General features: G+C 37.1%; 41 protein-coding genes (1 of these 41 cut by a window edge). 14 read left to right on the top strand and 27 right to left on the bottom strand.

What is annotated here, in order from left to right; translation table 11 throughout:
* From bglX to MM236_RS08830, 9 genes are all read right to left on the bottom strand, one after another.
* Positions 1–972, bottom strand: the start of a protein-coding gene (gene bglX / locus MM236_RS08790; protein WP_241274594.1) for a beta-glucosidase BglX. The gene continues 1320 nt to the left of window position 1, outside the view; 972 of the gene's 2292 nt are visible here — the first part of the coding sequence; its start codon is at positions 970–972; its stop codon lies beyond the left edge, outside the window.
* A 37-nt stretch (positions 973–1009) separates the two neighbouring features.
* The gene (locus MM236_RS08795; RefSeq protein WP_241274595.1) at positions 1010–2755 is read right to left on the bottom strand and encodes a family 43 glycosylhydrolase; all 1746 of its coding nucleotides are present in this window, start codon (positions 2753–2755) and stop codon (positions 1010–1012) included.
* Positions 2756–2780: 25 nt separating this feature from the next.
* A complete protein-coding gene (locus MM236_RS08800; RefSeq protein WP_241274596.1) occupies positions 2781–4142 on the bottom strand; it encodes a glucoamylase family protein in 1362 nt (453 codons plus the stop codon).
* Between the two features lie 14 nt (positions 4143–4156).
* A complete protein-coding gene (locus tag MM236_RS08805; protein WP_241274597.1) occupies positions 4157–6133 on the bottom strand; it encodes a glucoamylase family protein in 1977 nt (658 codons plus the stop codon).
* A gap of 82 nt (positions 6134–6215) precedes the next feature.
* On the bottom strand, positions 6216–7298 hold the full coding sequence (locus MM236_RS08810; protein ID WP_241274598.1) for a LamG domain-containing protein: 1083 nt from the start codon (positions 7296–7298) through the stop codon (positions 6216–6218).
* A gap of 29 nt (positions 7299–7327) precedes the next feature.
* Positions 7328–8872: a RagB/SusD family nutrient uptake outer membrane protein gene (locus tag MM236_RS08815; RefSeq protein ID WP_241274599.1), complete on the bottom strand. Its 1545-nt coding sequence runs from the start codon at positions 8870–8872 to the stop codon at positions 7328–7330.
* Positions 8873–8887: 15 nt separating this feature from the next.
* A complete protein-coding gene (locus MM236_RS08820) occupies positions 8888–12247 on the bottom strand; it encodes a SusC/RagA family TonB-linked outer membrane protein (protein ID WP_241274600.1) in 3360 nt (1119 codons plus the stop codon).
* A 153-nt stretch (positions 12248–12400) separates the two neighbouring features.
* Positions 12401–13423 carry a FecR family protein gene (locus MM236_RS08825; protein ID WP_241274601.1) on the bottom strand — a complete coding sequence of 341 codons (1023 nt, stop codon included), beginning with the start codon at positions 13421–13423 and terminating at the stop codon, positions 12401–12403.
* Positions 13424–14044: 621 nt separating this feature from the next.
* Positions 14045–14647 (bottom strand): RNA polymerase sigma factor, encoded by a 603-nt coding sequence (locus MM236_RS08830; protein WP_241274602.1) that lies wholly within the window; start codon positions 14645–14647, stop codon positions 14045–14047.
* Between the two features lie 186 nt (positions 14648–14833).
* Between MM236_RS08830 and MM236_RS08835 the strand changes: the two genes are divergently transcribed.
* The 3 genes from MM236_RS08835 to mgrA all read left to right on the top strand — a co-directional run bounded on the left by MM236_RS08835 (position 14834) and on the right by mgrA (position 18335).
* Positions 14834–16165 (top strand): YfcC family protein, encoded by a 1332-nt coding sequence (locus MM236_RS08835; protein ID WP_241274603.1) that lies wholly within the window; start codon positions 14834–14836, stop codon positions 16163–16165.
* 120 nt (positions 16166–16285) lie between these two features.
* Entirely contained in the window at positions 16286–17317 is a 1032-nt protein-coding gene (locus MM236_RS08840) for a patatin-like phospholipase family protein (RefSeq protein WP_241274604.1), read from the top strand.
* The gene (gene mgrA / locus MM236_RS08845) at positions 17307–18335 is read left to right on the top strand and encodes an L-glyceraldehyde 3-phosphate reductase (protein WP_241274605.1); all 1029 of its coding nucleotides are present in this window, start codon (positions 17307–17309) and stop codon (positions 18333–18335) included. The genes MM236_RS08840 and mgrA overlap by 11 nt, the downstream gene beginning before the upstream one ends.
* Before the next feature lie 161 nt (positions 18336–18496).
* Here mgrA and MM236_RS08850 read toward each other — a convergent pair whose 3' ends face one another.
* Positions 18497–19288, bottom strand: coding sequence for a hypothetical protein (locus MM236_RS08850; RefSeq protein ID WP_241274606.1), 792 nt, complete (start codon positions 19286–19288; stop codon positions 18497–18499).
* A 321-nt stretch (positions 19289–19609) separates the two neighbouring features.
* On the opposite strand from MM236_RS08850, the gene MM236_RS08855 reads away from it, so the two are divergent.
* Both MM236_RS08855 and MM236_RS08860 read left to right on the top strand, forming a co-directional pair.
* Positions 19610–20173, top strand: a complete 564-nt coding sequence (locus tag MM236_RS08855; protein ID WP_241274607.1) for a GNAT family N-acetyltransferase — start codon at positions 19610–19612, stop codon at positions 20171–20173.
* Between the two features lie 10 nt (positions 20174–20183).
* The gene (locus tag MM236_RS08860) at positions 20184–20600 is read left to right on the top strand and encodes a hypothetical protein (RefSeq protein ID WP_241274608.1); all 417 of its coding nucleotides are present in this window, start codon (positions 20184–20186) and stop codon (positions 20598–20600) included.
* Between the two features lie 34 nt (positions 20601–20634).
* On the opposite strand, the gene MM236_RS08865 is transcribed toward MM236_RS08860, so the two are convergent.
* Positions 20635–23412, bottom strand: coding sequence for an outer membrane beta-barrel protein (locus MM236_RS08865; protein WP_241274609.1), 2778 nt, complete (start codon positions 23410–23412; stop codon positions 20635–20637).
* A gap of 291 nt (positions 23413–23703) precedes the next feature.
* On the opposite strand from MM236_RS08865, the gene MM236_RS08870 reads away from it, so the two are divergent.
* On the top strand, positions 23704–24162 hold the full coding sequence (locus MM236_RS08870; RefSeq protein WP_241274610.1) for a copper resistance protein NlpE: 459 nt from the start codon (positions 23704–23706) through the stop codon (positions 24160–24162).
* Positions 24163–24552: 390 nt separating this feature from the next.
* On the opposite strand, the gene MM236_RS08875 is transcribed toward MM236_RS08870, so the two are convergent.
* The 3 genes from MM236_RS08875 to MM236_RS08885 form a co-directional block, all read right to left on the bottom strand.
* Entirely contained in the window at positions 24553–27789 is a 3237-nt protein-coding gene (locus tag MM236_RS08875) for a S41 family peptidase (RefSeq protein WP_241274611.1), read from the bottom strand.
* Positions 27790–28056: 267 nt separating this feature from the next.
* Positions 28057–29724 carry an RluA family pseudouridine synthase gene (locus MM236_RS08880; RefSeq protein WP_241274612.1) on the bottom strand — a complete coding sequence of 556 codons (1668 nt, stop codon included), beginning with the start codon at positions 29722–29724 and terminating at the stop codon, positions 28057–28059.
* 39 nt (positions 29725–29763) lie between these two features.
* Positions 29764–30756, bottom strand: coding sequence for a Gfo/Idh/MocA family protein (locus MM236_RS08885; protein WP_241274613.1), 993 nt, complete (start codon positions 30754–30756; stop codon positions 29764–29766).
* Between the two features lie 114 nt (positions 30757–30870).
* On the opposite strand from MM236_RS08885, the gene MM236_RS08890 reads away from it, so the two are divergent.
* The 3 genes from MM236_RS08890 to MM236_RS08900 all read left to right on the top strand — a co-directional run bounded on the left by MM236_RS08890 (position 30871) and on the right by MM236_RS08900 (position 35649).
* Positions 30871–33165, top strand: coding sequence for an acyl-CoA dehydrogenase family protein (locus MM236_RS08890; protein ID WP_241274614.1), 2295 nt, complete (start codon positions 30871–30873; stop codon positions 33163–33165).
* Between the two features lie 191 nt (positions 33166–33356).
* Positions 33357–34763: a hypothetical protein gene (locus tag MM236_RS08895; protein WP_241274615.1), complete on the top strand. Its 1407-nt coding sequence runs from the start codon at positions 33357–33359 to the stop codon at positions 34761–34763.
* A 13-nt stretch (positions 34764–34776) separates the two neighbouring features.
* Positions 34777–35649, top strand: a complete 873-nt coding sequence (locus MM236_RS08900; RefSeq protein ID WP_241274616.1) for a TraB/GumN family protein — start codon at positions 34777–34779, stop codon at positions 35647–35649.
* A 95-nt stretch (positions 35650–35744) separates the two neighbouring features.
* Here MM236_RS08900 and MM236_RS08905 read toward each other — a convergent pair whose 3' ends face one another.
* The 13 genes from MM236_RS08905 to MM236_RS08960 form a co-directional block, all read right to left on the bottom strand.
* Positions 35745–37523: a RagB/SusD family nutrient uptake outer membrane protein gene (locus MM236_RS08905; RefSeq protein WP_241274617.1), complete on the bottom strand. Its 1779-nt coding sequence runs from the start codon at positions 37521–37523 to the stop codon at positions 35745–35747.
* Between the two features lie 17 nt (positions 37524–37540).
* On the bottom strand, positions 37541–40732 hold the full coding sequence (locus MM236_RS08910) for a SusC/RagA family TonB-linked outer membrane protein (protein ID WP_241274618.1): 3192 nt from the start codon (positions 40730–40732) through the stop codon (positions 37541–37543).
* A 698-nt stretch (positions 40733–41430) separates the two neighbouring features.
* Positions 41431–41985, bottom strand: a complete 555-nt coding sequence (locus MM236_RS08915) for an SAM-dependent methyltransferase (protein WP_241274619.1) — start codon at positions 41983–41985, stop codon at positions 41431–41433.
* A gap of 79 nt (positions 41986–42064) precedes the next feature.
* On the bottom strand, positions 42065–42292 hold the full coding sequence (locus MM236_RS08920) for a hypothetical protein (RefSeq protein ID WP_241274620.1): 228 nt from the start codon (positions 42290–42292) through the stop codon (positions 42065–42067).
* 135 nt (positions 42293–42427) lie between these two features.
* Complete coding sequence (locus tag MM236_RS08925; protein WP_241274621.1) at positions 42428–42838, bottom strand: DUF4174 domain-containing protein; 411 nt, start codon at positions 42836–42838, stop codon at positions 42428–42430.
* Between the two features lie 22 nt (positions 42839–42860).
* A complete protein-coding gene (locus tag MM236_RS19780) occupies positions 42861–43511 on the bottom strand; it encodes a metallophosphoesterase (RefSeq protein WP_369415201.1) in 651 nt (216 codons plus the stop codon).
* Between the two features lie 18 nt (positions 43512–43529).
* Positions 43530–44111, bottom strand: a complete 582-nt coding sequence (locus MM236_RS19785) for a hypothetical protein (RefSeq protein WP_369415198.1) — start codon at positions 44109–44111, stop codon at positions 43530–43532.
* Between the two features lie 447 nt (positions 44112–44558).
* The gene (locus MM236_RS08935) at positions 44559–45404 is read right to left on the bottom strand and encodes a transglutaminase family protein (RefSeq protein ID WP_241274622.1); all 846 of its coding nucleotides are present in this window, start codon (positions 45402–45404) and stop codon (positions 44559–44561) included.
* Positions 45401–46147: a proteasome-type protease gene (locus MM236_RS08940; protein WP_241274623.1), complete on the bottom strand. Its 747-nt coding sequence runs from the start codon at positions 46145–46147 to the stop codon at positions 45401–45403. The genes MM236_RS08935 and MM236_RS08940 overlap by 4 nt, the downstream gene beginning before the upstream one ends.
* The gene (locus tag MM236_RS08945) at positions 46147–47124 is read right to left on the bottom strand and encodes an alpha-E domain-containing protein (RefSeq protein ID WP_241274624.1); all 978 of its coding nucleotides are present in this window, start codon (positions 47122–47124) and stop codon (positions 46147–46149) included. The genes MM236_RS08940 and MM236_RS08945 overlap by 1 nt, the downstream gene beginning before the upstream one ends.
* Before the next feature lie 9 nt (positions 47125–47133).
* On the bottom strand, positions 47134–48561 hold the full coding sequence (locus MM236_RS08950) for a circularly permuted type 2 ATP-grasp protein (RefSeq protein ID WP_241274625.1): 1428 nt from the start codon (positions 48559–48561) through the stop codon (positions 47134–47136).
* Between the two features lie 539 nt (positions 48562–49100).
* The gene (metG, locus tag MM236_RS08955; RefSeq protein WP_241274626.1) at positions 49101–51161 is read right to left on the bottom strand and encodes a methionine--tRNA ligase; all 2061 of its coding nucleotides are present in this window, start codon (positions 51159–51161) and stop codon (positions 49101–49103) included.
* A 54-nt stretch (positions 51162–51215) separates the two neighbouring features.
* Entirely contained in the window at positions 51216–51848 is a 633-nt protein-coding gene (locus MM236_RS08960) for a TetR/AcrR family transcriptional regulator (protein WP_241274627.1), read from the bottom strand.
* 148 nt (positions 51849–51996) lie between these two features.
* On the opposite strand from MM236_RS08960, the gene ligA reads away from it, so the two are divergent.
* The 5 genes from ligA to xseB all read left to right on the top strand — a co-directional run bounded on the left by ligA (position 51997) and on the right by xseB (position 57633).
* On the top strand, positions 51997–54453 hold the full coding sequence (ligA, locus tag MM236_RS08965) for an NAD-dependent DNA ligase LigA (RefSeq protein WP_241274628.1): 2457 nt from the start codon (positions 51997–51999) through the stop codon (positions 54451–54453).
* A 2-nt stretch (positions 54454–54455) separates the two neighbouring features.
* On the top strand, positions 54456–54950 hold the full coding sequence (locus MM236_RS08970; RefSeq protein WP_241274629.1) for a DUF6913 domain-containing protein: 495 nt from the start codon (positions 54456–54458) through the stop codon (positions 54948–54950).
* The gene (gene dapA, locus MM236_RS08975) at positions 54944–55801 is read left to right on the top strand and encodes a 4-hydroxy-tetrahydrodipicolinate synthase (RefSeq protein WP_241274630.1); all 858 of its coding nucleotides are present in this window, start codon (positions 54944–54946) and stop codon (positions 55799–55801) included. The genes MM236_RS08970 and dapA overlap by 7 nt, the downstream gene beginning before the upstream one ends.
* Positions 55802–56135: 334 nt before the next feature.
* Complete coding sequence (gene xseA, locus MM236_RS08980) at positions 56136–57455, top strand: exodeoxyribonuclease VII large subunit (RefSeq protein ID WP_241274631.1); 1320 nt, start codon at positions 56136–56138, stop codon at positions 57453–57455.
* Complete coding sequence (xseB, locus tag MM236_RS08985; RefSeq protein WP_241274632.1) at positions 57442–57633, top strand: exodeoxyribonuclease VII small subunit; 192 nt, start codon at positions 57442–57444, stop codon at positions 57631–57633. Before xseA ends, xseB begins: the two co-directional genes overlap by 14 nt.
* Positions 57634–57671 lie beyond the last annotated feature (38 nt).

The raw sequence follows: 57671 nt of genomic DNA on the forward strand, positions 1-57671 counted from the left end.
AAAACCTTCCCCTACCATGTCCATTTCAACCCCGGCTTTTAGAGCCATAGCTGATACTTCCTGCAGATTTCCCATTCCATGATCTATCATTTCATTGATTGCAGTGTAGTCTGTGACTACAAATCCATTGAAGCCCCACTGATCTCTTAACAAGTCTGTCATCAACCATTTGTTACCACTGGCAGGAATTCCATCTATGTCATTGAATGAAGTCATCACAGTACCAACACCAGCTTCTACAGCTGCTTTGTATGGTAAAAAATATTCATTGAACATTCGCTGCCTGCTCATGTCTACGGAGTTATAATCTCTACCAGCTTCTGGAGCTCCATACAAAGCGAAATGCTTCACACATGCCATGATGGTGTTCTCCAAAGTCAAGTCATCACCTTGATAGCCTTTAACCATTGCTTTGGCTATTTGAGCACCAAGAAATGGATCTTCTCCATTTCCTTCCGATACTCTCCCCCATCTTGGATCTCTGGATACATCTACCATAGGCGAAAATGTCCAATTGATCCCATCTGCACTTGCTTCTATAGCAGCTATTCTAGCACTTTTCTCTACCAATTCCATATCCCATGAACTTGATAAACCCAAAGGGATTGGAAATAGCGTTTCATAACCATGGATCACATCCATCCCAAATAGCAATGGAATCTTCAACCTACTTTCCTCAACAGCAATTCTTTGGACTTCCCTGATTTTAGTTGCTGATTTCAAATTAAACAGGCCACCTACTTTTCCCTGTTTGATCTTTTCGGCTATGTTGGAGCTTTCTGCCTGTCCTGTGGTAATATCTCCAGCTGCAGGCAAATTCAATTGACCCAACTTTTCTTCCAAGGTCATCAGAGATAGAACGGAATCTGCTCTGTAAGTAAAATCCTGCCCTGACTCATCTTTGGTAGAAGGACTACATGATCCTAATAGGCATACCAATATTAGAAATGAAAATAAATATTTATAAATCATATTAAACTGTTTATCAATAAATAAAATAGGTAAAACTCTAATTAACTTTAATAATATCACTTCTTTCTGAAACTCCATTCTCATTAAATGCTTCAATTGTAAAGTAGTAGATTTGATCTTTAGTAAGACTTTTCAGATCAAGTTCATTATCTCCATACACCATCCAAGAATTATATAACTTGTCTGGTGCAATACCCCACAAGATATTATATCCTTGGGCTGTAGAATCTCTTTTCCATGAAATAAATGCATCCCTATCATCCAATTCCCTCTCAATCTGAAAATCTTTAACGGAAGAAGGCAATTTCCCTGATCCAATTCCAAAAATCCTCAGACCAGAAATTGCCAAATTAGGGGTAGGTACATGGATATTCTCATACTTCACATATCTGTATTTCTTTTCTTCGGAAAGCACCACATAATCATTAGGTGTGTCTTTGAAACTCTTTTCTTTATTTACAATAACCTCCCAATTTTTTCTATCATTAGACCCATACAATTTATATCTATGGAATAATCCGGGAAGTCTGCCATACATATTTGATTCATGGTCATGGTAATTTATCTGAATAGCTTTGATGGTACTTGGAGCCATAAGGTCTATTTCTAACCATTGTCCCTTATTTTCATTTTCGGCTAGCCAAAAAGATTTGACATTTTCATCAGTTACTTGCTCTGGTTTGTGATCTCCAACAAAGGAAGAAGCAATGACAGGCTTATTCAAAGACAATAACATCCACCCCGTAAACTCTCCATTCTTGGATGTTTCTGAAGGTGAAAAATGAGGATAATCACCAAAGTAAGTATCCACATACATCAAATCATCTTTATCAAAAAATGTGGGAAACATCGCTATTCTCCTTTCCCAATTGACATTGACTGAGACCGCATTACTTCCAAAGTGCCAATATGAATTCCCTGGACCAATTACTGTACTTCCATGGCCTGCTCCATTCATAAATCCTCCTGGCTTGTAGGAAACTGGATTGTTTGGAGCATATTCATATGGCCCCAATGGATCATCACTCATATAAACACCATCTGCATACACATTGAATTCTGTCCCAGGAGCAGCATATTGCATGTAGTATTTACCCTTATGCTTTGTCAGCCATGGACCTTCCATATAACCTCCCAATACAGTATCAGCATGATTTTCTCCAAACCTTTCCCAACCATGCTTTTCCATATCCAAATTAAAGAGTTCGTAAGTCTCTTCGGAAGGTCTGAATCTTTTCTTCATATCCAATTTCTTAGCCCTGATCGGGTACTTATTTGAAGAACCCCAAAACACATATGCTTGATCATCATCATCTATGAAAATATGAGGATCTTGAAGATTGTTGATGATTCCAGGCACCGCTTTCCAATCCCCTTTCTTAGGATTGTCTGTATATAATACACTCATACTTCCTGAAGGATTACCTGATACATACAACACTGAATCTTTGTAATTGTGTGCAGTAGGGGCATTTGACCCTTCAAAGTACCATTTTTCAGGTTCAATAAATGTCCAATTGGTCAAATCGGTAGAATGCCAATACCCCATAGATCTAGTGACAAACATGTAATATTCTCCCCTAAATTCTACCACAGCAGGATCAGCGCCAGATCGGTAGGATTTGTCTTGATGTGAATTATAAATCATGTAGGTGTAGTCCAAATTGATTGGATTACAATAGGTAGATTGAGCTAGGGTTTGGGCATAGGATGTATTTAAAAAGAGCAGTTTGGGAATTAAACAACAAAACACCCAAAGAAATCTATTCTTTACAATATTCATATGTACCTTATTTAATTATTTTTTTTCATTTCAATTGTGGACTTTCAAATCCCAATCTTTCCAACCCAACTTTGATCTCAGGAGATGACATAAACAGATCCCAAAGCAAGCCAGTACGGTGATTCTCTATCATTACCACTATTGGTCCTTGGTCAATAGCTAGATATCTTTGAGGAAACCAATCTTCTGTTTCGCTAAATGCATCATAAAAACCATATTTGCCAAACAACTTTTCTCCATATTCTTCATACCAAAATCGCATCGCTTCCATACTGTGCTCAGGTGTATATGGAAATGAAGAAAGTGCAGCTGTAGGAGAAATAACCCCTTTGTCCTTATTTTCTCCGGGTGCATGTGCAGCATATCCATTGACAGAATAGCTTGCTGTCAATCCCCAAGAATTTTGACCATAGCCTTTGTAACCCTTGGGATTTTCGATGCACCAAGCACGATTTGCCAAAGTGTGGTTTACATTATGCCTCCAATAGTCTGCATACTGATCTTTCAGATCACGTGGATCCAGCCCTACAAATGAATAATGTGCCCAAAAAAGTGGGCCTCCTAATTCTTCCGCTCCATTATGTTTCAATTCCAAAAGATGTCCATAGGGTTCTGTTTCATTTTTTATAGCTCCTTTTCTCGCCCATCCTTCATGGTACAATACAGGGTCGATGGTGTATGTAGGTGAAGAAGCTGCAAGAATATAGGCTATCAGCGTTTCATCATATCCTCGCAATCCATGGTTTCTTTTAAAATCATATTGAGGTGACCAATGCCATAGTAGTACATTTTCATCTTTCTTTTTATGCCAAGTCCACTCCATTTCCTCGTATAGTTGGGTTATTTTCAATGCCATCGCTTTTTCTTCTTCATTTCCATCATGGAAATATTGACGAACTGTCAATAATCCCTGTATCAAAAAAGCTGACTCCACGATATCGCCACCATCATCATCAAAGCCAAACGGTTTGACTTTTCCAGTTTCTCCATGAATCCAATGGGACCAAATTCCATGAAACCTTTCTGCTTTCCCTAAATAATCCACGATATGATTTAATCTATCAAATCCTTCTTTTCGAGTAATAAAACCTCTCTCAATACCAACCAAAATTGCCATTACTCCAAAACCAGAACCTCCTGTGGTAACTACATTTTCGTCATTTTCAGGATAGTCTCCGTCCAGATGAACCCTCTCTCTTGCCAAACCAGATGTCGGCTCTGCTCCTTCCCAGAAATATTGGAAAGTACGGTATTGAACCAATGTCATTAATGAATCATCGGAAATCTTAGTCGTTTCAAGTTCAATTACTTCTTGCTCTTTATTCTTCTGATTGCAAGAAGCAGCAAAAAATAGAATTGATAGTATTGCTAAACTTAATTTCTTCATTTTATATGGGTGTTTTAATAATTAAAATTTAATTTATCTAAACCGACTTTGACTTCTTCATCTTTCATGAATAAGTCCCAAAGCAGAGCTGTTCTGTGATTCTCAATCATCAATATAATTGGACCTTGGTCAATCGCCAGGTAAGAGTTTGCAAACCAATTTTCTGTCAGGTTAAAGGCATCATAAAATCCATAGTCTCCCCATAATCTGTCACCTAATTGATAATAAAAAAACTCAAGCGCTTCTATAGACTCTTCAGGTGTATAAGGCATGGAAGAAAGTGCAGCTGTCGGAGTGATCACACCTTTGTCATTTGTTGGAGAATGTGCAGAATATCCTTCATGATTATCACTTGCTGTAAGCCCCCAAGAGTATCTTTCGTATCCAGCATATCCCAATGGGTTTGTAATGGCATGCATTCTATTGATTAAAGTGTGATTTACTCCTTGTGTCCAATAATTGGCATATTGATCCACCATATTTCTTGGATCTAGACCCAAAAATGAATAATGAGAAAAGAATAGTGATCCACCATAGTTTACACCTAAGGGCAGTGGAATATTGTAAAAGGAGTTTCCATTTCTCATCCCTCCATTTCTAGCCCATCCATTGTCATAGACAATTTTATCAATCGGATAAGTTGGTGAAGCTGCTGCCAAAACATAAACAATCAAAGATTCATTATAGCCACTTATTTGAAGATTGATGGCCCATTCATGCTCTGGTGACCAATGCCAATACAATACATTTTGATTGCCACGAGTGTACCAAGACCATTCTACTTCCTCCCATAGTTTGGTTATTTTATCTATGATTATTTTTTCTTCTGGTGACTGTTCATTTAGGTACTGCCTTACGGTCAAAAGTCCTTGTACCATCAAGGCTGTCTCTACTAAATCGCCACCATTGTCAAACTGTGAAAAAGGCAACATTTTTCCGGTATTGCCATCAATCCAATGAGACCATGCTCCATGAAACCTATCAGCTGTTTCCAAAAAATCAACTATTTTTCTCCACCTTTCTACACCTTGCTCTCTGCTGATGAATCCCCGCTCTATCCCAACTATTATTGTCATCACACCAAATCCTGAACCACCTACTGTTACCAAATTTCCAGAGGTATTTCTTTCTCTTGTCATACCACTTGCAGGATGTGCAAAATCCCAAAAATATCTAAATGTCTGTTGCTGAACTTTGGTTAAAAGTTCTTCTGTAGGAATTCTTGGAAATTTATCTTGCTCAGAAGGCATTGTAAATAAATCTCTGGTCTGCTTCTCTTTTGTTTCTCCGTCAGGCCCTAATATGCCTGTCTCTATGGTCAATATATATTTTGAAAAATCTCTTAATGGAGAATTGCTCCTAAACTCCAACTTGCCATCTTCCAAAATGGAGAAAGTCAAGCTAACATTCGTAGGTCCAGTGACCCCAATTTTACTCGCAAAGTTTTGATTCTGATCAATAGAGCTTGTAAATGTTATTCTTCCGACTAGATTCAAAGGTGTGTTTAAGATCCTGTTGGAGTGTACAGGATTCCCTTCAACCACTTCTACAGAAACGACTTCTAAACCTGCCCCTGCCGTAGAAAAGTTAAGCTCGTAAGACGTGACTTGCTCTCCTTCAGCTCCTCTAAATGAATTAAAGGTGATCTGATACCTTGAATTTGACTCAAGAAGTCCTTGAGAAAAAATTACCAATTCTCTATTCTGGGCAATAAGGCTTTGTGAAAAATCAACATCTTCATTCCCCCCGTCATTTATTTTTCTAAATACAATCCCACCTTGAATACTCGCCTGATCTAAGGCTCCAGAAAATCTGAATGTCAAAGGCTGGTCCAAGGGTACATCTTGGTAAATATCATTGACTAACTCAGGTGAACTACCCCCTACTAAAAAAGAAGTGACATTGATAGCAGGCATTTCCCTTTCTTCGCTACAACTCGAGAGGATTAGCATTATAAATAATACCAGCCATGTAAGTTTATTGATTTTCATATTCAAGTTATGTAAATGATTAATAAAAATGGGAGGGTCAGCTATACCTTTCCCTCCCATTCATTCAAATCAAGAATTTTGATTAGGGACGTTCTGCATCTATGATCGCCTGAATCTCAGTTTGCGTCAATGCCTTATTGAATATTCTCAATTCATCTATCAAGCTTTGGGTAGATAGGTGTCCCCATCCAGCAAATCTCGGTGCTCCAGAACCTATGGAAAGAATATCACATCCAGTCCAATCAATTCCTGCGAAAGAACCTTGGCTCACTACTTCTCCGTCCAAATATACCGCAGCATTAGATCCTGAAATGGAAATTGCTATATGCACCCATTCATTCAAACTTGGATTGATATCGGCAGCGGCTCCACCGTCAAACCAATTCTCTCCAGTACCATTTCCTACGTTCAATTTGATTCGCTGATTAGCTCCTGCCGCTTCTCTGAACAATCTGAATCCATTGTTTCTAAAGTTCTGATTGGTTGGATTTGCAGTGTCAGGTGGTCCCATCACCAAGATACCCGCTCTATCAGGACTAGGATTAACTTTGTACCAGAATGCAGCTGAAAATTGTCCATTTCTAAGATTGTCAGTAGGAAGTGTCAAGTAACCGCTGCTACTTCCTCTGTAAGCCCTGCCTTTGACACCATCAGCAAATCCCGGAGAGCCGTTGATTGTTGCGTTTCTTACTCTAACCAACTCTAAATATTCGCCATCAAATGGCAAATAAAATATCTCCCCATCATACACAGGTACATATGGCTCTACTTTTTCAAAGTTGACAGTTTCTGTGGTAGATTTTCCTGAAAGATCCTTAGCCTCAATTGTCAAGACATGCTCACCATTACCTAATTGCTCGTGGGAGTAAGTCTTTACCAATCTTCGGTAATCCAAGAATTCGCTAGCTTGGAATATCTCAGTTCCATTCAACCTTACTACTATTGACTCTAATTCGATGTCATCAGAGACTTCAAAATTGATATTCAAGGTAGTCGTCTCTTCAGGTACTCTGATCAAAGTACCTTCAAGAGGAAAGTTTATCACTACTGAAGGTGCTACCTCATCAGGCCCTGGAGCTACTGCTACGATATCATCAGTGTATGTTCCATCACATCCAAAGGCTACTAGCCCAAGTGCAATGATTGTATATTTAAAATTTTTCATAATGATTTCAATTTAAAGATTGTAAATAATCAACCTTGAGGTGTTTCATTAGATAACTGAGGCAAGATATCGATCTGCTCCAATGGATAAGGCAAGAACCTATGAATAGCTGGCTGGAAGTTTCTTCCTCCAAAGTTCAGCTCATTAGTCTTGTTATGTCTGATCAAATCATAAAATCTAATCCCCCATTCCATTCCAAACTCCGCAAATTTCTCGTCCAATACCGTATCTATATTCACTGTAGATACTGTATTCAATCCTGCTCGACTTCTTACAAGATTTACGGCTTCAAGTGCCGAGAGTCCAGATGAATTTGCTCCACTTACCAAAGCCTCAGCATGCATCAAAAGAATCTCTGAATATCTGATCACTGTCATATTCTTATTAGTCCCATAAGTAAATCTTCCTGGTGTCAGCTGATTGCTTGGCAAGTAATGTTTGCCACTCATAAATTTGTATCTAGGATGGTTATTGAACCTGTCTCCATCAGGTGTCACATTGGAAATCCAAGAAGGTAAATTTGCATAGTTTGGATCCGATTCGATTTCAGCAATTCCATCTGGCGTAAAGATCACTGTCGTCTCCAATCGAGTTCTTTCATTTCTATCAAGCATAAACTTGATATATTTGGATGTTGGTGACCAAAACCCCCATCCTTGAGAAGCACCCGCAACTGCTGGAGTCCAACTGGAGGGTCCAAAGAAGGCGAAATTGTAGTCTTTCACTGTACCGGTGGCAGTACCAAAGTCTGAATACTGGAATTCGAAAACATTCTCTCTGTTCAGCTTACCTGGAATCTTGAACAATTCATAATAGTCAGCTTCCAAGGCAAACTGGTTTGAACTGATAATCTGACTGGTAGCATCTGCTACTCCCTGCCAATTTTTCATTTCCAAGTTTGCCTGTGCCTTGATCGCCAATGCAGTTGACCTTGTCATTCCTCCTCTGATATCAGATCTTTGGTTTGGGTGTACATTCGGCAACAAAGGAATTGCTTGATCCATTTGTGTAGAGATATAAGTCATTACCTCATCAAAACTCGATAAGTCAACATTGAACAATGCACTTGGCTGTGAACTTTCTGGAATCAGGATCGTTCCCCAAAGTTTGGCCAATTGGAGCAACTCAAAAGATTTCATCACCTTGATCTCGGCAATATACTGCTCAGCAGTAGCGGAACTTGCACCTGCTTCTTGGTACTTTCTGATTTCTTCCATTGCACCATTCCAATAAAGAATATCTGTGTAAAGGTTCAACCAAGAAGAATTGTACATCCAGAAATTCCTGTCATATCTAAACAAATCTGTTTCGGTAAGAGGAAACTGATCTCCCGCAGGTGTTACATCATCCCCTCTTACACTTATTGTTGGAAATGTTTCCCATTGTAAGTCGTACAATTCGGCATAAGCTCCATACATTAATAAAATCATATTTTCAGTCTGGGAGTAATCGGTCTCCTCTGCTATGATTTCATTCTCTAATGGTCGGTTCAAGAGATCTGAGCAAGAGGTAATACTGAATAGGCCAGCTATGATCATTACCAATCCACTTTTTATATATTTAATATTTTTCATGATATGTCTCCCTTCTTAAAATTTAACATTTAATCCTACTGTATAAACTGCAGGGATTGGATAAACTTCTCTATCTAAACCATTTGCAACTTCTGGATTGAAACCATTATAATTGAATAATGTCAATGGTCTTTCTGCTGTAAAGGATATTCTTGTTTCAGGCATCTGCAACCCGAAAAGAGGTTTATCAATTATTGAATATGAAACTCGGACATTTTGGATTCTAAAATATGATCCATCCTCCACGAAGTAAGTACTCATATTTTGGTTCCATCCCCTTCTCAGTCCTGCTGCAGAAGGATAAATGTTTGAAGTCCCTTCACCTCTCCAAAGATTGTCTGCTAAATTCGCATCGATATTGGTATCATTGGTAAAGATCATTTCCCCTCTTTTTCTGTTTAGAATACTAAACCCTGACTGACCCTGAAACAATGCCGAGAAGTCCCAATTCTTATATCTAAAGCCCGCATTAAAGCCATAAGTCAATTCTGGAAGAAAAGAGCCCAACACTTTTCTGTCTTGATCATCTATTATTCCATCACCATTCAAATCCCTAAACCTAAAATCACCTGGTTGAATGCCATTTTCTGCAATAAATTCCTGGGTGTACCCACTGTTGTTTATTTCATCTTGATTTTGGAATACGCCTTCTACTTCATATCCGAAAAATGATTCAAATGGCTGACCAATAATCGATCTTTGACGGAACTCAGCAGATCCACCATCCAAATATTGAGGTCCGCCAAGGCTTAAAACTGAGTTTTTCAAAGTAGCCAAGTTACCTGAGACATAATAGGAGAAGTCTTCTGTCACTTGGTCATTCCATCCTAAAGTAACTTCAAGACCTTTGTTTCGAATTTCTCCAACACTTCTTCTTTCCGTTGCTCTAAATACCGGAGGAATAATATTCACTGCAAGATTTCTAGTATCTCTAATAAAGTAATCTGCATCCAAGGTTAATCTGTCATTTAAGAATCTTGCATTGATCCCGATATTGGTTTCAACTGTGGTCTCCCACCTGTCTATCAAATCAAAAGTAGGGTTGAGCCTTCTTCCAAAAATAAGAGCATTGTTGATTGCTACATTATTTACCTCTAAAGTAGGTCTTCCTACAGCTGGGTCAATTGCATCATTCCCCAATTGCCCCCATGAACCTCTAAGCTTCAAGAAATCAATACCTCTGACATTGAAAAAACTCTCTGAGGTCAAAACCCATCCTGCACCAAAAGTTGCGAAATTACCCCATTTTTCTTGGAACTTGTTGTTCCCATCTCTTCTTAATGTTGCATAGAGCAAATATCTATCGTCATAGTTGTATGCAACTCTTCCAAAAAAGGATAGGAAATTATATCTTTCACCTTTATCACCAATCCGGTTTAAGTCAAAGTTTGTCGAGTTTGACAAATACCAAAACTCTTCTTGGTCTCTTGATGGGTCAGGATTTAAAGCAAGACCACGTGCAAAAATTTCTTCTTGATATTCTGATCTAAAGGACTGACCTAGAACAACTGTGAAATCATGCTTCCCAAAACCATCTGTATAGGTAAAGAAATTATCCACAATCTGGTTGTATGCCGCAATATTTTCCCTTTCCATACTGGATGGATTTTGAGTCACTCCATCGTTGTAAGAAAACCTCATCTTCCTTGCATTTACAATGTCAATATTGTAATTGTAGGCCGTCCTGAATTTAAATTTGTTTGGAATAATTTCAAAATCTGCGAAGAAATTACCCATTACTTTAGCAACATGATTTCTATCATCAGAATACAGTAAGCTATAGTATGGATTTTGGTTATTTCTGTAGGCTAAATTCTGGGCATTGGAAAGGCCAAAAGGTTCTGCGGCAGTGTTCAATTGATCAAATACAGGAAGGATTGGTACAGCAAAATATGATCTAAACCAAGCACTGTTGTCTCCATTGAATTGTCTGGCTGTGCTAAGGTTTATATTCCCTCCCACCGACAACCAATCTCTTAAATCAGAATCTAATTTAACCCTGAAATTCAACCTTTTATATTCATTTCTTGTTTCATTCAACAATCCCTGCTGTTCGAAATAACTACCTCCAATCGAGTATCTGGTTTTTTCACCACCTCCATTAAAAGTCAATGAATGATTTTGAATAGATGCCGGACTCATGACTTCAGAATACCAATCAGTATTTACATTTGGAAGACTTGGGTCAATCCTACTTCTTCCATATCGTTGGATTGCATTGTTTACAAAAGCAATATCTGCTGCACTGCCAGTCTCATTAACATACCCAACATATTGTTGTGCATTAGCCATTTTCAATACATTCTGAGGATTCTGAATCCCAACATAGCCATCATAAATAATTTCGGCTTTTTGATTGTATTTTCCAGACTTGGTTTCGATCAAAACTACACCATTGGCTGCTCTCACACCATAAATCGCAGCAGCAGAAGCATCTTTTAAAATATTGATAGTCTCAATATCTCCAGGGTTAAGGAAATCAATATTGTCAAAAAACATCCCATCTACCACATAAAGCGGTGCTCCACCTCCTTCGAATGAACCTACACCTCTGACCCGTACTGTTGGTGAAGCACCAGGTGCGCCATTGGAAACGATCTGTACACCCGCTACCCTACCTTGCAAAGATTGCATAGCTTGAGCGTTTGGAGTTTTTACAATATCATCTGTCTTTACAGTAGATATGGAAGACGTCAAATCCCTTTCTTTGATAGTACCGTAACCGATCACGACCACTTCATCCAAAGATTTTTGATCTTCATTCATTTCAACATTGATGACATTCGAATTTCCAACAACAAAACGTTGCTTTTCGAAACCTACAAATGAAAACACTAAAGCTTGGCCTACTTCTACTTCAATGGAATAATTTCCATCTATATCTGTAACCGTTCCTTTAGATGTACCTTCGATGACTACTGTCACTCCCGGCAATGGTTCACCTGTGGCATCAACAACATTTCCTGTCACTGAAATCAACTCTTGGATAGGAATTACAGAACTTGAATTTTTTCTGTCCTTTCTGACATCAATACTGTTGTTGACCTGTCTGAAGGAAAGTGAAGTTTGCTTAGCTACTTCTACAAGAAAAGATTCTACTGTTCCTGTTCTTTTGGATATTGTGATTTCTGTTTCAAGCCGTATATCTTTCTTATCAAAAGAAAAATTATATGGCGTGAGACTTTCCACTTGGTCGAAAAATTGACCAAGACTTTGACCTCCATTTTTGAGTTCGATACTCACTTTGTCTATGGATTTATATTGTCCATTGGCTGCTGTGGCAAGAACAAAATTGAGCGTCAACAATTGAAATGCAAATCCATATATAAAATATTTGGAAAACATATAAATGACATTTGTTAAATTTATTTTCATATTTTTCAAGGTTTATTGAATTGAATGATTCGATAACTCGGTTTGCTGATAATTCCATTCCCCAATGTTGCTTATCAGCTAAACCTAATCTTGGTCAGTAGATACCTGTATCTACTGGCCTCCTTTTTAGTAAAATATTAATTTTTCATAGTCTTAAAATTTTATTTCCACTTGTTTATCCTTTATTTTAAAATCAAAATGCTCCACATAGGACATGCTTTTGAGTACTACTTCTAAGGATTGATTCTGGTATTCTCCAGAAAATTTCCATACTACACCTCTAGAATTGATCAATTTGATATTTACTCCATACCATTCTTCCAATTTTCCTTTTATTTCCTCTAATGAATTATTGTCAAATACTAACCTTCCTTCTTTCCAAGACAATACTGCCGAAGACTCAAAACTTTTCACCTCATAGATGTTCTCAAACCAATTGATGATGATTTCTTCACTTGGGTATAAAATCATTTTTTCAATCTCTGTTTTCAGGTCATCCACTTCTACTTTTCCAGTTATGAGCGATATTTTCACATATCCATCCTCTTTGGTGTTGATATTAAAGGAAGTTCCAAGGGCAGTTGTAATGCTACTCTTAGAAATTACTTTGAAAGGTTTCTCTTCATCTTTGGCCACATCAAAAAATCCCTCTCCAATGAGTTCTACCACCCTAGTAGAATCGGAAAAATTCTCAGGAAAAATCAATTTACTGTTTGTATTCAACCAAACTCTTGTGCCATCTTGTAACGAAAAACTTAATTTCTCTCCGATACCTGCTTTCTTTTCTATGTATGTGATTTGTTCAGGTTCTGGAGCAGAAAAGGTCAATAGATATAAAGCCCATGAAACTAATGTGGCTAGTATAAAAATCGAAGCGACTTTAAAAAACTGGTTAAAGTCAATCCATTTTTGGAAACCACTTTTCTCATTTAACTCAAAGTCATCATTTGTATTCTCTTTTAATATTTGTGCTAGAATTTCTTTTTTAAGCGCTTCACTTGGTATCTTGTTTGCAAAACTCAACCCTCCTATCAACTCCCTTGCTTGTTTGAAAGCAGGTAATGCTTCTGGATTCGATTCCAACCAATTTTTCCAATAAATCTCCAGCTCTTCATTAGGTGATCTGACCCACTTAACAAATTCGGGATTCATCAAAAAACTTTCTTTAGTATACATTTATAAATAGGCTTTGAGTTATCTTATAAATAGTAAAGACAAAAAAGCCAGAAATGACACCTCTATTTTTTAAGAAATTTTAAGATTTTTTTCAAAACTTTAATAAAAGGCAAGATTTCAGGGCTAAGGCCCCTCTTGGTGTACGGGAATCTCATTTTGCTACGAAGATTGCAGGGCTACGCCTCTTAATTTGGAAGCTTAAGTTATTGATTTTAAAAATTCTTTGGACTGGCTTAAACTGAATTAAATATAAAACTTGATCAACATCTTAGAATTAACTTTGAGGTTGAAGCCATAATTTCTTTGTAGGAAAATTAATGTTTTATGATAGCATCGGGGGCATAGCCCACTTTTCTTCTTAGAAAAATTCGAACCGATTGAAATCCTGAGAGGCATAGCCCTGATTTCTTAAAAAACCACGATCTGGATTGAGAATTCAGGGCTAAAGCCCCTCGTGGATGAGGATGGCTCCATTTTGCTACGAAGATTGAAGGGCTACGCCCCTATTTGGATGGAAAGAATTTTTGACGAAATGAGAAAGGTAGTCCTGCCCATTCTTGTTTTGTTCCTTTCTTTTTGATTTTATTGTGTGATTCTTTAAAAAAACAATGACCAAAAACCTCAAAAAGTTTCCCTCAAAAATGATATAGATTTATAAATCAAATTCCTTACAGACTTGATGTTATCCAAATTCATGATTTCTTGAATTTCTTTGTAACTCAACTCTTCATAAAAATAATAATATATCACTTCTTTTTTTCTTGGACTTAGATGCCGGATTGCATGATTCAATTTCTTTGTTCTTTCCTCATCCATTTGTCTATCAATCAACAATTGTTCGGGAGAGAAGTTGAAATCAAAAAAATAATTGGCATCAATTGACTCCAAGTTTGAATACCATTTACCTTCTTCTTTGATCAGTTTCCTTTTTAAACTTTTGAATAGGTAAAATTTAATTGAATTTGTCTGGCCTAATTTGGCTCTATTTTTTCTCAGTTCAATAAAAAGATCTTGGATGGCATCTTTAACTAAGTCTTCCGAATTTGAGATTTTCCAGCCATAAGCATAGAGCTTATCAAAAAAGTTTTGATAAATCGTAATAAAAGCTGATTCACTCCCCGATCTAAAGGAATCCCAAATTTCAGTATCTGAAGTGTTATTTTTGGGTTTTGAATCTAAATTACTTTTAAAATGATCAATATAGGGTTTATTGGTATTTACCATAATCTTTAAGATTATAACAAATTTAAATTATCACGAAATCTAGTAATTTAAATTCGAAAAAAAAGATGCATGTTCATTAAATATAAATTATCATTATTTTATCCTTCTTAAATTTATAAACAATAGGATCAATTATAGAACATTTGAAATGTGCATATTAACTTTGACTATATCCAAACAAAACTTATGAAATTCTCTTTTCCACATCCCATGATTATCATGCTTTCCTTTGTGCTTTTGGCGACAGTATGCACTTACATGATTCCTTCTGGAGAATATGATCGGGTCATGGATGAGGATACTGGCCGAGAAGTAGTTGTTCAGGGAAGTTATAAAACTATAGAAAACAGTCCTGTCAGTATTGGAAAAATGTTTTTGAGCGTACCCGAAGGGATTATTGAAGGTGCAGAGATAGTGGTTTTGATTATCATTGTTGGTGGTGCTTTTTATGTAGTTGATAAGACAGGAGCTTTTCAAACTGGACTTGAGTCTTTGATTTACAAGTTCAAAAACGCCAAATCATACCTCTTAACCATTATAGCAGTTCTCTTTGCTACAGCTGGAGCGCTGAATGGGTTACAAGAGGAGATTATTGCCATGGTTCCAATTCTAATGATCCTTTCCCAAAGAATTGGCTATAAGAAAGTTGCTGGAATAGCGATCAGTTTGGGATCAGCATTGATCGGTGGTGCATTTGGACCGACGAACCCATTCTCAGTGCTTATTGCTCAAAAAATTGCCGAAGTCCCATTATTCTCGGCAGGAATATACCGAATGATCTTTTTGACAATCGCTTTGGTGTTTTGGGTAGTCTACGTGATCAAAACGGGAAAAGACTCTACGCTTGAAGCTGGTTCAAATGCTGAGAAACCAGCCAACATTTCTTCATCCCATAGCTTTATATTGATTTTGGTAGCAATCACATTTATTGTAATGATTTATGGATTGACCAATTGGGGATGGGATTATAACGAAATGTCAGCCATTTTCTTTGCCATGGGATTATTAGCTGGATTTATTGGAAAGCTTGGAATCAATGGAACTGCAAAAGCATATTCAGAAGGATTTGCTGAGCTTATCTTTGCTGGGATCATCGTAGGATTGGCAAGAAGTATCTACCTACTTCTTCAAGAGGGTCAGATTATTGACACCATAATTTACGCACTTTTCACTCCGATAGAAACTTTGCCACTTGGACTATCTGCATTTGGGATGATGTTGGCACAAGCGATTTTACATATCCCTGTACCGAGTACTTCAGGACAGGCTGTTTTGACTATGCCACTGCTCACACCAATCGCTGACTTGATTGGAATGTCACGACAAGTGGTTGTGTTAGCTTATCAGTATGGAGCTGGGATCATGGATCTAGTGACGCCAAGTAATGGGGGACTCATGGCTATCCTAGCTGCAGCAGGGGTTTCCTACAAAGAATGGATTCAATATGCATGGAAACCTATTTTAATAATTTTTGCCATAGCATCCATTTCAGTGGTTTTGGGAATTTATGTGTTTTAAAAACCCAACTAATAGCGTCGTAACTACTTAATAATTAGCATTTAATACCAATATTATTCTGTATTTCATTAACTTTAAGCTATTGAAATTATATTTTCTACAACCAATCGCTTAATACCCATGAAACAAGTTACAATTCTCTCCATAGATGGTGGTGGAATAAGAGGGATTATTCCTGGTACCATCTTACAATTGATCGAAGAAAAAATTCAAGAAAAAACACAAAACCCTCAGACAAGGCTTGTAGATTTTATTGATTTTGTGGCTGGCACCAGTACTGGAGGTATCTTAGGATGTGCCATGCTTGTGCCTGATCCAATAGATCCAACACGCCCAAGGTACAAAATGGAGGAAGTGGTAAATCTATACCATGAAAATGGTGCTTCAATTTTCAGCAAAAGTCTTGGACACAAATTAAAATCAGTTTTTGGTTTGAGAGATGAAAAGTATCCAAATACAAATTTAAAAAATGCACTTCAAAAATACTTTGGTAGTGTTTATTTAAGTGAATTGCTGAAACCAAGTTTATTTACTGCATACGATATTGAGAGTAGAAAGGCGAAATTTTTTAAACATGGCTACGCTTGCAACGATGAGACATATGATTTTTATGTGAAAGACGTAGCTTTGGCTACTGCCTCTGCTCCGACTTATTTTGAAGTTGCATTGGTACAATCAAGGTTTGGTTCCAAATACCCCTTAATAGATGGTGGAGTATTTGCCAATAACCCTGCTATGTGTGCTTATGCAGAAGCACGAAAATGTACTTTTGGAAACATCTCCAATCCTACTTCCAAAGATATGCTGCTCCTATCTTTGGGTACTGGTAACGTCAAAGAAGAAATTTCTTACAATAAAGCCAAAAATTATGGCCTGGCACAATGGATCAAACCTCTCATAGATATAATGATGTCAGGCAATTCCGAGACAGTTTCCCATCAACTAGAATGGTTGTTTGATGCGGGAAACAATAGAGATGGCTTCATTCGGATAGAGCCAGAATTGCACCAAGCAAAACCTACAATGGATGATGCAAGCAAAAGTAACATGAACGCCTTAAGAGACGCTGCAATAAAATATGTCAAGGATAATCCCGAAAAAATCAATAACCTTGTAGATAAACTAATTGCAAATCAAACCTATGAAGATTAACGATCAAGAACCATTACAAACCTACTTCGCCAATGAATCAAGATATGAGCAGATGCCCTACAGACGTTGTGGAAGAAGTGGATTATTACTTCCTGCAATCTCTCTTGGTCTATGGCATAATTTCGGTCATAATTCAGATTTCAAAAATGCGCGAATTATCCTGAGGGATGCATTTGACTTAGGAATAACGCATTTCGATTTGGCAAATAATTATGGCCCTCCTTATGGTTCTGCAGAAGAGACATTTGGCAGGATAATGAAGAAAGATTTTGAGAATTACAGGGATGAATTGATCATTTCCACCAAAGCTGGATGGGATATGTGGCCAGGTCCTTACGGAAATTTTGGGTCAAAAAAGTATCTAATTGCTTCCCTTGATCAAAGCCTGAAAAGAATGGGACTGGAATATGTCGACATATTTTACCACCACAGACCTGATCCAGATACCCCACTTGAAGAGACAATGGGTGCTCTGGATCAGATTGTAAGACAAGGGAAAGCTTTGTATGTTGGTATTTCACAGTACAGCGCTGAAGATACACTTAAGGCTTCCCAAATTTTGAAAGAAATGGGAACACCTTGCCTTATTCACCAACCTAGGTACAACATGTTGGAAAGATGGGTCGAAAATGGGTTGTTGGATACAATAGAAAATCAAGGTATTGGCGCTATCGCATTTTCTCCACTTGGACAGGGAATTTTGACAGATAAATATTTGAATGGAATCCCTGAGGACAGCAGAATAGCTAAAGACGGAAGATATCTCAAGAAAGAAACTATTTCAGATGAGCTAATCTTTAAAGTCAAAGCTCTGAACAAAATTGCTAAAGGTAGAAATCAAAGCTTAGCTCAAATGGCAATCGCCTGGTTACTAAAAGACCCAAGAGTAACTTCAGTTCTAATAGGCGTTAGCAAGGCTTCACAATTGAAAGAAAATGTGAGTGCAATAAATAACATCAAATTTAACGAGGAAGAAATCAAGGCAATTGAAGAGATCCTTCTTTACAGCGCTTCATAATTACGGATCACGAGGCGAGCAAATAGGTAAATAAAAATTCACCTTTTTGTTCGCCTATTTTTGTTTACCAGGGTGACTAAAGTGCAGTTAAAGTTGGATATTCAAAAAGCCATTTTTTTTCCTCAGCAGAAGTTATGTTTTTTTGAACTGTTGGCTAAACCCTACCTAACAGCACTTTCCAAAGTTGCAAGATATACCCATTTTTGATCTCTCGATTTAAGTCCTTTTTCTACTGCAACTCTTTGCTCAGCAGTAGATTCCATATCTTCATATTCCATTGCATTAAAAAACTGCACGTAATCCTTATACATGTTCATAGTAAGATGAGTTGATTTGGCTTCACTACCAAAAGGCAAAGCTGTTCGCAACAAAGTCCAGCTTCCCATCAACCCTTTTTCGATCCTACTTTGATGAATTGGCATAAACACTTCCTTCTCAGCTTTTTCATAATCTTGGAACTTACCTTCCACTGCTTTCATCAAATCAAAAGAAGCCAAGACACCTTTTTTCATATTGAAATTATCATTTGTATTTGAAATCTGCTGCATATATGCACGCTGAGCCAAATCATGGGTCCCTAAAGCTAGTTCAAATTTTTCTTTTACTTGATCCTCTTTCATATCAGGATTGACTAGCATGGCATACTTTACCAAATCTTCTTCCGTCAAGCTATTCATCATTGATACAGGATCATTAAAGTAGGTAATCGCTATATATTGGAATTCTCCTGAATCATTTCCTGAATGCAAAGACCAAAAATCCCAACCTGCAATCTTATTATCATTAACTGCGGATTGATATACCTTTTCCATAAAATCCTTATACTCAATGAAATCATACATTTGAGTAGATTCTACTTTGATAAACTCAAAAACTAGGTATCTGGAATCTTGTGCTATTGATAAACTAGATAAGAATATTCCGAGGATCAGTAATAAAATTGATTTTTTCATGGCTATTTATCTTTTGGGTTATGTCATTTGATATGGTTTTGTTAAAATTTAAGAATATTATTTTTATTTTAATAATTTTTAACCGTATTTTTTCTAACTAAATATGAAAATGGCAAAGCAAAACTGTGATAACCTTTATTCCAAGGTTATCACAGCTTTAATTATTTAATTAGGAATAAAATATTGATATTATTAACTTTTAGAAAACATACTACGATCAAGATGAAAGTAACCCGAAGACAATGGTTTAAAAAATCAAGTTTGACTAATGAAGTTAATTACTTCAACCAAGCATTAACAGAACTCTACTCTTAAATAACCATGGATGTAAATTTTGATCTAATTCTAGAAAATGAAAATTTAATACTCAGACCAATTCAGTTAGGTGACGTAGGAAAATTAAGCTTGATGACTGAAAGCTCTGCTATGTGGAGATTTTTTACCCATGACCTATCAGATCACGAAGAGCTTTTAGCATGGTTTGCTCCTGCTTTCAATCGTGAAAGGTTACAATTTGTCATCATTGATAAAAAAACAAATGAAATCATTGGCACGACTGCTTTTGGAAATTTTTCATTTGTAGATCAAAGGCTTGAAATCGGATGGACTTGGTTAGGAAAAGATTTTCAAGGTACAGGAATCAATAGCCAAGTAAAAGGGTTGATGGTCTGTTATGCTTTTGAGGTCATGGGGATAGAAAGGGTAGAATTCAAAACTGACGTCTTGAACATTCAAGCTAGATCAGCACTGAAAAATATCTCTGCAATCGAAGAAGGTGTATTGAGAAGCCACACTTTGATGACAAGGGGAAGACGAAGGGATACCATTTTTTTTAGTATATTGAAATCAGAATGGAATCATGTCAAGAGAGAAAACGATTGGTAAAACAAAAAAAATGATAAATAACATCCTTAAAATCGAAAAAATAGGGAAAATCTTACTCCGATTTGGAATGATTGCTTACTTCCTTTTCATAGGTACACTTAACTTCAATAATGGATTTGTGGAAGATGGTGACCTTGTCCAAAAAGCAGTGCTGTTACTTTTGGTAGTCGGAACATCTATATTATTGTTATTGCATTTCAAAATCCCAAAACTTGGAGCCATAGGCGGTGGAGTGTCAGCTTTGCTTTTTTTGGTTACAGTATTTTATTTGGGCTATTTGGAATTAAGAGAAAGTGTTCCTTTCAGCATGATTTTCCTCCATATCATCAAGGACCTCCTCCTTTTCTTTGCGGCATTGATTCTCACAGGTGAATCTCTTAAAGAAATGATTCGAGAAAAAATTACAAAGCCATTCCCTGTAAGATAGGAATGGCTTTGTGATTTTACTTTTTTATTGATCTTTAATCCTGCGAAGGCCTAGCTCCTGAGAAACTCCTTAGGTTATAAGTCAAGCTTAACATAAAGAATTGAGTCAATACTTGTGTTCTGTCATCTTGGATAAACACATCTGTCACATTTCTTGCAATACTGGTATTTTGATTCAGCAAATCAAAAATCGTGAGTTTTGTTTCTAATTTTTCATTAGCTCCAAATCGATATCCAATATCTGCATTCATCAACCAAATCGATTGGTCAAAAGCATCTCCCAAACCCGAATAAATCTGATTATTGATGTTGGTGCTAATAAACAATCCTCCCAGAAATTGCCAGTAGAAATCTATTCTTGTATTTTGGGTGTAAAAGTTATTATTCAGATTTTCCTGCAAACTACTTCTCACCAAATTGTAATTCCCCTCAGTATTGAAATTAAAATCAATCCTTTCACTGATATTACTGCTGATTCCAATTCCTTGACCAAATGTGGTGTTTTTATTGATATTCAGACGATCATTGATCACACCTGGACGATTGGAATAATTAGCCCTTGTACTTAGATTGATATTACTTTTGATGAATGACACAGGAAAACCAAAAGACATATAAGATCTAGCATCCCAAAAACCATCCAAATTGATCGGCTTATTGAATTGCCCACCTTGTCTAAGCAAAACTTCTCCATTGATCAAAGTATCTTGGGTTGCTATGAAAGTGGAATTTCCCAAATAATTATTCCTCCTAGATCCTGATACAAACATAAAGAAAGATCTAGAAGTCTCAGTATTGACTCTTCTGATCCGTGCAAACAACCTCTGTTGATATTCCTGGACCAAATCTGGATTACCAGCAAAAATCTGAATAGGATTTCTATTATCTATCAAAGATTGTAATTGCCTGATCGAAGGAGCGTCGGTACTCGTTCTAAAGTCCAATCTGATGTTTGTTTGTTCGGTCAAATTGTAATTGATGACAGCTCGTGGAATCCAGTTCTCAAATGTCCTTTGGGTATTTTCAAATCCTGGGAAAAGTCTATCACTGTTCAATTTTGAAACTTCATAGTCTATAGAAGTAAAAATCCTCCACTTTTCGTTATTGAACCTATACCCTACTCCACTCTGCTGTTGAAGATATCTGTTTTCAAATTGATTGGAAAGTGCACTGTCTAATACAAACTGTGTCGATTCAGCTTCTCTCTGCAAAACTTCCTGATCTGTTTTTCCTAGGTCATTGCCGATCCTGTACTCAAATCTCAATTGGGAATTTGCTGTCAATGGTTCATTATAATCTATCCCAACTCTATAGTTGAAACTGTTGGAATTACTAAATGAATTTTGAATCAAACTATCAACAAGTGAAGTACCATAATCTGTATTTACCGATGTCAACCTAGAATTCCTTACATTTTCATTAAATCTCGATGTGATATTTGTAGATATTACCCTTCCTTCTTTTCCAAATTTATATCGATAAGTGAAATCATTGTCAAAACTCATCCATTTGTTATCTCCAACAGTAACATTTTCTACATCATTGATTGGCGTATTTTGGTCAAAAAGGTTTTGAGCAAAAGTTTCATTTCTATTTTCACTTATTGCATAAGTCAATCTTGGTCTCCAAATAAGAGCCGATCTTTCTGAAATATCATAATCCAAGCGTAGATCCAACCTGTGTCTTTTGGATTCTCTGACGTTTCTAGTTTCTTCATTGTATAACTGTAAACTATCACTAGGCAAGATATAAGTTCTAGAAGATGTCCTATTGAGTACATTTCTGTTGTCATTAAAGAAATAAGAGCCCGTGATTTTGGCTTTACCCTGATCAAATTTGTCTGAGAAATTCAATCCAACAGCATTGGTAATGGTAATACCATCTCTTTCTCTTGTTTGCAGGGCATCATTGCCACCACCACCTCTACCGCCACCACCAGCCTGACCGCCACCTTCTCCCAAAGCTCCAGAAAGATCATCTGAAGAGAAATTTTGTTGATTGATATTATTGGTCAAGCCTAGAACAGTAGTTCTTCTGGTTCCATTGAAAAAATTCAAAGATGCGGAAGCCAAATAATTGTTGTCAGTTCCATAACCACCCGAAATCCTACCAAACATTCCCGATTTGACTTCTTTCTTGGTGATAATATTGATTGTCTTTGTGGTATTACCATCGTCAAAACCAGTAAGCACGGCTTGATCACTTCTTTGGTCGAGAAATTCTATTTTATCTATGATTTCCACTGGAATATTTGCCATTGCCATTGCTGGGTTGTCTCCAAAGAATGGCTCTCCATCTACCAAAACTCTCCCAACGACTTCTCCCTGTACTTCAATCGTCCCACCACGCATGACCACACCTGGCATTTTGCTGATCAAATCATCTGCATTTGCTTGTGGGCGTGTTTTGAATGCATTCGCATTGAAGGCTATCGTATCGCCTTTCACTTCTCCTGTTAGCACTTGCGCTTTTATCTCAAAAGTCTCTAGAAGTTCTCCATCTTCTGATATTTCTATATCACCAATATCATTACCATCAAAGTTCTCTACAGTCTTGATAAATTTTGAAAACCCTATAAAAGTTACTTCAATATTGTAAGTATTGATGGTTGGTCTTTTGTATGAAAACTTCCCATTACCATCTGTAAAAGTTGACGAGATAGTTTCACCAAACTCAGTTTTGATAAAAACATAAGCACCTGGAAGAGACTCATTTGTCACCTTATCCACTACCCTTCCTGAAATTTCAGACTGGGAATATGCAAAATGCACCCAAGACATAAAAAACAAAAGAAAAACACTTACTCGAATCATTATTTTTAATAGTTAAGATTATTGAATTTGGTCAGAAAGATTGCCTGACAAAATAATTATAAAATTAGTCTTGCTTGTGTCCACAAGCAAACCGTTAGTCAAATACCCAATCGCAACTATAATTGTTTATTTAATTGGTTTAAAACTAGATTTGAAAGGCTATTTTCAATCTCTTCTGAAAAAAACAATTCAGAAACCGATCCGTTTTTCTTTCGTTTTTGCAGTAGTTAATTCAATATTTTACCGATTATAATATTTATGTTATTTTTACAGAATAAAATCCGAACACTTATGTTTAAAAACTTAAAAATTGCCTTGTCTTTATCTTTTCTTGTTTCGTTGGCAAGTTGTCAAAAATCAAATCAGTCAGATGATTTAGTTGTAGATGATGAGGTATTTGAAACTGAAGAATTTTTAGATCATCATAACGCTTTGAATTCATTGGATTATTTCGGAATCTATAAAGGTGTTTTGCCTTGTGCAGATTGTGAGGGAATTCAGACAACAGTAGAACTTGGAAGTGGAAATTCTTATACAAAAAAAGTGATCTACCTTGGAAAAGATGATCAAGAAGTATTCGAATCAGCGGGAACTTTCACATGGAATGATGCTGGAAACACCATCACCTTGAACGAAGAAGAAGAACCAAATCAATACTTTGTTGGAGAAAATGTATTGTTTCATCTTGACTTGGAAGGAAACAAAATCGAAGGTGATTTAGCTGAAAAATATCAGCTAAATAAGGAGTAATATTTTAGTACTGTTTGGTTCTGGGTTAAAGGAAAAATTTCAGAATCGTTTCAGCTCACATATTATTTTTGGCTACTTGAAAGAAAGTTGATGATCATAGTAAAAAAGCCTGACAAAAATGTCAGGCTTTTTTACTAATTGGCTATTGGAACAGGTTGTCAAACTGGGCAAACTTTGTTTTTTACCATTCAATAATGAAACAAGATTTTAATAACCAAAAGGACAAGATTTTAATTTATATGAATATCTGCTTTCACACCAGTACCCATATTTAATTAGGTGCAAACTTTGAATTCAGCTGCTGTCGACTGTTGACTATCATCCGTCGACGATTGATCCAATTGTTTTATTTACCTTCTGGTGTAATTTCGGATAATCATATTAATTTATTTACTCTACATCTTTGAGCAGTTCTTCAACAGCTTTTTCCAATTGCTCGTCAATCCCTTTATCAATTTTCCCAGGCATATTTTTCACTTGAAACTGTGGCTTAGTTTCATTGTTTTCCATCCATTCTCCAGCTTTGTTTTTGGCAGAAACTGGCACTATTCCCCATCGGGTCCCGTCAGGAAGTGCTTCCCAACCAGCAAAAGAGCAAGTTCCTGGAGTTGGCATACCGACAGTCTTTCCAATTTTCAAATCTGTATATCCGCAAGCAAAACAATGTCCATCCGAATAATTTGATTCATTGAACATCGCCAAAGTAGGCTTGGTCCATCTGAATGTAGGTTCATACCCAAGATCACGCTCTTCTGTAGCATAAGTGATAAACTTATCTCCTGTAAAGAACATAGCCAAATCAGCTACCAAATCACCACCTCCATTGAAACGGGTGTCCACGATTACTCCTTTTTTGTCATGATATTTGCCCATCATTTCTTCATAAGTAGTTCTATATGGTCCGTCTGACATGCCTGGTATGTGAACGTACCCAAGTTTGCCATCTGACATTTTCTCTACTTCCTCTTGATTTTTCTTCACCCATCTTGTGTAGAGCAACCTAGCTTCTTCTCCGATAGAAATTGGCTTTACTGTAATCTGTTGTCTTTTTCCCGAAGCTGGATCCAATACTTCCAAGAGAGTGAACTTATCAGCTTTTCTATTGAAATACTGTGCTACATCCTTATCAATTGAGATCGTCTCACCATCGATTTTTTCGATGATCATCCCCGCTTTTACATCCAAATTGGACTTGTCAAGTGGCGAACCCTTGATAATCTCAGCTATTTTGATTCCATCTTCCTTGTGAGAATAATCCATGAAAATCCCCAAAGAAGCTGTAGCGTCAGACTGAGGAACATTTCTGCTATACCTCGCTCCTGCATGTGATACATTCAATTCTCCAATCAACTCCGAAACCATCTCTGCAAATTCATATCCATTCCCTATATGAGGAAGATATTTTTCGTAAGATGCAGTCAAAGAATCCCAATCCACGCCATGCATATCAGGTGTGTAAAATGCCCCCTTTGTTCTGATTTTTATGTGTTCAAAAGCATGTGCTCTTTCCGCTTCTGTATCCATATTCATCTCACCAGCAATTTTAATGGCTTCCCTCTTAGTTCCATTGCTGGTGATTTTGGAAATACTTCCACCACTCAGAAGGTAAAGATTTTTCATCTCTTTGTCCCATTCCAGACTTCCTCCCCCACCGTCAAGCTTCAGTTCCATCTTGGTTTCTTTGGTTCGCAGATCCGTACTCCATAAATTCATTCCCTTCTCAAATCGAGCTAGATAATATAGTTTCTCTGCATCTTTGTCCAACACAGCATCACCGAGTGAAGCTGAATGAATTGTCAGCTTTGCTTTTCTCTCTCGGATGTCTTCCAAATCGATTTTTATATCTTCTACTTTTTTATCATCCTTTTTGTCATCTTTCTTTTCGTCCTTTTTGTCAGATTCACCTTTGTTGGATTTTTCCACTTCTTTCATCAAGTCGAAGTCTTCCTTACTAAGGTTGAATTTTTCAAAAGCTTCTTTGGTAAAAAACATTGTATAGACATCATTTTGAGATCCGCCACTTGTAGCAAAGCTTTTCAAACCATCTCTATTTGAGAACCAAAGCATTTGCTTTCCTCCATTGACAAATTTTGGATTTCTATCCCCATAGCCACTTTGGGTAAGATTTTCCATTGGTTTCTTGCCACTGGCATCCAATAAAACTATCTCACCATTGGCCATGGTAGGACTGTATTCAGCCAAAAGCCATTTGCTATCTGGACTCCAAGTGAAATATTGATCTCCATCACGCATGTGCATCAATTGGTCTTCATTCATCAATGTGACCGTTTCTTTACTTGCTAAATCCATCACCTTCAATTTCTTTCTGGATTCTATATAAGCCAGTTTTTTTCCATCCGGAGAAATCGATGGCTGGTAATTGTCAAATTCATTGCTGACCAATTGCTCTTCTTCTATCAAAGTGCTTGCATAGAAAAATGGCTCTTCTTTTTCCCTAGATCTTTTCACTTGGAAGATCGACCATTTCCCGTCTCTTTCACTCGAATAAACTATCGATTTTCCATCTGGAGCAAATTGAACAAAGCGCTCTTGCTCTGGTGTTTTGGTAATTCTTTTGGTCAATGAACCATCTACAGAAGTAACAAAAACTTCTCCTCTTGCTATGAATGCGATCTCTTTTCCATCAGGTGAAATCGACATTTCCCTTACACCTCCATTAATAGCTATATAACTATCAGGATTTGAAATGGACTGGGTTTTGATTTCAACTTTAATTTTTTCTGGCGAACCTCCTTCTTTTAGAAGGTATAGCTCTCCATCATAAGAAAAACACATCTGACCATTATCTGCTATAGATAAAAACCTTACTGGAAAATCTTTCAAGTCTGTCAGTGATTTCTTTTGAGAAGGATTCTCAACATCCATTTTGAAAACATTGTAACTTCCTCCCTCTTCTGACAGATAGTAAATTTCCTTTTCCCCAGGTCCAAACACTGGGTTTCTATCTTCTCCACCAAAAGTGGTCAACATCTTATGGGAATTGGTCTCTGTATCATAAATCCAGATATCTCTTGTGATGGCTGACTGATGCTTTTTCCTCCATTCATTTTCACCACCTTTTTTGTCATGGTAGATCATTTTCTTGCCATCAGCACTTACTTTGATATATTCTGCCGGTATCGTCCAAATTTGATCTACCCTCCCACCTTTGACTGGAACTTTATATAATTCAGGCTGTGAGCCAGTAGGATACTGTCTATGTTCTGCAAGATCTTGTCTCACTCCTCCAAAAATCACTGATTCTCCATCTGAGGAAAAACTATAAGGCATCTCGTCATTGGAATGATACGTCAATCTGCTGGCAGCTCCACCTGCTGCATCCATGATAAAGACATCAAAATTGCCATACCTATCTGAAGCAAAAGCGATTTTTTCACTGTCTTTGCTCCATACAGGCATAAAATCATGTGCTTCATGGAATGTAATTTGGGTAGCTTTTCCACCGGTGGTTGGGATCGTAAACAAATCACCTTTGTAAGTGAAGGCTACCTTACTTCCATCGGGTGAAATCGTTGGGTAACGAAGCCATTTTGGGGCTCCTTGAGCCATAGAAAGCCCAAATACTCCTGTGAGTAAAACACTTAAACAAATTTTTCTCAATTTCATACTTTCTGTTTTGGATATCGAAGCTAAATTAATCAAAAAACACAGTGTGAAAATTTCTTTTATACCAAAGGAAAAAATTATTCATGTTTATACGGAACTTTGCCACTAATTAAAGAAAAGTCTGATTTAGCTTAGATCCGATATTTATTGATATTAGATACTCATAGACATTGAACATAAGCGAACAATCAACAATAGAATTAAGGCTAGTGGCAAAGAGGCGGATAATCATAAAATTATTTAAGCGTATGAAAATTTCCGTGGCTTCTAAAACTCTGCTTTGACTTCAAAATGCATCCACTCTTGTGATTTTGGGTGTGTGAAAGCCAAATACTCAGCATGAAGATGCAATCTGCTACTCCTTCTCCCATAAAGATCATCACCCAAAATCGGTGTATTCAGTCCACTTGGATGTGCTGCATGCATTCTTAGCTGATGGGTTCGTCCCGTAATTGGAAAAAAGTGTATTCTTGTCAACCCATCTTTTACCCCCAAAACTTTAAACTTGGTCTGAGATGGTTTTCCATATTTGTAACAAACCAGCTGATGTGGTCGATTGTCTAAATCAACCCTAATTGGCAAATCGATCAAGCCTTCTTTATCCTGAATTTCACCATCTAGCAAGGCTAAATATCTTTTTTCTACTGTTCTCTTGACAAATTGGGATTGGAGTTCCTGATGAGTAAATTTATTCTTCGCAACCAAGATAATTCCCGAAGTGCTCTGATCTAGTCTGTGAACCAAAATCGCATCTGGATAAAGGTCAACGATTCTCTTTTGGACTGAATCACTCACATTTTTACCTGGAACAGACAAAAATTCTGAAGGCTTGTTCACAACCATCAGCACATCATCTTCATAAATCACCTCAAGCGCTTTGCCTTCGGCAGGGTTTTTCAAAAATGGGTTTTCTTCTACTTCAAGTCCCTTGAGCATGTGTCCCAAAATCGGCTCACATTTGCTTTTACAAGCTGGGTAAAATTCACCGTGCTTTCGGATCTCAGACTTTGGGGATTGTCCCCACCAAAATTCCGCCATAGCAATGGGTTTCAAATCATGGAGAAAAGCATAATGCAACAACTTTGGAGCAGCACATTCTCCTGATCCTGCAGGAATGGGAATATTCAAATCCAAGGAAAAAATTTCCCTCAAACTTTTCCATTCTTTTTCAGCATTCAGAAATTTATAATTATCAAAAAGTTGCTGTTGAAGTGCGTTGGATCGTTCTTTTCTTTCCATTTTCAGTTTCTCTAACTGATCTTCAAAGACAATTAAATTTCTTTTCAAACCCTGTAACCTCTCGTCCCACTCTTTGACAAATAGATTGAAAAAGTATTTATTCCTTAGGCTTTCATCTACCTGCTCTGCTAAGAGCTTGTCGTAATCCTCAGAGCTCAAAACATTAAGTAACTCTTTTTTCCTTTGTTTCCTAAGCCTTCGAGCATTATTGACTTCATCTTTCTTCTCTTCGATCTCCAATTGAGCTTTTTTACTAAGTTGCAGCCATTCTGATTTTAGAGAAATGTATTCTTCATTCGCTTCTAAAGTTTCAATTTCCTGATTGATCTTATTGATGATTTTTTCTCCATTTTTGAAAAAACCATCTGACCTCAGCATATCATATACTGGTGGCACAAAAAACTGATGCTCATTGCTGTCTGCTAGCTTTCCTGAAAAACCAGCCAAGAATCCCAGTTCCAAATTTGCATTTTGCACTACAAGCACACCGAACATCTTTCCAATTGCCAAAGTTTTGTCTTCTGGATTCAAACCAAAATTATGAATCCAGTCTGTTTGGTTGGTAAGATATTCCTTAAGCTGAATGGCCGCATTTATTGCCAACGGATTAGGTTGGTAATAAAATGGGAAAGTGAACTCCTTTGGAATTTCTAGTCCTCCTGTTGATTTTTGGAATGGGATAAATCTGTCTGCCACTATACTTTTCTATACAAATTGACGTCAAAAGTATAAAGATTATTTGACAATTTTCTCGAGAACCCAATTAGCCCTTGCTGCTGATTCACCTGTACTGATTGCCTCCGATTTTCCCAAAATCGTATTTACAATATTTTCAATTAAGTTAAATTGAATATGCTTGGGAAGATCAAATTCAAAATGTTGATGTCCTTGTTCATCTGTAAACAGCTCAAATTCACCTTTCCCAAAAGTTTCAAACTTTATATAACCTTTACTACCATAGATAATAGTCTGATCAATTTTAGCACATTTCCCAGTTGTAAAGCACCAGTTGCCAGTACCAATCACCCCTGATTGAAATTTGAAGATCCCTGCAACAAGATCTTCAGCTTCATACTTTCCAGCTTGATTTGTCGAAAATCCATTTGCATCCACTATCCTTCCCAACAGAAAGTCCATTAAATCCATTTGGTGGGAAGCCAAATCATAAAAATAACCCCCACCTGCTATTTCTGGATTTACTCTCCAATTTTCAGAAACATTGGCGATGATATCCGACACCAATTCTTGCTTGAGATCAATGTGAACAGTTCGGATTTCACCAATCACACCTTTCTCTATGAGTTCCTTGATTTTTACAAAATGAGGCAACGCTCTTCTGTAATAAGCAACAAACAAGGGACTCTTATACGTTTTGCAGATCTCCATCATCTCAATACATTCTTGAAAGGTTCTTGCCATTGGTTTCTCCACATAGATTGGCTTTCCTGACTTTGCTGCCAATTTAGTCAATTCAGCATGTGGTTTGGGTGGTGTCGCAATGTAAATGGCATTGACCTCAGGATCGTTGATTAATTTTTCAGCATCTGTGTACCATTTGGGAATCTGATGCCTTTTGGCATAATCCCTTACCTTTTCTTCGCTCCTCCGCATTACAGCTACCAACTTACTGTTTTCCAACAAGTTCATTGCAGGCGCTGATTTGACCTCGCACACATTTCCAACTCCAATAATACCCCAGCGTACTTCTCTTTCCGATGATTTGTTCATGGCTATAAATTTACAATTAAATACCAATTTGTAGGTTTGTTTATCCTTAATCAAAGAATTTTTTGAACCAAATTGATTAAACTGAGTATATTTAGATAAATCAATTTTGATCTTATGCTACATTCAGGAGAACTTCACAATAACCCAAAACTCTATATTTTCCTTCCTTTGTATTATACACTTTGGATGGATAGTGTCTTGACACCAACAGAAATCAGCGAAATGCATAAGCTGATTAACAAACAAGATTGGATTTCAGGTACTGAAAAAGAATACCTATTAAGTAAACTAAATCCTGCCGAAGGGCCAAATTCCAAAGAACTAAAAAGTTGGAAGAAAAAAATAAAATCCATAGATCTAGACCGTACACAGAGTCTATCGCAGATTGGTGAATCTCTTGTCAAGCAGGAAAATCCAAACATCAGTATAGAAGAAAAAATCCACATTGACTTTCAAGAAGCAGAGAAAGCACTTGGGCTGCTGAGTAAAGAAGCTGGATTTACTTTCAAATCCGGCCACCAAACCATCACTACCAAGCATAGAGGTGACCAAAATTTTGCTACAGAAAAAATGACGGGGATTTTGGATGGTGAACAAGCAAAACTGATCAAAAAAGTAAAAGCCGTAATCTCTGACCCAAGTTTTGCCTATCGTGAGTATGACAGCTTATTGGATCAGCGGGAGCAGGTTCTTCAATGGTGCCAAGCTTTGGCAGATCAAGGTTTTGGTGCTTGGGCTTTCCCCGAATTTGCAAAAGGAAAAGATGATATGGAAGGCTATTTCACCATTATGGAAACTTTGAGTTATCATGATCTGAGTATGGTGATCAAATTTGGTGTTCAGTTTGGACTTTGGGGCATGAGTGTGTTCTTTTTGGGAAGTGAAAAACATCATCAAAAATACCTCAAAGATATAGGAAGTCTCAAGCTTCCGGGGTGTTTTGCGATGACAGAGACAGGACATGGCTCGAATGTAAGAGGACTGGAAACAACTGCGACTTACGATCATGAAACAAAAACATTTTCCATTCACACGCCAAATCCTGATGCACGAAAAGAATACATAGGAAATGCGGCACTTCATGGACAAATGGCGACAGTATTTGCAAAGTTGATCATAGATGGTGAAGATTATGGAGTCAATGCTTTTGTAGTCCCCCTAAGATCGGAAAATGGAAAACTGGTGAAAGGTGTCCGCATCGAGGACTGTGGTCGAAAAATGGGGCTAAATGGCGTAGATAATGGTGTTATCTATTTTGATAATGTTGTCATTCCAAAAGAAGATATGTTGGACAAATTTGCCTTTGTCAATGAACAGGGAGAATTCGAAAGTCCTATAAGCTCAGATAACAGGAGATTTTTCACCATGCTTGGTACGTTGGTGGGAGGTAGAATTGGAATCCCAAGATCAGCACTTGCAGCGAGTAAAACGGGTCTGACCATTGCCATTCGCCATGCAGAAAAAAGGAAGCAATTTGGCCCTGAAGGAGGTGAGGAAGTCCCTATTTTGAATTATAGACTTCATCAGAGAAGATTGATGCCGCCATTAGCTACTTCATATGCCTTACATTTCGCATTGCGATACCTTACGCAAAGATTTTTGGACAGAAAAGAAGAAGAAGCTCAGGAAATTGAAGCTTTGGCAGCAGGATTGAAAGCTTATACAACATGGTTTGCGACAGCTACTCTTCAGGAATGCCGAGAAGCGTGTGGTGGAAAAGGCTATCTTTCCGAAAACAGAATCGATGCCTTAAAAAATGATACGGACGTCTATACAACATTCGAAGGAGACAATGTCGTCTTGATGCAACTTGTAGCCAAAAATAGGCTGACAGAGTTCAGGCAGGAATTTGGTCACATGAACATGTTCACCATTTTCAATTATATAACTGCCCAAGCGAAAACCTCAATTGTCGAAAAAAATCCTATTACTGTGAGAAATACAGACTCAAAACATTTATTGGATTTTGATTTTCATCTCAATGCTTTTGTTTACAGAGAAAAAGCAATTCTCAGCAGTGCCGCCCAAAGATTGAAGAGACATATCGATGAAGGAATGGATTCATTTGATGCAACTAACGTGGCACAGCATCATTTGCAGAATGTAGGTCAGGCATATATAGAAAGGGTTATCCTAGAGCAATTTCAAAAAATCGTAAACGAAACGACTGACGAAGATTGTAAAATGGCCTTAACCCAACTCTGCCAACTGTATGCCTTACAAACAATAGAGAAAAATAGAGGGTGGTATTTGGAACAAGGCTATATGGAGGGTGTAAAGACAAAAGCAATCAGAAAAGAAGTAAATCAGCTCTGTTGGGAGGTCCGTAAAAATGCTTCTGCTTTAATAAATGCTTTTGACATTCCAGAAAGCTGCATTGCCGCACCGATAGCTATGAAAACTGAGTAAATCCATGGTAAAAATTAGAGATTTGGATGCTTCAAATCATCCCTGAGACCTTGGATTTGGAAATAAAATTGATTGAATACACATCAGGATCAGATTTAGAAACTAAACCTAATTCAATTAATTTTCTTGACCTAGTTGAAAATCAATAAATAGTGATAGTTTTGATAGAAAATCACCCATAAATATTTAACATGATCCAGCAATCAACTTCTCCGAAAAATGAGATGAGTTCTTTTAGAAACTTAATCATCTTTTCAATTTTGCTAATGTTTTTTGGTTTTCATCACTTCGCTGCAGCACAGGGAATCTATACAGCTAGAGGCTATTGGGAAGAGACCAATAAAGTGACCTACAAAACGATCAAGAAGAAACAGGTTGTAGGTGATCCTGTCACTGATGAGGAAATGTCTTACCTCTTAGATTTCGAAGATTTTTTGAATAGCTACTATCAAAAGTTATCTGAAAATGAAAGAAACTTATATGAAAAGATGCGAAATCAGTGGGATAGAGAGGTGTCTCAACCGACTAGCGTTCAACCAACACCAACAGAATTTGAATGGAGAGGCATAGATCGGGTAATCGCTACTACCTATGGTATATACTATGGAGCATCGTTGGTTTCAGTTTTGGAATTGGACAATTTTGGTGTTTTGGGAATTCCTTTAATGACTGGAGGGATGTGGGCCTTGGGTCCTGTAATCAACCCAAAAAAGTTTGATGACATAGACAGGTCAGTTATTAGAGCCAACAATGCGGGTCGCTTTCTGGGTTTAATTTATGGGGGTTCATTGGGATTGGTGATCGGTGGAAATACTTACAATGAAGGTAAGACTGCTTTTGCTTTTTCCACTGTTGGAAGTATAGCCCTTGGAGAAGTAGCTTTTCAGATGCAAAAAAGAAGAAGGTATTCCGAAGGACATATAGAAGTTATGCGCCATCATGGAGTCCTAGGTTCATTTGTAGGGATTTCTACAATTTCCGCCTTAAATTCTGACAATGGGAGAATCTATGGACTGGGTGCTTTGGTAGGTGGAGCGACAGGGCTTGCTTTGGGAAATATCGCTTCAAAAAAATACCCATATTCAAAAGGTGATGGTAATTATATTACCAATATGAGCATAATTGGTACAGGAATAGGATTTGCGATCGCTACCCAAGCCACAATCGACAATTATAGTAGTGGCGTTATATTGATTCCTGCTGCATTTAGTGTGATTGGTACAAGTATCGGCCAAAAAACAGTAAAAGGGGTAAATCTAACCAACAAGCAAGGTAGTACCATCAATTACGCTTCAGGTGGAGCCGCTTTAGTCGGTTTGGGTGTGGCTGCCTTGGCCGAAAGTGGATCTCCTGCTGTGATAATCGGTTTACCATCTGGTTTTGCCCTGATTACTCAGCAAATTCTTTTTTCCAAATACAAAAAAGAGAACATGAATTTTGACCTTTCAGGAAAGAACAAAGAGGAATCGATCAATTATTCTTTGAAATTCAATCCGGAAAACTACTTTGTCAATCAACAGCTTCAAGCCAAAGCGACTATTTTCAGTTCTTATTCACAACTTTCAGCACCAATTGTTAATTTCAAATTGAATTTTTAACCATATAATCTCCATGAAAAAAATTATTAAACCACTCATCACATGCTTGTATCTATTCCTTAGTGTAACTGTACTTTTTGCTTCTGAAGTAGAGAAAAAGTCACTTCTTTGGAAGATAAGCGGAAATGGACTTCAGGAAGATTCATTCCTTTTTGGTACCATCCATATCATCTGCGAAGATCAATTTCTGATGAATAAAAAAATCGAATCAGCCCTCGAATCGTCCAAGCTTTTGGTCTTGGAATTTGACATGACAGATCAAGAGCAAATGGGACAATTGCAACAATTGTCTATGAATCCAAATTTTGAAAATATAAAAGGTCAATTCGAAGAAGCTCAAGCTGCTGCTTTAGATGAGTTCCTAAAAGAGAATTATGGTGCAGGCTTGGATCAATTGGGGATTTTAAAGCCTTTTATTTTATCATCTATGGTCTTGATGAAGAGCTTGCCTTGTGAAAATCAAATTAGCTATGAGAATCATTTTATAGAAAAATCCAAAACTCTGGATTTAAAAGTAGATGGTTTGGAAACTGCTAAATCGCAGATGGAGATATTTGATAAGATTCCGATGAAACTACAAATAGATGAACTTGGAAAAATGATGCTGGAAGAAGATCGTGGCATGGGTGAGTTCAAAGAGTTAGTTGAAGCATATGTAAGTGAGGATATCGATACGCTCTATGACTTGATCACTGCAAGTGAATTATTCAGCGAATATGGCAATTTGCTTTTGGAAGATAGAAATAGAGCTTGGATTCCTAAAATAGAAGAGCTCATAAAAGAGAGCAGCGCATTCATAGCAGTTGGATCAGGTCATCTAAGTTCAGACACTGGTGTAATTCAGCTATTGCGAGATGCAGGATATACTGTTGAGGCAGTTGATTGATCGGACTAATTTCCTATAAAAAAAATAGGTTGGAATAACTTTAAATTTAAAAAAAGAGACAGGAAAACCTGTCTCTTTTTTATTGAAAAAGCTAGTTATGGAAAAGCCGGATCCTGAACTAAAGTAGGTTGCCCATCCTTAAATGACCGCTCTATTGCTTCCAAAGGGACTGGAAAAAACTCGTGAACTCCTTTTTGAAACTGGGCTGATGACAAATAAGATCTTTTGGTTTTCTCAACAGAGAGATATTGAGTCATCACACTTTCCGCTACCCCCCATCTCTGTAGATCAAAGAATCTATGACCTTCCATTGCGAACTCCAATCTATTCTCCATTCTAACTGCTTTTCTGGCTACATCTTGGTCTGTCCATGATGAATTGTATGTGTTGATCACATAGTTTGCAGCTGGTTCGCCATCTATTATTGTAAAATCATTCCTATCAGTACCTTGAATAGCACGAGGAACAAACCCATCAGGATTTGCAGCTCTGGTCCTGATTTGATTTACCAGTCCTCTTGCTCTTTCAAGATTTCCGAGCTCTACCTCTACTTCAGCCAACCAAAGGATTACCATTCCCAATCGCATAATCCTATAGTTATTTGCAGATAGCCTAGGGTTTGGTCCTATGCCAAAAAAGGCTGGTTCTGCTATATGTTTCTTAGGTGAATACGGACCTGCATAGGCTTGATCTCTGATAAAATCCCTGTTGTGGATCTTATAACCTTTAAATAAAATCCCTCTCCTACCTACTGTATGATCTAGTCTTGGATCAAGAGGATTTTGGTATGGAGTAAAAGTGGCATTCAAAGCTATTCCTTCATCACTGGTCACATCTTCATTATTGAAAGTATCCAGCAAAGGCAATCCATTTGCATCTGTCCGATAGGCATTTACCAAGTTTTGGGAAGGTTGATAAAATCCACAACATCCCCAAGGGTCAGTGTAAGGATAGTTCAATGTAGTTCCTTCATTGGCTGCTTGGGTAGTAGCGGAAGAAATTGAATATTGAATTTCAAAAATTGATTCTTCATTGTTCCTTCTACCTACAAGGAAGTTTTCTTCAAAAGTTGGCACCAATGAATACCCACCCAAAGTAATTATATCTTCCAATAGAGGTTTGGCTTCGCTCAATTTACCAATGTTTGCAGCTCCTGATTGAGGATCCCAGCCCTGAAACATTTTGGCTTTAGCCAAAAAAGCCATTGCAGCCCATTTTGTGGGTCTTCCGACTTCGGTCTGAGACTCTGGCAATACATTCATTGCTGCCTCAAAATCAGCTTCGATATTTGGCCAAATTTCCTTGTCGTTGGGAACTTTTGTACTCTCCAAATCTCCCAAATCAAAAGTTTCATCATCGATATACGGAGCTTTTCTCCACATTTTTCGCGCTTCAAAGTGATAAAACCCGCGTAAAAACCTTGCTTCAGCAATGATTTGAGCTCTTCTGGCATCTGAGATATCTTCCACTTGCTTTAGTGTGTTGATGGCGTCATTAGACCTTGCTATACCTTTGTAAATTGCACGCCATTTGTTTCTAATGTGAAGATTTGTGGCTTGAAAGTCAAAAGTCTCCAGAAAAGATTGCTCAGGTTGATCTCCAGCATCTGTTCCTTTATATGCATCATCAGATACTACCCCGCCAAAAACCCAGTTTTCTATAGTGCCATTCCATCCTGATTGATTTTCCAATCCAAATCCATCTAACATAGAATACGCTCCCAATAGAATTCCTTCTACACCTGCTGGGTTTGTCAACCCTTCTTCACTAAATTGCCCTTGTGGATCTGTTTCTAAGAAATCTTTGCTGCAAGAGAAGAAAACTACCCCAATCAAAATACTGACTACAAATATGTTTCTATATATATTTTTCATTTTTTCGATATTTAAGTTTAGAAAGTCACATTAACTCCAAGGATCAAATTCCGTGAAACCGGCATAAAACCTCCGTCAAATCCTAGCGTATTATTGCTGTTTGTTTGAATTTCCGGGTTGGTACCTGAATAATTGGTGATAGTAAACAGATTTTGTCCTTGGAAATACACAGATGCTCTGCCCATTCCCAAGTTTGCCAATTTATCAGAAGGAAGATTATAAGTCAATTGTAGATTTCTCAATCTGAAGAAAGATCCATCTTCGATAAAATAGGTAGAAGGCCTACTACTTACTTGATCATTGGAATCCATTATTGGAACTGTTCCACTTGGATTTGTCGGAGTCCATGCATCATACAAAGCTCTTTTGGACTTATTTCCTTGGAACGTATTGAAATCAGTCCAATATCTCATATAGTTGAATATATCATTGCCAACAGAACCATTTCCAAATAGTGTCAAGTCCCAATTTTTATAACCAATATTGACATTGATACCATAGATGAAATCAGGATGAGGATTACCGATTATTGTCCTATCAGCATCAGTAATAATTCCATCACCATTTACATCTTCTACCTTGAATTTACCGACAGCATTGTAATTACCATATGGAGGATGCGCCGATACTTCTTCTTGATTTTGGAAAATCCCCAAATTATTGTAACCAAAGAATGAGGAAATTGGGAACCCTTGTTGTGTAACTGTGACAGCTGGAATTCTTGTAGATGCTCCAAATAGGACATTATCTTCATTGTCAGTGAGTCTATCAACATTGTTTCTATACATCGAATAGTTTGCAGAGACATCCAATCGAAGATCTCCTCCCAAAAAAGTCTCCCTATATCCGAGGTTCAAATCAATTCCCTTATTGGTCATCTGTCCAATGTTAACAAATGGAGCAATGGCATCTCCATGTCCGTAGCTGATAGGAACTTGAAACAACATGTCTGTTGTAACTCTATTCCATAGATCAAATTCAAAGAAAAATTTTCCATCCAAAAATTCAGCATCAAGCCCTATATTGTTTGATGTAGTTGTTTCCCATCTTGCATTTGGGTTACCAAATCTAGCTGCATCAAATCCAAGAATCGGAGTAGATGATGAACCATCTAGAGGATAGCCTGAGTTAAATATGTTTGTCCTATAAGTTGTATAAGCATTGTAATCTCCAATTAGCTGATTCCCCGTCTTTCCCCAACCATATCGGAGTTTCATATCACTTATAAAGGGAAGGGAATTCTTTACAAATTCTTCATCTGAAAGCCTCCAACCTAAGCTGAATGCAGGAAAAGTCGCATTTCTTGATGCTTGTAGAAACCTTGAGGAAGCATCATTTCTAAGTATAAACTGAACCAGATATTTTCCATCATAATTGTAATTTATCTGGCCAAATTGGGAATACAGTCTGTAATCGTTCAGCACACTTCCGAAATTTGTAGCTGTATTTGGATCTCCCAAATCAAGGTACCCAATCACAGGGACTGTCTCAAACGCATAGCGCTGTCTTTGGCCACCAAAAATCTCCCCAAATTCTTTGATTGCTTCAATTCCTACAAACACATCAAAATTATGGATATCATTGAAGGTTTTGGAATAGTTTACTGTGTTTGACCAAACCCATTGATACATGTAATCATGTTCGGAGGTAGAACTGTTTACAAAATTTCCCTCCACATATTCTGGTTGAGGTCTTCCAATAAATCTCCCGCGATGGGTATTGGCATCAACACCAAAGCTTGTTTTGACTTCCAAATTTTCTATGATCTCATAAGAGGCATAAATATTACCAAAAGCTCTCAAAGAGAGATTCCTATTGTCACTCGCTCTTGCAAGCACAGCTACTGGATTGAAGTTGTTTCCAAGATTTGATCCTCTACTGCCTGCAAAATTCCCCATAATATCATAAACTGGTAGCAATGGATGCTGTAAAGAAGAGCTAAAAACAGCATTTTGTTCTGCATTGTTTCCTGCAACCCCATTTCCAAATCCACCTCTTCGATTTCCAACTGTGACAGAAAGATTCTCACCGATAGTAAGCTTGTTTTTCAAAGCTTTGAATTCTGTATTTGCACGGACAGAATACCGATCATAACCAATGTCTTTGACAATACCTTCTTGATTAAAGTAGTTGACCGAAAGCGCATATCTGCCATTTTCTGTACCACCGGTAGCAGTGATTTGATAGCTTTGTATTGGAGCAGTCTGTGTTACCTCATTCCACCAATTGGTATCAGCTGACCTTGTTATGGGATATATATTACCAGGTTCCAATGCGTACAAATTTGGATTTACCCTTGGGTCTCCTTCCATGGCTCCACTTGGGAATACATAATCAGGAATCCCAACTTCACCATTAGCACCCCAAGAGTATTGACCATGGGTTGGAGTTCTTCCATGAAGTGTATTGGATAGATAAAGGTACCTTCCTAGTTCTTCCGCATTTAGTGGGTCAGGACTTCTATCTGCTTTTTGAGAACCATAAAATGCATCAAATGAAATCGTAGGCTTGCCTACTTTCCCCCTTTTGGTTGTAATAATTACTACTCCATTGGCTGCCCTTGATCCGTAGATTGATGCTGATGAGGCATCTTTCAGAATCTGAATAGATTCTATATCATTAGGATTGAGATTGCCTTGGTTTTGCGTAGGGACTCCATCTATTACATAAAGTGGATCATTGTTATTGATTGTGCCAAAACCACGAATCCTAACAGTTGCCCCACCTCCTGGTGTAGCATCATTGACTACTGTCACTCCTGCCGCTCTACCTTGAAGTTGCTGCGCAAATGTAGTAGCAGGCATTGAGAGTAAATCATCAGAACTTACTGATGCTACTGCTCCAGTAATGTCTTTTCTTGACTGGGTTCCATATCCAGTTACCACAACTTCCTCAAGGCCGCTTATAGATTGGTCTAGCTTGACATTGATAGTAGACTGACTTCCCACTCTTAATTCTACATTCGTAAATCCTATAAATGAAAAAACTAAAACAGAATTCTCATCGACGACATTTATCTCAAACTCTCCATCAATGTTGGTTACTGTACCTGTAGAGGTTCCTTTTACCACTACAGTCGCTCCTGGCAAAGGATCACCAAAATCATCTGATACGACCCCTTTGATCAATTTCTGCTGTGCCAACAGGGTAGTTCCTGAAAATATCAGGAATACCAAACACACAATTGTTTTCTTGAAAATGTTTAACATACGCTAGTTGTTTTGGGTTGGAAATTAAAATAAAATTATAATCAGATTTTTTATCTGCTCGGCAAATTCTAAAGTTGAAAAAATCAAAACTCATAGACAGGGAAGTAAAATAGAAAATGTTTAACTTCCTCCAGTTGATATTCAAACTACTAATGAGTCTTAATTTCAAAAATAAATTTATTCTTAAGATATTAATACTTTTCATAGTAAAATATAATTAAAATAAAAAAAACACAAAGTCTTAATACATTGATAATTTTTATAAACATCAATAATTCAAATATATATTTTTTTATTTATTAATATACACTAATCTAATTTTTTTATGTATTGATTATAACATCCATTATTTTAATAAACTAATCACAAATTTTTTGATTGAAAATTCTCTTATACAAGAATTTGTAGCACTATTTGAGTATCAAAAACTTTAGAAGGTTCAGGTTCTAGCACCTATCAAACAAAGGATTGTTGGAAAAAAATATGAGTATCCGCAATGTTGCACGTTGGCTAAGAAGCGGTTTTTTGTGTTGCGGATTCTCGTCACGGGACAACAGTCAACAGAACCTCAAAACATTCATCAATCATTCTATTGATTGGCTATGTGCAAGAAAGCGGATACACATAAAAAAATTACCGTCTATAGGAAAGTAACGCGAATGCATGCTAAGCGATTTAAAACTAATGAACAGCCTACTTCATCGAATGATCCACAAAAAAAGCTTGTGCACTCGGCCATCTTCACCTTCGATTGTAACCATCTCATCAGGCTTCCAGTTTCCCATATCATAATTATGGGTAATCAATTTTGTTCCAGGTTTCATCTTTTGGATTAGGGGTCTCAGCTTGAGGTTAAGGTCTGGCCAGAGATATAAGACCAAAACAGTCGCTTCGCTAAAATCAACGGCAAATAAATCTCCTTGGATAAATTCTACTAAATCTGAAACACCTTCTTGCGTAGCTAAAGAATCAGCCATCATTACCAATTCAGAATCGAGCTCCACTCCTACTGCTCTAGCTCCAAATTCTTTGGCAGCTGCAATTGGAATTCTCCCATCTCCTGATCCCAAATCATATAAAACATCATTTTTAGATAAGTCAGCCAACTTCATCATTTTGTTCAAGACAGACTGAGGAGTTGTGACATATGGCACTACATTGGCGAGATCACTTTCCAAACCTTGAGCAAATGCACTCGTGGAAAGTTCAACCTGAATTAAAAATAACAATATAAACTTATAACTTAACTTCATGTTCGTAATTGGAATTCAAAAGCATAGTGGATCCTAACCTAACGAATACCTTTTAACCTAAGTTATGATATGTTCAAATTTATTCTTTAGGCTTCTTTAGAAGTGAAGACACTGTTTTATCACAGCAAACTTGGCATTTCTCAGCTTTTGGATTAACTGACAAGGCTTTTCTCAAAGCTTCATCTCCATTATTGAACGGACCCAAATAATCTCTGTCTAAAGGATCAGGTATTTTTGGACATTCTCTTTCATGGACAAAATAAACGCCCTCTACATTACAATTCGAACTTAAATAAAAGAATTTCATATCTAAAATTGGTATTCCGGCCAAATGTACATCATCGAACACCCCAAAAAAATACCTACTAGTAGGTATTTTTTAAATTAAAATAAAATTAATTATATTTTTTAATAAAAAAATTACATAAAAAACTCTTTATTTTTAATAATTATCTCTTACATCCCTAATCCGCATAGGCATTGTATCTATTTTCCTCATTGTCTTTCCCCAATTCAATTTAGAGTCTTCTTTTAATTTTACTCCCCCATCCAAACCAATCAAAACCCAACAATCTTTTTTTGACCCCATTTTATATTTGGAGATTAATTCGTCCAGGTATTTTCCGGAAAAATCAACTTTTCTATTTGATTTGATCTCTTCACCAAAAATAAAATATACAATCTTCCTTTCTTCAATTTCTACCATTAGACTGTCTGGAAGTTCGTAGGTAGAATCATTTTCTTTTGGAAAATAAAGAACAATCCTATTTTTCCACCTCAGGTGATCCAAGTCTCTAATTGTATCCTGCGGCTGAATATCAAACATCAAAAAACAAAACATCAATAAACCCATAACACTAATATTTGAAATTAACTTACTTCTTTCTTAACTCAATCACTGTTATTTCTGGCCAAATCCCTACTCTGCCAGAAAATGCATGAAAACCAAACCCTCTATTGACATAAAGATACCTTCCTGACTCTTCGACCAAACCTGCCCAATTTGGATATCTATATTGTACGGGGCTCCATTTTAGAATTGGCGTTTCTATTCCAAACTGCATTCCATGTGTATGACCAGAAAGAGTAAGATGAATTTTACTTGCGTTATTCTTCACTTCCCTATCCCAATGAGAAGGGTCATGTGACAAGAGGATTTTGAACTCCTCTTTTCTTGTTCCTTCCAAAGCCTTTTGCAAATCTCCTTTGGACTGAAATCCAACTCCCCAATTCTCTACTCCTACCAAAGTAATCTCTTGACCATCTTTTTGGATTTTTACATTTTCATCCAACAACAACCTATAGCCCAATCTTTTGTGTTGGTCTTTGAATTTTTCAAAATTAGCCACCTTTTCTTTAGGTGAATTCCAACTCACATAATCACCATAGTCATGATTCCCAATGATCGAAAATTGACCATAAGGAGCTTTTATCTCCTTGAAAATTGATAACATCGGCTCGATTTCCTCAGCATGATGATTGACCAAGTCTCCCGTAAACACAAATAAATCTGAGTTTTGAGTTATGGCAAGATCTACTCCCTTCTAGACCGCTTCATAATTCTTGAAACTGCCTGCATGAATATCAGAAATCTGAGTGATTGTAAAACCATCAAAAGCTTCTGGCAAATCGTCAAAATATAGGGTTTCTTTATGGACTGTAAAATTGTATTTGCCCTTGGTGATTCCATATACAAAACTCGTCAATGGAACCAAAGAAACAGTTAGAGCAACTATACTCAACCATTTTACCCTAGCAGGAAATGTTGTTACTTCTTTTCCATTGAAAATATAAGATAAACCTGCTTGAAAATTTCTAACAACATCTTCCCCAAACAGAAAAATTACACAAACCAATTGAGTTACTACGAGTGTTAGGAATACATTTAAAACCTGCTGATGTTCATTACTTATCTCTCCAGCTTTGAAGATCCTATAAAATGTAAAAACAACCCAAAAACTGATCCCGGTGAAAACAACCCAGTATATAGTATAGGAAAAATTTTTGATTTTTATTGATTCCAAATCACCAATCAATGTCTTCAATGATTGAAAAACATACCAATTTAGAAAAGTGGAAAATAAGAAAACGGCAATAAGGAAAATTAAACCTCCAATTTGATTCATGAATTTGTTCTATATATTTATGGTTCCGGATATCCGTATTTTTACCAATAACCAAAGATTTAATTAACCCAAGTTTTACTTGAAACATCAAAAGTAAATGATAACCGAATTCGATTACCCTCTTTAGAAAACCTTCAAACTATTCTATCGGCATGCTTGCGGATAATCACATTGATTTATACAGCAATAGCCATAAAATAGTTCAGCTATATCCATTTGGAACATTTGAATTACCCAAAAAAATATGTATTCGCTTTCTTGAGAATAGCCAAAAGAGCTTTTGAATGCAAATCAATCTGAAATGATTTTAGATAAACACCGAAAGGTCAATAGTTATGGCAAAAACATATTTTAAAACTAAAGGAGCAAAAACATTTTTAATCTTAATTAAAAGAAAACAATAACGCTTCTGAAAATTCTCAATTGGAAATTTCAGAAGCGAAATAATTACTCTAGTTGCTTGATGATCACTTCAGAAAACAATCTTGACTTTCCTTTGCCACCATAAGTTCCATAAATAGGCAAAGTGTTCAATGGATGATAACTACAAGCAAGGGGGATATAATTTTGGTCAGAAAGTAAACCCAAGCTGGGATCCAACCCTACCCAGCCAGCTCCTGGTAAAAAGACTTCTACCCAAGCATGAAGCTCATGCCCTTCTGCTAATTCGGGATTGAAGGCATAACCACTTACAAATCTGGCTGCCATTCCCACTTTCCTCAGCATCTGTATCAAAAGCCAAGACAAATCCCGACAAGAGCCTTCTTTCATGTCAAACATCTCTTGCAAGGTCATCAAACCTTCTTCTTCCCTGATAATGTGTTTCCAGTCCTTATGAACATCAGCCACAAGAGCTGCCAAGAAAGAAATATGATCTCCTGAAACACTTTTTGCATTATTGATGCAAGTCAGAAGTTCATCATGATCATCTTCAACCTGTCTAAATAGATGCAAAGCTGGCAATAACTCCTCTGGATAACCAAAGTAATCGAAAGGATATACCAAACCACTTTGAAGTATAAATCCGTATGGATTAAAAGCAGTTATTTCCAACTTTAGTTTTGATTGAACTTGAAGGCTTGCTGTTGTCTCATTGAACCAAACTTGAAAATAAGAATTGCCCTCTGCATTGATTCTTTCATTTTTCCCCATCGGGTTTGGAGCAATGAGCAACTCTGATTCAAGAATCTTGATGTAACTTCTCTGTTGAGGAATCAATAACAAACTATGTGGATTTAGACTTACTTTTTCATCATACGAATACTTCGACAAATGATCTACAAGCAGTATCATAAAATCACATCTGGAATAAGCGTATCTTTTTCAAATGCTTTCTTCAATACATCAGCAGGTAGTTCTTTGATGGCTTCCCGTAGCCTTCCATTCCAAAATTCAGAAATATGCTGAAGTTCTTGCTGACTGAATCTTTTTTCTATGATGTTATAGGTGTCGTTTTCCAACACAACTGTATCAATAGGGAAATCTACATCATTCGCTGAAATTCTTGTTGCATCAAATGATAAGAAAGCACATTTCAAAGCATAATCCAAAGGCTCATCATAAGTTAAGGAGCGTTTTAGAACTGGGTTTCCTCCACCAGAATTCCCAATAATCACAAATGGGGTCCCTCTTCTGATTTCTATCCAGTTTCCTTGAGGATAAAGTAGATAGAGTTTTGGAGATTTATCTTCCTCAAGCTGACCACCAATGATGGAAAACAGATTGAAAGACAACCCTGCGGACTCCAAATGCTCTTTATCTTCCTGCGCGACGCGCTTTATCTGATCTCCAAATTCATTTACAGCTTTGTAGAGTTTGTTGAATTTATCATCTCTTTCTTCAATGATTTCAGAAAAATAAGTAATGGCCTTATCCCTAACAGATCGTAACCCTGAAGTCATGATAAAGAAAGAATGCTTCTTTTTATTGACTGTATATACTTTTTTGGAAGTAGTGGTTTCGCTGCCAGAAGTGATCCTTGTATCGGATAGACCTACTATACCGTGTTTTGTTTTAATACCTAGGCAAAATGTCATTATTGTTCATTAATTTGAGATACAAAATTATGTTTTATTTGAAAGAAATTTTGGTCAATCTCATTTGAGATTTTATTTATCTTCAATTGCATATCGTCTAAATACTCGTGAAGTCCAGAATTGATCACATCAGATACATCATCAAATTCCAATTTAGACCTTAATTCACCCATTGCTTTTTCAGCGCTGTTTCTGTAACCCGAAGCTCCTTCTCCTGTAATCTTTTGAAGACATTTTTCAGCTTCTACCAGGCAGAAAAACATGGATCTTGGGAAATACTTATTGAGAACCAAAAACTCAACAACGTTGGAGGAATCAATATTCCCATATATTCTTCTATAAGTATTGAATGCAGTCACTGATTTCAAAAGTGCTGTCCAATGCAAAAAATCCAATGGAGTTCCTATCATGGTGGGGGATGGAAGAATGATATGGTACTTGACATCAAGAATCCGACTTGTTTTGTCTGCCCTTTCGAGATACATTCCCAACTGTCTGAAATGCCACCCCTCAGTCCTTGCTACAGTGCTTTCTGCAAGTCCATAAAGCAATAATACCTGATTCTTTACCGATTCGAAAAACTCTCTCAAATCTTCAGCTTTCCATTCTTTTTTTGTGGATTTTTTTTGTACAAAATGATAAAGCTCATTCAACTTTTCCCAAGTTTCTTTCGTCAAGTTCTCTCTTATGATCCTTGCATTTTCCCTCGCAAAAGTAATGGAGGATATAATAGAATTCAGATTGTCTGAATCAAAGGTCAAAAAATGAATGACATTTTTTCGGTCAAACTTTAAGTTCTTTTTTACAAAAAGCTCATGATCTCCTGTTGCCAGCACAAGTGGTTCCCACTGCTCATTCATATCAGGAGGTAAGTCCATCGATAAGTTGATATTTACATCTATAAATCGGGCATAGTTTTCTGCTCTCTCCAAATATCTACCCAACCAATATATTGAATTTGCTACTCTACTTAACATATTTCTTGATTAATTATATAAAACCCATGTATCTTTACTACCCCCACCTTGAGAGCTGTTGACTACCAATGATCCTTTTTTGAGTGCTACCCTTGTGAGTGCACCAGGAATCACTTCGATCTCTTCGCCATATAATATGTATGGTCGAAGATCTACATGGCGTCCTTCCAAGCCATCCTCTGTCAAAGTGGGGACAGTTGACAATGAAAGTGTTGGCTGAGCAATATAATTGTTTGGATTGTTCCTGATCAAGTTTCTGAATTTCTCATGTTCTGCAGCATCAGCTTTTGGTCCGATTAGCATTCCATAGCCTCCGGCTGCATTGGTTTCTTTTACAACCAGGTTATGGATATTTTCCAAAACATACTTTCTATCATCTTCTTCCCTGCATAAATAAGTTGGGACATTATTTAATATTGGTTCTTCATTCAAATAATACTTGATGATCCTTGGCACATAAGCATACACAGCTTTGTCATCAGCTACACCTGTCCCAGGAGCATTTGCGAACGCAATGTTTCCTGCTTTGTAAGCTTCAAAAATGCCAGGAACTCCAAGCATAGAGTCTGGATTGAATGCCATTGGATCCATAAATGTATCATCAATCCTTCTATAAAGAACATCAATTTGCTGGAGACCTTTGGTAGTCTGCATATAGACTTTATTATTTTTTGTCACCAAATCGATTCCAGATACCAGCTCTACTCCCATTTGTAATGCTAAATAAGAGTGCTCAAAGTACGCTGAATTATAAATCCCAGGCGTCAAAACGCCAACAATTGGCTTTTCTTTATTGGATAGAAATTGAAGCATTTTGAGCAATTTTGCTGGATAATCCGACACTGGCATCACACCCATCGAATTGAAAAGCTCAGGATAAGCTCTCTTGATGATTTCCCTACTTTCAAGCATGTAGGACACTCCTGATGGACATCTAAGATTGTCTTCCAAGATATAATACTCGCCATTTTTATCCCTCACAAGGTCGGTACCCGTAATATGACACCAAATTCCCTTAGGAGGAGTCAGGCCAATACATGGTTCTAAATAATCCTTACTCTTCAGTATCAAATCCTCAGGTACTATTCCGTCCTTGAGGATCTTTCTTTCATTGTAAATATCTTGTAGAAAAAGATTCAAAGCATGTATCCTTTGTTTCAATCCAGCTTCCAATAATTTCCATTCCGAATTTGGGATGATCCGAGGTACAATATCCAAATGCAATATCTTCTCCGTTCCTTGATTGTCATGATAGACATTAAAAGTCATCCCCATTGCAATCTGGGTCTTGTTTGCCGAAAACTGCAATTGAGACATCTTCTTGGGACTTGTCTTTTTGACCAAGCTCAAAAAAGAATTGTAATGTTGACGGCAAGCACCGTCTGGATTGAACATCTCATCAAAGTTACCATTGATTTGGTAATTCACTGTTTCCATAAAATTTTGTTTAATAGGTTAAAAATCTGACTTATAATTTAAGTAAAATATGTCATTATTGCAAAAATTATGCTTTTCAAATAAAGATTTTTTACGATCACACTTCGTTTTCTCAAAGTTTTATAAACACAAAATATTGACTTTAAATTAGTTAACTTATCAAAAATATTTAAACAGCTTAAAATTCAAACTGATTTTTATAAAATCATTATAAATTAAAACTCATTAAGGTAAATTTTCAATCTCTTTTCCATTAAAAAGTTAAAAAAATCAAACTATTAGTGTTTAAATAATTCGAATATTAATTATTTGATATTAATTGAGACCGCTGGAAAAGAAGTTGACAATCATAATTTTGATCTTAAGGTGCTCAATATTTACTCTAAAAAATTGTTTTGTTTTATATCTGGACTAATCCTGTAGAACTAAGTTTATTTTTAAAAAAAATTTAGAAAATAGATTTTTTAATCGATGACTAAACAAAAACAGATTGCCAAAATGAATCAGCAATCTTTTTTAAAGTGAGTATAATCTTCTTTTTAACTTATCATCGAGCCATTGGCTGTATTTGCACCGGGCTTTAACAATCTCAAACTACCGTCTTTATCTTCTGCCATCAAAATCATTCCTTCAGAATCTATCCCCATCATCTTGCGTGGTGCTAAGTTGATCAACATCGTGACTTGCTGACCTATCAAATCTTCTGGTTTGAAAAACTCCGCTACTCCACTCAAAACAGTCCTTTTTCCTAAGCCTGTATCTACAGTCAACTTTAAGAGTTTCTTGGATTTGGGCATTGGTTCTGCTGTAAGCACGGTGACTACACGCATATCCAACTTGGCGAAGTCTTCGTAAGTAATTGTTTCCTTTTCTGGGGTTACAACTGCATTTTCCAATTCATTCTTCTTTTTGGCTTCCAACAATTTATTTACTTGTGCTTCTACCACATTGTCTTCGATTTTTTCGAACAACAATGCCGCCGGATTGATTCTAACACCAGCTTTCAACAAATCAAACTCACCTGCATTCTTCCAGTTCAAACCAGTTAGGTTGAACATATTGAATATTTTTTCCGAGGTAAATGGCAAAAAGGGTTCTGCAACCACTGCTAGGTTTGAAGCAATATTCAAAGCAATATTCAAGATTGTTCCTGTACGATCTTTGTCCTCTTTTATCGTCTTCCAAGGCTCAGTATCTGCCAAGTATTTATTACCCAATCTTGCAAAATCCATTACAAAAGAAAGTGCTTCTCTAAACCTGTATCTTTCTATTGAAGCCGCAATTTTATCCGGAAATGCCTTCATTGCCTCCAAAACCTCTTCATCATAAGGAGACAAATCAGATTTGGCAGGTACAACTCCTCCAAAGAACTTATGGGTAAGTACAACTGCCCTGTTTACAAAATTGCCATACACAGCTACCAACTCGGAATTATTTCTTCCCTGAAAATCCTTCCAAGTAAAGTCATTGTCTTTTGTCTCTGGAGCATTTGCCGTCAATACATAGCGCAAGACATCTTGTTTATCAGGAAATTCCTCCAAATATTCATGCAACCAAACAGCCCAATTTCTGGAAGTTGAAATCTTCTCACCTTCCAAGTTCAAAAATTCATTTGCAGGTACATTCTCAGGAAGGATATACTCACCATGCGTTTTTAGAATAGCAGGGAAAATAATACAATGGAACACAATATTATCTTTTCCGATAAAGTGCACCAACTTGGTCTCTTCATCTTTCCAATATGGCTCCCAGTCTTTACCTTTTTCATTTGCCCACTCTTTAGTAGAAGAGATATAGCCAATAGGTGCATCAAACCAAACATAAAGCACTTTCCCATCGGCACCTTCTACAGGAACTGGTATTCCCCAGTCCAAATCCCTAGTCATAGACCTTGCCTGCAATCCATCACCCGCCTCCAACCAAGAGCGACATTGCCCAAGTACATTATTCTTCCAGTCATCCTTATGATCAACAAGAATCCATTTTTGTAAAAACTCAGTATATCTAGCCAAATCCAGAAACCAATGCTTAGTCTCTTTCAAGATAGGTGTGTTCCCACTTAGCTTTGATTTTGGATTGATCAAGTCTGTAGGACTCAAAGAACTTCCACATTTTTCGCACTGATCGCCATATGCTCCATCATGTCCACACTTAGGGCAAGTGCCTTCAATATATCTGTCAGCCAAGAACTGCCCTGCTTCTTCATCAAAATACTGCTCTGTGGATTGTTCCAAGAATTCTCCTTTTTCATAAAGATCCTTGAAAAATGCAGAAGCTGTTTCGTGATGGATTTTTGCAGAAGTTCTTGAATAATGGTCAAAACTAATTCCGAAAGCTTCAAAGCTCCCTTTCATCATCTCATGATATCTGTCCACGACTTCCTGTGGCGTAATCCCCTCCTTTTTGGCTTTGATGGTAATCGCTACTCCATGTTCATCAGAACCGCAAACATAAGCCACATCTCTCCCCATAGACCGAAGGTATCTAACATAAATATCGGATGGAATATAACAACCAGCCATGTGACCTATGTGAAGTGGGCCATTGGCATAAGGCAAAGCAGAAGTAACTGTATATCTTTTAAAGTCTTTATTATTCATATGGTGCAAAGATAGCTTTTTTGGAAAGTTTTGTTTGAGAAAATCTGGGATATATCAAGCCTTTTGGAACTCTTCTCTAGCTTCATCAGTCAATATTCCTTGATAGATAATCTGGATGGCCTGATCGAAAATCTCAGAAGTGCTCAGATTCATTTCGTTACGCATTTCCTTTGGAAATTGAGACAAAAATTTGGGATCAATCAAGCTCTGAATGGCAGATGCATAGAGAAGTACAATCATTGTCTTGTTCATTTTTGCAGAGACAAACCCCTTTTCTATTCCTTCTTCGATCAATTTTTGAAATCTTAGATAAGCTGAATCTCGAATATAATCTTGCAATTCTGACCAGATATCTGGCGCATGGTCTCTCAAATCCTCCAACAACTCTGGATTGATCGGAGCCAAATCACGCGCTACTATCGTGAGGAAAGATTTCAATTTGACTGTATAGGGAATATGTTTGTTGTCAAAAAGTGCCTGCACTTTGATGGATAACGTGTTTTTCAATAGATCAAAAGACGCTGCCAGCAATTCCAGCTTTCCAGGAAAATACTTGTAGAGTGTTTTTTTACTCATAGACAGCACCTGGGCGATATCATCCATTGTTGTATTCTTATACCCCTGCTTCAAGAAAAGCTTATAAGCTCGATCTAAGATTTTGGCTTCTATTTCAGTTTTTTTGCTCATTTTTGTGGAATAGGGAGCAAATATATACAATCCGATTAATTTACCTGCCCATTTTCCAAACTTAGTCCTTTTGAAAAGCTTTGTGCTTTCGTTGCCATAGCTTAATTTTGGTCTTTGGCATTATTTCAAAAAAATTAGCAAAAACTCAATGACTCCATCGCAAGCAGAAGCTAGAATTGCTGAATTATCTCAGCAAATCAACTATTATAATCACCAGTATTATCAGGAAGACCATTCTGAAATCTCTGATTATGAATTTGATAAATTGCTTGAGGAATTGATCCAACTTGAAACAGACTTTCCTGAATTCCTCACCGAACAGAGTCCAAGCCAGCGAGTTGGTGGAACTATCACGAAGGAGTTTGAAACTGCTATGCATGAAACAAGGATGCTTTCCTTAGGGAATACTTACTCGGAAGAAGAACTTTTGGCATTTGATGAAAGAGTAGCCAAAGGCTTGGAGCATAGAAATTTTGAGTATTTCTGTGAGCTCAAGTTCGACGGAGTGGCTATCAGTCTAGTCTATGAAAATGGTAAGCTTGTGAGAGCTGTCACTCGAGGGGATGGAACCAAAGGCGATGTAGTCACCGAAAACATCAGAACGATCAGAAATATTCCTATATTTTTTTCTGACCAGGAAGTTCCTGCAAAGTTTGAAGTTCGAGGTGAAATATTCCTACCAAGGAAAGAGTTTGAAAAAATAAATAGTGAACGTGCAGAAAACGGTGATCCACTGCTTGCAAACCCAAGGAATGCAGCTTCAGGAACTGTCAAAATGCAGGACAGCAGCATTGTAGCCAAAAGAAGGTTGAACTGCTACTTTTATCAGTTGATCACAAATGAAACGGAAGTCAATCAGCATGACAGTGCTATGGCTTTGTTGGAAAAATGGGGGTTTAACGTCTCTCCTACTTACAAAAAATGTGATTCTATCAAAGAAGTCCTACAATACATTGAAGAATGGAGAGAAAAAAGACATAGCTTGCCCCTTGACACAGACGGAGTAGTGTTGAAGGTAAATGATTATGATCAAAGAGAAGAATTGGGATTCACTGCAAAAATTCCCCGATGGGCCATTGCATACAAATACCAAGCAGAGAGTGCAGAAAGTCAACTACTATCGATTACCTATCAAGTTGGGAGAACTGGCGCGATCACGCCAGTAGCAAATCTTTCACCAGTGCAGCTCGCTGGGACCACCGTGAAAAGAGCTTCTTTACACAATGCAAATGAAATAGAAAGGTTGGGACTGTACGAAGGGGATTATGTTTTTGTGGAAAAAGGAGGAGAAATCATTCCTAAAATCACGGCAGTTTCGATAGAAAAAAGAAATTCTGAGGCTCAACCAGTTCGATACATTGCCCATTGTCCAGAATGTGGTACAGAATTGATCAGAAGAGAAAGCGAAGCAAAGCACTATTGCCCGAACACCCAAAGCTGTCCTCCTCAATTGTTGGGAAGAATCGAACATTTCGTTCACAAGAGAGCAATGGACATTGACTCTTTGGGAACCGAAAGAATCAGGGCATTGATCGATCAAGGATATATTTCAAATTTTGCAGATATCTATGATTTGGAATCCAAAAGTGATGAACTCCTTGGATTGGAAATGAATCAAGACCAATATCAGAAAACCGACGAGGGCATGCTATACATTTCCCTTCACAAGGCACTTTTTGCGTTGACTGAGGGAATTTCATTGTCTGCTATTGGTAAGTTTTTGGAAGAAAACATAGAAAATGCACTTGAAGAAACTCTCAAAAACTTTCTGACATATATCCGTGAAAGCAAAAAGAAAGTTGCACAAAATGTAGGAACGATTCAATTACTAGAAGGATTGCTTCAGTCTTATCCTTTTCCCAAAGTAGAAGATTTTTTGCCATTGCCTTTGGTTCTTTCACTTTTAATTGGAAAAAAAGCTGGAATCAGTCGCTTAAAAGAAGTGGCAATCCATGAAAGCACAGTGCATGGAATCCTTTTGAAACTCAACTTGGACTTAAGCAAAGAACAGGAGGATCGAATCAAAAAGCTTAAAGCAAACACTTTTCAAGAAGGTGTAATCACAAATATGATTGAAGGGATCAAAGCATCAAAAGAACAAAGTTTCGAACGTGTGCTCTTTGCTTTGGGGATTAGAAACATTGGTGAGAATACTGCCCAGATTTTGGCAAGATCCTTCAAAAACATTGACAATTTGAAGAATGCAAGTTCAGAATCGCTTTTGGAGGTAAATGGAGTCGGTGAGACTTTGGTCAATAGCCTCAAGGAGTTTTTCTCAGAAGAGGAAAACATTCAAATCATTGATAGATTGAAGGCACAAGGTTTGAATTTTGAGATTGAGGAAATAGAAAGAGCTTTGGAAAGTAATGTCCTTGAAGGCAAAAAAATTCTAGCATCAGGAAAATTGAACCATTTCAAGAGAGATGAAATTATTGACTTTGTAGAAGCAAATGGTGGTCAGTATGTAAAATCTGTTTCAAAAAGTCTTGATTTCATCATCGAAGGCGAAGATATGGGTCCAAGCAAAAAAGAGAAAGCGGAAAAACTTGGTGTGAAATTGATATCGGAAGAGGATTTTATGAAAATGATGGGAAAAGAATTTTGATTATGGATATCATTAAAAGGCATTATGTAAAAAGAAGTTATAGAAAGCACAATTTCACCAAGAATGAAAAACTGTCATTTCCCGAAAAAATAAGCTCCATTGGGATCTTGGCAAGTACTCAAGTGGAGTTTGTCACATGCAAGGATAAACTAGAGTCAGTCTTTGGAGAATCTGTTGAAATATCGGGGTTTTACGATTCCAGTAGGGACATGGAACATGGGATTTCATCACGGGATTTCAATTTATGGGGTAAGCCCAACGCTCGAATCGAAAGGTTTCTCGAAAAAAAAACAGATTTTATATTGGTTCCCACTTTAAACCTTAATCCTTATTTACTTTATTTGTTGCTGCATTCGAAAACAGCCATAAAAATCGGATTTCACTCATCTGAGAATCGAAAATATTTGGATTTGATGCTAGACTATAAAGACAATAACCTTAAAGAAAGTATCCAAGATTTATTGGATTATTATATTAAAATTAAAGAAGCATGTTAAACTTATTTGGTACAGGAGTAGCGTTGGTCACACCTATGAATGAAGATCATTCGATTGATTTTCTAGGTTTGGAAAAGTTGATCAATCATGTAATATCCGAAGGTGCTGATTATCTAGTGGTACAAGGGACAACAGGTGAATCAGCGACTATGACCAAAGAAGAGAAAAAACAGGTTTTGAATGCATGCCTAAAAATAAATTCTGGAAGGTTACCTATCGTTTATGGCCTGGGAGGAAACAACACTTATGGAGTTCTTGAAGAAATAGAATCTACTGATTTTTCGGGAATTGACGCCATACTTTCTGTATGCCCTTATTACAACAAGCCCTCGCAAGCGGGAATTGTAGCACATTATACCACTATAGCAGATGCCAGTCCAGTACCTGTGATACTTTACAATGTACCTGGAAGAACAGTCACGAATATGACTGCTAACACGACGCTTACCCTCGCGAACCATCCCAATATCATCGCAATGAAAGAAGCTAGTGGCAATTTGGAACAATGCATGAATATTGCAGCAAATATGCCATCTGATTTTATGCTGATTTCTGGAGACGATATGATGACAACGGCTCTCCGTGCTCTTGGAGGATCTGGTGTGATTTCGGTTTTAGCAAACGCATATCCTGCTATCTTCAAAACAATCTGCCATGGGGATATAGAAGCTTCCAAAAAAGCTACTTTCAAACTCCTTTCGCTGAACCCTTTAATGTATGAAGAAAGCAATCCTGTAGGATTGAAGTATTTATTGAAGGAATTGGGTATCTGTCAAGATGCAGTAAGACTTCCATTAGTCGAAGCTTCTGACGATCTTAGAGAAAAAATAAAAGCTACCATGGTTCAGTAAAAATTAAAAGCTAGAACAAGAATAAACCTTTGGGGTTTTCAAATACCCCGAAGGTTTAAAAAAGTAATTAATTATCCGCAATGTTGTTCAGTTTCTATTGACCGGGCTTTCTATATAGAATGAAGGTGTTTCAATCTTAATATATCATTATTGATATTTCTTTATATTTATATCCGTTTTCATACCAGTAGAATCTAAATAATTGAATTAACCTGTGATTTCGAACCAATCTCAATAAATATCCAATATCTATTAGTACCAGTTTGCCAAAAAACAATCGTTTAATTGATTAGTGGCATGATTGCGGATAATCATATTTCTTTAAATTTCAAATATGCAACAAGCAATTTCACTTTTAGACTTGAATAATATTATCCGGGATTCTTTGGAAAACAACCTATCCCCTAGTTATTGGGTAGTAGCAGAAATTGGAGAGTTGAAACTTGCTCCTCAGGGACATGCTTATTTGGAATTGGTAGAAAAAAATGGAAATCAGGTAAAAGCAAAAATCAGGGCCAATGTTTGGCAATATACTTTTCGTACAGTATCTGGAAAATTCAAAGCTACAACTGGTCAAGACGTCCGTGCAGGGATGAAAATCCTTGCTTTGGCGACTGTCACATTCCATGAGCTTTATGGAATTAGCCTAAACATCAAAGATATAGACCCTAACTTCACATTGGGTGAAAGGGCAAGGATTCGGCAGGAAATAATCGATCGATTGACTGCCGAAGGCATGATGGCTTTGAACAAAAGATTTGACCTACCTTCAGTTCCACAAAGAGTAGCTGTCATCAGTAGTCAGTCTGCTGCTGGCTATGGGGATTTTGTTCAGCAATTACAATCCAATCGATATGGCTATCAGGTTCATTTCAAACTCTTTCAAGCAATCCTCCAAGGAACAGAAGCTGCAAAAACCATGATAAAAGCCCTCGAACAAATTGAGGAAGAATCGCAAGATATTGGTTTTGACATGGTCGTTATCATTAGAGGAGGAGGAGCTCAGATGGATTTGGATTGTTTTGATGACTTCCATTTGGCCATGTCAATAGCAAAATATCCTATCCCAGTCATCACGGGAATTGGTCACGAGCGTGACGAAACAATCGCTGACCTCGTCGCACATACCAAAGTAAAAACACCAACAGCTGCGGCAGAATTTATTTTATCTGGGTTTATGGGTTTTGAAGAAAATCTACTTACCAATCTAAAAAAGATAGAAAGAAATGTATCACAAAGGCTTGTGTGGGAAGAAAGAAGATTGACAGAATCTCAATCAAGAATAAAAAATGCGAATAGCATAAGGATCAACAGGTCTTTTGAATTGTTGGAACAAAAAAAGAAAACAATACTCCAATTTTCTTCCAATACGCTCAAGATGGAAGTCTTTAAAGTTGAAAACTTTGAAGCAACAATAAAAAAAGACTTTAAAACAAAACTGCAATCTGCAGCAAATAATTTAAGTTCATTGGAAAAATCAATTCAGAATTTGAATCCTCTTTCATTTTTGAAAAAAGGCTACACCAGATCGGAAATTGATGGAAAACCAATCCATCAATCTGAATTGAAAGAGGGTATGGAAATGGTCACTTTCAGCCACATACAGAAAATAAAAAGTACAATCACAAAAATTGAAGAAAATGGAAAGCAGTAATTTAAGTTATGACAAAGCACTCGCGAGAATAGAAGAGATTGTTGTAAAATTGGAATCGGGAGAAGAAGGGATAGATCAGCTTTCCTCCTTAGTAAAGGAAGCTGCTGTTTTGGTAAAGCGATGTAAGATCAAGTTGCGTTTGACCGAAGAAGAAATCAATAAAGCTTTTGAAGACTGAGGCAATCAGCACATTGTACAGGTAGATGTTGAAAAAAT

It is taken from the genome of Belliella calami, from assembly GCF_022549695.1.
Taxonomy (GTDB): domain Bacteria; phylum Bacteroidota; class Bacteroidia; order Cytophagales; family Cyclobacteriaceae; genus Belliella; species Belliella calami.

Bases quoted from the DNA above. Each gene is read 5' to 3' on its own strand.
- MM236_RS08915 (WP_241274619.1), bottom strand. From the start codon at position 41,985: ATGAAGTTAAGTTATAAGTTTATATTGTTATTTTTAATTCAGGTTGAA.
- MM236_RS08950 (WP_241274625.1), bottom strand. From the start codon at position 48,561: ATGGAAACAGTGAATTACCAAATCAATGGTAACTTTGATGAGATGTTC.
- MM236_RS08850 (WP_241274606.1), bottom strand. From the start codon at position 19,288: ATGAAAAAATCAATTTTATTACTGATCCTCGGAATATTCTTATCTAGT.
- xseB (WP_241274632.1), top strand. From the start codon at position 57,442: ATGGAAAGCAGTAATTTAAGTTATGACAAAGCACTCGCGAGAATAGAA.
- MM236_RS08960 (WP_241274627.1), bottom strand. From the start codon at position 51,848: ATGAGCAAAAAAACTGAAATAGAAGCCAAAATCTTAGATCGAGCTTAT.
- MM236_RS08825 (WP_241274601.1), bottom strand. From the start codon at position 13,423: ATGTATACTAAAGAAAGTTTTTTGATGAATCCCGAATTTGTTAAGTGG.
- MM236_RS08945 (WP_241274624.1), bottom strand. From the start codon at position 47,124: ATGTTAAGTAGAGTAGCAAATTCAATATATTGGTTGGGTAGATATTTG.
- MM236_RS08820 (WP_241274600.1), bottom strand. From the start codon at position 12,247: ATGAAAATAAATTTAACAAATGTCATTTATATGTTTTCCAAATATTTT.
- MM236_RS08920 (WP_241274620.1), bottom strand. From the start codon at position 42,292: ATGAAATTCTTTTATTTAAGTTCGAATTGTAATGTAGAGGGCGTTTAT.
- MM236_RS08885 (WP_241274613.1), bottom strand. From the start codon at position 30,756: ATGAACAAATCATCGGAAAGAGAAGTACGCTGGGGTATTATTGGAGTT.
- MM236_RS19785 (WP_369415198.1), bottom strand. From the start codon at position 44,111: ATGAATCAAATTGGAGGTTTAATTTTCCTTATTGCCGTTTTCTTATTT.
- MM236_RS08805 (WP_241274597.1), bottom strand. From the start codon at position 6,133: ATGAAAATCAATAAACTTACATGGCTGGTATTATTTATAATGCTAATC.
- MM236_RS08910 (WP_241274618.1), bottom strand. From the start codon at position 40,732: ATGTTAAACATTTTCAAGAAAACAATTGTGTGTTTGGTATTCCTGATA.
- metG (WP_241274626.1), bottom strand. From the start codon at position 51,161: ATGAATAATAAAGACTTTAAAAGATATACAGTTACTTCTGCTTTGCCT.
- MM236_RS08865 (WP_241274609.1), bottom strand. From the start codon at position 23,412: ATGATTCGAGTAAGTGTTTTTCTTTTGTTTTTTATGTCTTGGGTGCAT.
- mgrA (WP_241274605.1), top strand. From the start codon at position 17,307: ATGAAGATTAACGATCAAGAACCATTACAAACCTACTTCGCCAATGAA.
- MM236_RS08905 (WP_241274617.1), bottom strand. From the start codon at position 37,523: ATGAAAAATATATATAGAAACATATTTGTAGTCAGTATTTTGATTGGG.
- MM236_RS08855 (WP_241274607.1), top strand. From the start codon at position 19,610: ATGGATGTAAATTTTGATCTAATTCTAGAAAATGAAAATTTAATACTC.
- MM236_RS08925 (WP_241274621.1), bottom strand. From the start codon at position 42,838: ATGGGTTTATTGATGTTTTGTTTTTTGATGTTTGATATTCAGCCGCAG.
- ligA (WP_241274628.1), top strand. From the start codon at position 51,997: ATGACTCCATCGCAAGCAGAAGCTAGAATTGCTGAATTATCTCAGCAA.
- MM236_RS08900 (WP_241274616.1), top strand. From the start codon at position 34,777: ATGAAAAAAATTATTAAACCACTCATCACATGCTTGTATCTATTCCTT.
- MM236_RS08840 (WP_241274604.1), top strand. From the start codon at position 16,286: ATGAAACAAGTTACAATTCTCTCCATAGATGGTGGTGGAATAAGAGGG.
- MM236_RS08875 (WP_241274611.1), bottom strand. From the start codon at position 27,789: ATGAAATTGAGAAAAATTTGTTTAAGTGTTTTACTCACAGGAGTATTT.
- MM236_RS08940 (WP_241274623.1), bottom strand. From the start codon at position 46,147: ATGACATTTTGCCTAGGTATTAAAACAAAACACGGTATAGTAGGTCTA.
- MM236_RS08830 (WP_241274602.1), bottom strand. From the start codon at position 14,647: ATGGTAAATACCAATAAACCCTATATTGATCATTTTAAAAGTAATTTA.
- MM236_RS08835 (WP_241274603.1), top strand. From the start codon at position 14,834: ATGAAATTCTCTTTTCCACATCCCATGATTATCATGCTTTCCTTTGTG.
- dapA (WP_241274630.1), top strand. From the start codon at position 54,944: ATGTTAAACTTATTTGGTACAGGAGTAGCGTTGGTCACACCTATGAAT.
- MM236_RS08970 (WP_241274629.1), top strand. From the start codon at position 54,456: ATGGATATCATTAAAAGGCATTATGTAAAAAGAAGTTATAGAAAGCAC.
- MM236_RS08895 (WP_241274615.1), top strand. From the start codon at position 33,357: ATGATCCAGCAATCAACTTCTCCGAAAAATGAGATGAGTTCTTTTAGA.
- MM236_RS08870 (WP_241274610.1), top strand. From the start codon at position 23,704: ATGTTTAAAAACTTAAAAATTGCCTTGTCTTTATCTTTTCTTGTTTCG.
- MM236_RS08935 (WP_241274622.1), bottom strand. From the start codon at position 45,404: ATGATACTGCTTGTAGATCATTTGTCGAAGTATTCGTATGATGAAAAA.
- MM236_RS08795 (WP_241274595.1), bottom strand. From the start codon at position 2,755: ATGAATATTGTAAAGAATAGATTTCTTTGGGTGTTTTGTTGTTTAATT.
- MM236_RS08810 (WP_241274598.1), bottom strand. From the start codon at position 7,298: ATGAAAAATTTTAAATATACAATCATTGCACTTGGGCTAGTAGCCTTT.
- xseA (WP_241274631.1), top strand. From the start codon at position 56,136: ATGCAACAAGCAATTTCACTTTTAGACTTGAATAATATTATCCGGGAT.
- MM236_RS08815 (WP_241274599.1), bottom strand. From the start codon at position 8,872: ATGAAAAATATTAAATATATAAAAAGTGGATTGGTAATGATCATAGCT.
- MM236_RS08800 (WP_241274596.1), bottom strand. From the start codon at position 4,142: ATGAAGAAATTAAGTTTAGCAATACTATCAATTCTATTTTTTGCTGCT.
- MM236_RS08860 (WP_241274608.1), top strand. From the start codon at position 20,184: ATGATAAATAACATCCTTAAAATCGAAAAAATAGGGAAAATCTTACTC.
- MM236_RS08890 (WP_241274614.1), top strand. From the start codon at position 30,871: ATGCTACATTCAGGAGAACTTCACAATAACCCAAAACTCTATATTTTC.